Raw genomic sequence first — 57,671 nt, 5'->3', positions numbered from 1 at the left:
GGTATAGCGCGTGTCCTTGATGGCTTCGATGTAGCCGAGGACTTCGCTATTCAGAGTGGATTCGTTAAAGTCTTTCAGCTTCTTGACGATTTCTTCGAAAGCTCTCGATTCTGCCAAACGGCGTACGCCGGCATCGCTGTCTTTTGTCGAAATATCCTGAAGTGTCTTAATAATTGCAAGTTTCTTAACTGCAGCCATTCGCACTTCGACATTATCATCAGAAAGGGCCACTCGTTCGACAATGTCTTGACTAGTGAGTTCATCCAAGTCGGCAATCGCTTCGATGCGCTTTGCTGGATTGGAATTTTGCCATTTCGGTTTAAATGCGTCAAAAAAGCTCATAATATCTCCAATAGGTAGGCGGCGCCTTTTCGGCTCCGTATAGCATAATCTAACTAAAAAAATATTAAGGTCAGGAAAATCTATACGAATTTATGCCCATTTAAGCTTGTAACAATACTATCTTTGCCGCGTGGCCAAAAGAATTCCCAAAACGTCTGCTCCGGAGATGGTTAAGGTACGCTGTAAATCAGCGCTTCTGTCGCGTTTTTGCGAGGTTTACATCCCATTGTCCCCGTCGGTATTTACTTACGGGGTGCCGGAAGGTGTAAATATCCAGCGGGGGAGTGTCGTCTGGGTGCAGCTTGCCCGCCGTAAGCCGACGCTTGCTTTGGTGAGTCGTGTCCATTGCGATAAACCGTCGTTCGATGTCCGGTATGCGTGTCCGCATGAGTCGGGCTATGTGTTTTCTGAACGTTATATGGAATCGCTAGAATGGGTGTCTAAGTATTATATAAGTTCGCCCATGCGCACGCTGAACGTGTTTTGGCCTGCTGATTTTGACAAGTTCCTCGATGCCTTGCTGGCTGAAAAATCTGAACCTCGGGGCGAGGCTCTATCAAATGGACCTGAAATGGAGGTCTGTTCGGACCTGCCCCCCTTGACAGGCGAACAAGAGACTGCGCTTGCCAGTCTTGTTGAAGATTTGGATAAGGACGGTTTTCGTGGAACGCTCCTGCATGGCGTGACCGGCAGTGGCAAGACGAGAGTTTATCAGGAATTGGTGCGCGAAGCACTTAAGCGAAAAAAGCGCGTGCTCATTCTTGTGCCAGAAATTGGGCTTACTCCGCAGACGGCGTCTCGTTTTGAAGATTATTTGAAAGTTCCTGTTGTGGTGTTGCATTCGGCGCTCTCGGCTCCGCAAAAGCGTGCGGGCTATTTGGCTGTGCTCGATGGTTCTGCGAAAGTGGTGCTCGGGACGCGCAGCGCCATTCTTTCGCCGTTTGATTTTGATGTTGTTATTTTGGACGAAGAGCATGATTCTTCGTTTAAACAACAGGATCCGGCTCCGCGTTACCATACGCGTGACTTGGCTTTCCACTTGGCACAGAAGTATGGAGCGCTTGTTGTGCTTGGTTCAGCAACGCCTTGTCTTGAAACGTTCCGCAATGCAAAGGCTGGGAACCTCAAGCTGTTGACTCTCAAGAATCGTGCGACTGCGGCGCCTCTCCCCGAAGTGAAAGTGATTGATATGGGCAAGGTGCGCCAGCAAAAAGGCGTGCTCATGTCTCCTGCATTGCGCGAAGCGCTTTCGGATTGCATTGCGGGTGGCGACCAGGCGATTATCCTCATGAATCGTCGCGGTTACTCTAAGATTAGAGTTTGTTCTGAATGTGGTGAAACGCTTTACTGCAAGCATTGTCATATTCCGCTAGTTTATCATAAACAGTACAATGCGCTGATGTGCCATTACTGCGCAGCACTTTATCCGGTGGATACGCCGTGCCCGACATGCGGTGCCGAAACGTATGAATTTGTCGGGGGCGCAATCGAAAAACTCGAAGAAGAAATCCATGAATGGGTGGCCGATGCGAAAGTGATTCGCATGGATCGCGATACGACGCAGAATGTGGGCGCTGTCGAAAAAATATTGACATCGTTCAGGAATCGTGAATACAACATTTTGCTTGGAACGCAGATGGTCGCGAAAGGTCACGACTTTCCGGGCGTAAAGCTTGTAGGAATTGTCGGTGCCGATTCGGGCCTTGGCATTCCCGATTTCCGCTCAACGGAACGCTTGTATCAACTGTTGAGTCAAACGGCGGGCCGTGCGGGGCGCGCAGGTGGCGGTGGCCGCGTGTTTATACAGACGCTCAATCCGACAGAACCGGTGATGCAGTATGCCATTCGCCATGATTTTGAAGGCTTTGCCGACTTAGAATCTTCGAACCGCCAGATGGCGTTTTATCCGCCGTTCTGCAAACTTGTCGAAATTAGTTGCGGTTCGCGTGATGAAAACTTGCTTCGCGATACGGTGAACCGCCTCGAAAGCATTTTGCGCAAAGAGTCTACGATGACGGTCCTTGGACCTGTTGATGCGTTTGTACCGAAAGTGCAAAATGTGTTTTGGGTAAAACTTTATATTAAAACGCAAAACCTTGCGGTCGTACGTAAAGTCCTTGCTCCGATTCTGAATGCGCCCAAGGTATGGGTGCCTGGCGTAGAAATTAAAGTAGAATTAGAATAAGTGTATTGTTATTTTGATAACAGTTTTGTACATAAATGTTGACTGTGTAGAATAAAATTTCTAAAATTGCGGCTGAATAAAAAAAGGAGCTAGAATGATAAAGAAATTTTTGATTGCCACAATTATGTTTGCAAGTGTCGTCTTTGCAAATAATCCGTATGGTTACACTTCTTCAGAAGAGACGTCCGCCGCTGCTGGAGTCTTGAGTAAAACTCAAGAAACTCAGACTTCTGCTCCGAAAGAAACTCAATATGATGATTTTAAGATGGCGTTGGCGCTTCATCCGGTATCGCTCATTGTTGATGGCGTTCAAGGTCTTATCTATTTTTATGTTACCTTTGAATTGGGTTTTGGTAATCGCTTTTCCCTTATAACGCGTCCTGGAATTTTGAGCGGTGATTATGATGGTACGACCAACTCCGGTTTTAGTATTAACGAGGGATTCCGTTTTTACCTAAGCGGTAGAGGACATCGCGGATGGTATCTTGAACCTCAGTTTATGTATCTTTCCAATGACGTGAGTAATGGTCGCCATAGCGGTTCTATTTCTATGGTGGGTATTGAATTGCTTTTGGGCCGTAAAGTTATGAATGGTCATTTTGTCTTTGGTTATGATCTTGGTCTTCGTTTTACATCGACAAACAAAATAGCGGATGCCGGTGTTGACTTTGAAGTCATTGGAGATGGTCTTGGTATAGATCTTAACTTGTATTTAGGTTTCGCTTTCTAATAAAGGGAGGTTTAAAATGCGTTTATTTGTTTCTACTATTCTTGTTACGCTGTTTTTTGCCTGTGCGTCGTTTGCACAGTCTTGGGATAGTTACTCATCCAATGGGGCTGCTGTAAATAGCGAATCACCTGCGGCATCACGGACGTCGGATGGAAAAATTGCTGTTGTTGAAAAAAAATGGTATGTAGGCGGAAATCCCGCAACTTATGAAACTGTAGAAACCTTGTTGAAAACAAATCCTGAGGCTGCAAGCGAACTTAGCACGTCTAAAATCTTTTATTACCCTGGATTAGTCTTTGCCGCTATCGGTGGTGGGGCTGTTGGCTATGGCGTTGTCGCTTGGCTTACAGGCGATAGCGATATCGGCATGCCGCTTACGCTTGGCGGTGTCGGCGTTTGTGGTATCGCATTTTTGCTTGGTTATGTAGCTGGCAATTATGTGGATTCCGCTGTGGAAATTTATAACAAGAGCTTAGATTCTCAGTGGAGCCTCCAGGTAAAAATGGGTGTGACTCCACAGGGTGGAATTGGTCTTGCTTTTGCGTTCTAGCTCTTATTTGTCTTTGAGCAACCCGAAGATTTGACCTTTCACAAGCCAGCTCACACCAAAGAACGTGAGTGCAATTGCTTCGACGATGAAAATCTTTGCAGGAAACTCAATAGGCAAAACAAGCAGGAACAAAGTGCAGAACATACCGATGCCTCAGACCCTGTAAATGATGTTACGAATCCTTTTTTGCTTGGTGTCACTTTCGCCAAGCGTGAAAAGGAATAGGCTGTTGATGGCCAAAAGTATAAAGAATATAACGGCCGATGTTAAGTGGATGATGTTAGAAACGGCTATGGGCAGTTGGAAAAAGCCAACAATCTTGCTATCTGCAGCGGAGCAACCGCAAGGGAATATGACAATCATTAAACCGAAAATTCCGGAAATGGTTGTGACAAGTTCATCGCGCCAGTCATAGCCCTTGTAGCACATTAGGACGACTGCGGCTGTTGTAAGGATGCCTGCAAGTGCAGGGGTCAAGTAATATGTGGCCGAAATGGAGAGCGTGGCCCAAAAATCATCGGGGATTTTGGCGGGCTGAGCATGTGCGACGAAAGCCGCGCCGACGAGAGCTATCCACGGGAGAATCATTCCCAAGAAACCTGCAAAATTTCGGATTCGTTTCATCCAGGATTCTGCGCACCTCTTTGTGATTGCTTTTACGTCTTCAGAATTGCAACTGGGAGTAATTTTTTCCTCGCTCATAAAGTACCTGCTCTTTTAAGTTGTCTACAGATTGTAATATAACAAACTCTTGAAAATGTTTAGTCTATAATTCTACGATAAATCGATAAAAACAAAGCGCAGAAACGCCGAGGATAAAGGTGAGCACGATTACGAATTGCACAGGATGCTCGTGAAAATCGTAATCGGCTTGACCGTACGTGAACTTACCGCGGACAATCGCGCTTATGAAAAGTGCTAAGAAAAGAATGCCTAAAAGAAGTGTCATGGGGAATAAAATAGAAATATTATTTCCTAAAAATCGCTAAAAAACTACATAATGATTTTTACAATAATTGCAACTAAGTAATTGCAAAATAGCAAATAAGGCCAATTTTTGTCACTTGTAAATTTAAAGGCGTTTGTATGCCAGCAAATAAGCCAAATACTAGATAGTATGATAAGCCCGAAACCATATACTACTGCAGAACTTCCATAAAAGTTAAAAAATATCCCAGAAACATTTTTATAAGAAGCTGTTTTAACTCCACTATAAATCAATAACAATATTGAAAAAACTGTTGCTAATTTATGGATCATTTTACTTTACCTTAGCTCCATTCACTTTGCTGATTTCTCCGTCGAAATAGACGAAGTCTCTGTCTTTATTTTTCCATACTGCGCGGAAAACGGTAGGGCGTTTGATGCCGTCGGAGTAGGTTTTGTAGTTTTCGCATTGTGCTTCCCACGGGGTGTATTCAATGCTTCCGTCGGGGGCAATCTGCCCGCGGTCATTTGTTGTAAACGAGGTCATTTCGTAAGCGTTGTTGAAATGGAAAATTCCGGTTGCGGTTACGCCTTTGTTTGTAATTGTAGCTTCGACGGTGTGGTCATCAATTTGCTTGAATGTGATGAAATCTTTTAGGAGTGCTTCTGGCAAAAAGAATGCTTCGGCGAGATAGGTGATGAGACTTGCCTTGTCCATTGTTTGGCCGGTCTGGTCGAATAGCGTGATGAGTTTCGCGAGGACACCCTTCATGCCGCCTTTGCCGTTCATGTAATAATCGTAGCCTTGGAACGGGATGCCGAACATTTTGCTGTCGATGAACGCGAGCCTGTCGGGCGAATCGGCAATGTCCACATGCGTGTAATCGATTTTGATTCGCGGCTTATTCACGCCCATGCCAAAATCGACATCTTTGTATTCCATGGTTAAGTGCGTGCGTCTTTCGCTGCCGATGTAACCGCTTGTTTCGAGATATTTTTGAATGAGGGGAGGGAGGCTTGCGATACTCGCGGAATCTAGTGTTCCGGTGAGTGCTGTGACGCTTTGCAACCTTGCTTCAACATCGTTCTGAAACTGCGTCTTGACGGGCGAATAGGGAATGTTGAACCAAAGCGCCAATAGCAAAATGATGGCGCCGATGATAATCAAGATGGTCATGAAAGTTTTCTTCATTTTTTTTGATGTTTGAAATTAATTGGAACAACCTTTTGTCGGGTTGATTTTTGAATCGTTTACAAGACTCGCGGTTTTTTTTGCTAAACGCTGGGCGTTGGGATGATATTCATCAATGTCTGGAAGTTTCAATATTATCGTTGTTGCGTTTTTATTATTGGCAAGTTCAACAAATGCGAATGGATGGAAACATAGGTCTCCTACCCAGGTGTATTCAATTTCCGGTTGATAATAGGTGATTTCTTCAATAATGTCTTGAACTAAGTCACGCGGCAAGTCGTTGCGATAACAAGAATCTTTTTGCAATTTTTCGCTGCTTATAATTTCACTGCTTATATAACGGAGTTCTGTTGCTTTTAGAGTTATAGAATCTTTATATACGGATATATTCGCTGTGAACTCATCTTCTCCGTTTTGTATAGATGCGAATATATTGATGTCGCTATTTTTATCGGCTTCAGGATGGTTCGAGTAAAAATCGTTTATGGATAGTTCAAACCGTTCCGTTTGAAAAACGTATCCAAACGCTCGATTGTATAGAAATTCAGATCCTGACAGAATTAGGAAAAACGTAATAAATGAAATGGTGAGATAACAGGTCTTTTGCTTTTTTGTTTTTTGGCTTGTGGTGAGGTCAAATGTTGATAAAGGAAAAATAGCTATGAGTAGCCAGCAAATACACCATGCAAAAATATAGGGTCGCTGTGTAGAATCCTGCTCGTTGATTGCGTATATTACGGATATCGAAAGTGAGATGACAGTGATAATTGTGAGTAGAATTGATACGGTTTTCCCTGCAATGGACATTGCCCTGGGATGCTTGGTCGAAATGTTGGCGAAAATGCCTAATAGTAAAGGAATTATTGCAAAAATGATAAAAAGTACAATATTTACAATTATCATGAATAATGCGTCTGTCGGTTCCATAAATTCATTCCATTAGTTGTCTGTTTAAAACAAATCCAACGTGCTGTCCAAGTAAATTTCTTCGCGGACTTTGAGTTGGTGTTCGGGCTTTGTCATGTAGTAAAGCAAAAATTCCAAGATGAGGGCACTGCCGAGGCTACGGCCTTCGATTTTAAAGTGTCGGAATCCTGCGGGTGCGTAGATGTTTTGAATGTCCTCGATTCCGATGAAGCCTGGATTCTTCATGGCATCGGAAAAGCGGTAGCCCCTCTGGGCTGTGGGCGAGACGCATTCGTGGTCTTCGCAGTTTTCGCCGAGGCTTTTCTGGCTCACATTTTCGTAGCATTTTTTGCGGTCGGGGCATCCGAACCAGCAGCATTCATTGCACAAAAATTCGACCTTTTGCTTTTGCGCATCTGTGAGAGCTTTCAATTTGTCGAATTGCTTGTTCAGGCGGAAGTCCGGCACCACATAGCGGAATTCTTCGCGGTTCAGCTCTGCTTTGAATTGCTCAAAATCGGTGATTACTTTTGTTGTTGAGGAGACAAAGTAATAATTGGGGTACTTGGTTTTGATGTAATTCAGCAACAGGTCGGAATGGATGATGATGCCGTTTTGAAACGCACCGCTTTCAAACATTTTGCACAACTTGTTGCATCGGGCATCGGCGAGGTGTTCTTCTCGAATCAATGAATTGCTGAAAGTGAGCCTCGCTGAAATTCCGTATTCCTGCATGAGTTTTGCAACTTTCCGTGGCTCTGCATCTCCGAAACCGACGCGTCCGCCTCCCCAGATGCAGTCGCTCGGCGCCCCGTAAATAGAACCGATTTCGCACCAGTCGTAAAAATATTCCCGGTGCTCGCGAAATAGCGGCATAAACGCCTTGTACAAGTCGTAAAATTCAAAAAGTCCGGGGAGGTGGTAGAAAATGTTCATGTCAATATCAGTCGTACTGCATTAGGGATTGTTTGGCAAGTGGTCAAAATCAATACGCCAGCTTGAGCCTGTGCCTAAGTTATATTTTTTGTTATCATCCAAAGTGGTCATTTCTAGATAGACTTTGTCGAAGATTATTCCTCTGTCGGTTCGTTCTTGTAATTGAATTTTTTTAACGGTTTTACCATCAACAAGCCATTCGATAATGCAAGGCTCATAAGAATATGAACAGGATGTTCTACATTGCAAAAAGCGCATGGAGCCTCAAAAATGCAGCCAGTAAGTACCAATAGCGAAAAAAATAGTATGACAATCATGGCTTAAATATACCTTAAATTTAGTTGTTTCTAGAACATGTTTTTGCTGAAAAAAAAATAATTGAATTAGAAAATTTTTTTAGAAATATCAAAATGTCATAATATGACATTCTTTAAACGTATATTTGTCATGTAACCCTCAGAAAGGAGGCCTGCAATGGCAAATGGAATGTTTTATGTCAAGATTGAATCGCCCAAAAATGCGACTGTTTACGCATTTTCGCGTAGTGTAACGGGGATTCTCGATTACGTCGGGAAAACAACGCCTACAGGTGATGAACTTTCGCAAATGCAGTGCGTTGACGGGAGTGCTTATTTCACGCCTTCGTGGTACACCTATTTGCCTAGTGAGTTGCGGGCGACAGTTTGTGTTTATATGCCTAGCAATGTCGAGAATCTGGATGCTTCCCAGTATTCGTTCTTGCTGCATGTGGGGGCGTTGTTGCTTGCCGTTGATGAACGCGATGGTCTGCTTGTCGCGGAACTTTTGCGCCGTCGTGCTGCGGTGTTTGCAAACTTCTTGCCGCTTGTGCTTCACCTCATAAAGCCTGTAGCGGTGGAAGCGCTTTTTGCGTATGTCTATGGCGGTTTCCGTGGCGACAGCGGATTTGAGCAAGTTTACAAGGCGAATGCTCCGATTGCGACTGGTGAAACGGATGTTGCTGCAATTCTCTTTGCGGCTGCTCGCGATATGCTTAAGCCGAATCCCGAAAAGGAATCGCCGGAAGAAATGTTTATCCGCTATTTCCGCGAAGCAGATTCTTTTGATTTTACAATCGGACTTGTGGGTGCGACGAATCACCCGTGGGTAGCGGGCATTGAAACGTTCGAATCTGCGGCAAAGGCGGCTGCAGCATTCCATTTCTTCGACGATTCGACTAAAGTTGCAGTTAAAAGTCTGGCGATTTACGATTCGCTTTCGACCAAAGTGCAAGCAGAACCGTACAACCCGCACGATCACAATGCGATTAGCGTAAGCATTGACGATTTGGGCGCCAAACTCAAGGGTATGCAATCCAAGAGCAAAGCGGGGTATCTGCGTGCAACGGGGGCTGCGATTTTACGCAAGGCGCGTCCGAACTTGTTTGCCTATGGCTCTAAGTTGTGGCGCTTGGGGGCCGATCCGAGTTTCTTTGAAAATTCCATTGTCTTAAGAATTCACACATAACACCTCACACAAAAATACCCGCCTCTCGGTGAACGATGGGGCGGGAATTTTATCAAATGCGAATTCGATGTAGGATTAAGGCCAATGACCAGCAAGCAATTTACTTCTGGCTCAAAATAGCGCGGAGTTCATCGGCGGCTTTCTGCAAGTCGTCGTTCACGATGGTGTATTCGTACTTGCCCTTGGTCTTTGCAAATTCGATTTCCTTCTTTGCATTTGCAAGGCGGAGCTGGATGACGTCTTCACTGTCAGTGCCGCGGCCACGGAGGCGGCGTTCGAGTTCTTCGTCGCTTGGCGGCAAAATGAAGATGCCCGTGGCGTCCGGGTAGACCTTGTCGAAGTTCACCTTGCCGAAAACGTCGAGGTCAAACAACACTCGGTTTCCTTCGGCGAGAGTCTTCTCGACAAAACTCTTGGGCGTTCCGTAGTAGTTTCCGTGAACCAGGTTGTATTCGACCAGGGCATCGTCCTTGATCATCTGCTCGAATTCTTCCTTGGTCTTGAAGAAGTAGTGGACTCCGTCAATTTCGCCTTCGCGCGGCTTGCGCGTCGTAGCGGAGATGGAATACTTGATGTCCGGGAAATCCTTAATGACAAGATCCTTGAGGGTAGTCTTGCCCGCGCCACTGGCGGCACTCATAACGAAAAGCTTGTTTTTCATTTTTTAGTCAATGGTCAATAGTTGTTAGTCAATAGCCATTAGCTTTAACTAGGCTCTATATGCGCCAAATATAACTAATAACCAATGACTAACAACTCGCTCGTCTATTTCTTGTCTTCGATGTACAGCGGGCGCTGCTTGACTTCGTCGTAGATTCGGCCGATGTATTCGCCGAGAATGCCGATGGTCAAAAGCTGTACGCCAGCGAAGAACACGATGGCGGTCATGAGCGAAGCCCAGCCCGGAACTGTTGTCGCAGGGGAGAGGAACTTTTCGAGAATCGACCAGACGAGGAGAACAAAGCCGACGATTGTAGCAATGAAGCCCATGTAGAAGCTGATCTTGAGCGGAGCCGAGCTAAAGCCCGTGATTCCGTCGAATGCGAGGCGCAACATTTTCTTGAGCGGATACTTCGAGGTGCCTGCGGTGCGTTCGGCGCGGTCATATTTGACGCCAATCTTCTTGAAGCCGACCCAGCACACAAGCCCGCGCAAGAAGCGGCTGCGTTCCGGAAGGTTCTTGAGCTGGTCCACCACGCAACGGTCCATGAGTCTGAAGTCGCCGGTGTCAGGCGGAATGTCGATGCTCGTGAGCTTGCCGATGATGCGGTAGAAGCAGAAAGCCGTAAAGCGCTTGAAGAGCGTTTCGCCTTTGCGCTTGTTGCGCTGTGCGTAAACGACCTGGTAGCCTTCGCGCCACTTTTCGAGCATCTCGTGGATAAGGCTCGGCGGGTCCTGCAAGTCACCGTCGATGATGACGACTGCATCGCCTTTGCAATGGTCGAGGCCAGCACTAAATGCAGCCTGGTGACCGAAGTTGCGGCTAAAGTTGATGATTTTATTATTCGGGTTCCCGGGGAGGAGGCCTTCCACGATTTCGCGGGTGCGGTCCTTGGAACCGTCGTTTACAAAAATGAGTTCGTGTTCGATATCCTTGAGCTCTTCCTCCAAGACGCGGTAGGTTTCGGCAACGATCTCTTCTTCGTTAAAAACAGGTATAATTACGGATAAAAGCATAGTGCAATTATAGCAATTAAAAAAATAGTTACTAGTTAATAGTTATTAGTTACTAGGGAATTTTTGTATAAATTACTTCTAGTAAGTTGGTCATTAGTCATTAGCTAAACAATCGCGGCTTTGCCGCCATACAAAAAAACTAATGGCTTGTGACTATTGACTGTTGACTATGGTATAAATACCGGGTTGATGATGTCTACGTGGCTACAGTTGATGCCTTCTTTGGGGAATGTCTTGATAGTAAGCTTTTGGACACCAGCGATGTTTGCCTCGACTTTGAGCAATTCGCTGTTCTTAAAGAACGGCGTCTTTGCAAGCGACTTGCCATCACCGATAACTTCTACTGCAACGCCATCGCTGCAAAGCGATTCATCGTCAAGCCCAACGGAAAACCTAACCGTGGTAAACTTTTGTCCGATGTCGAATAACGTTGTAGAAGATGCGTGCGTGCCAATGCCGTTTATAAATTTTTGACCATTAACGCTGAGCTTGTTTCCTTCAATGCTTTCGTTCTTGTGCATTTTACCCCATTCTTGCTTGTGGCTTTCAATGGGGTAGTCCGTGAGGGCTATGGCGCCGTTTCCCTTTTCGAAGTAGAACTTGGAAACATCGGCGAGCTTGCTTTTGGTCGCTAGATCTTGCACCAGGAATCTCACCTGGTTGAAGCCGGCCTGTAAACTGGCGAGGTCCACTTCCTGGTCGTAAGATCCGAATTTGTAGTCGCCTTGTTCAATTATTTTGTCGTTGATAAGGAATGCAAATTTCCATTTGGTGGCGGCTTGTCCTTGTTCCTTGAGCTCGTAATGAACTTTGAGCATAGCGGGCTTTGCTGCTGCGGAGTCGGCGGGAACAAATTCCGGTTTGTTCACCTTGATAATTTTCTCTGGATTGTAGTTCTTGCGGCCGTTGAACTTCGCTATCTGGACCCAGTAGTTGTTCGTAATCAAAATGTTCTTGACGCCTGTCAAATCCATTTCGCGTTCAAAAACATCGCAGGTCGTGGCGATACGGTGTTCCACGGCTTTCTTGTGGTACGTGTGGCTATCCCAGCAGTCCAGTCCGCGGATGTAATAGACTTCGCCTTTGTACTTTTCAATCAACTCCTTCATTTCGCTGTTCGACATTCTGCGGGCGTTGTCGTAATGAATGGACGATATGCCGTAGCCCACAAAGTGCCAGGGACGACCGTAAATAAAGAAACGGTCCGCTTGTGGCAGTTCCTTGAGCCATCCGAGAATTTCATATTCTTCGATGGTCAGGTGATTGCGGTTGTACATGATATTGTCATTGAAATTCTTCTTGTAGTGGAATGTCCATCCGGTAAAGGCTAGAGCCACAATCAATATGCCAAGAATTGCGCCCATGCCGTTCTGTTTTTTACTGCTGGTCGGAGTGGTAAAGTACTGGACCATGTGCGTAATTGGGAGGGCTGCCACAAATGCCATGGATGGCAACATCACGAGGCTATAGCGCTGGTTGATTTCGATACTGAAATCGCCGGAGACATTTTCGAGAATCACATACGTTTGAACATGGTACAGGAGTAAAAATCCGAGAATCTTGAGATATGTGAAATCGCTTTTTCTGGCATCGTTGATGGCACGGAAAATGAGGTAAATGCCACCGATGGCGAACAAGTAGTTAAAGTAGCTGAGGAACGGATTTGTGAGATTGCCATTCTTGTCGAGCTTTGCAGTCATCACATCCCAGTTCTTGGCGAGGTCTTCGAAGAAGTGACCGTGGGCTTCAAATTCGCCACCCTGGAAACCGAATCCCTGGAAGTAGCTGATTGTGAGGAGCACGGGTATAGAGAAGAGAGAAAGCGTCACGAAGAAAACAGGGGCTTTCTCGTCTTTTTTGTCAAGGAGTCTTGGGAGAGCAAAGATGACGAACGCAAAGACGCAGAAGATTGTTTCTTGGCGGGTCTGGGCGAAGAATGCTAGGATGAGGGCGAGGAGCATCCAGTGCATGACCGTGTTCCTATCGTAAGCCCACTTAAACACGAACAGAGCTAAAGCCGAGAGGAATATATAGAGCGGTTCAACGGACATGGCGCGGAACTGGAAAAGTACCGTCGGTTGGAGTGCCATGAGTAGCGAGGCGAGGAAGGCAAGGAGGGGTTGTCTGGTCCAGGCGACAATTGCAAGGAACATGAGTAGGAATGAAAGCGGGAGCATCACGAATTCGGCCGTGAAAATCCAGCGGAGATCGCTGCCGAACAATGGCATGCCGAGGTAGTAAAGGAAGGATAACCCCTTGGTCTTGAAACTATTTGACGTGGCCTTGCATTTGAGGGTGCCTTTGTCGAATTCGCCCTGGTTGCAGGTGCCGGATTCGTGGTTGTAGTACATGTTTTGGGCGACGGACATAAAGACGCTTTCGTCACTTTGGACGCGGTGGCGGGCCTCGATTTGCGTGAAGGCGAAAATCGAAACGGCGACGGTGAACACGAGCGTCATGATGCTTACGGACTTTGTGGGGAGAATGCCCTTGATCCATTCCCTAAAATCCTTGCTCAAAAAACAGAAGAGGATGATCCCGAGAATGAACTGGATCCCAAAAAGCGGGAGTGGCCAGCTCAAATCCATCTGCCGGATGGTTTCCCTGTGTTTGATGTTCGGGGCGAGGTAAATAAGGAAGGGGATGGCTATGGCAACGATGGTGCCTAAAATGCCTGCGGGGTGAGCTAAGTTCTTGAATAATCTCAAGATAGCGTCTTTAATATTCATTGGGTTCCTTCTCGATAACACGTAAAAGCGCTCCAGGAATTGCTTCTTTTGGGACGTTTTTGGATTTTTTTAGGTTGTTGCGAAAATATAACTTTTTATTGCTTTGGGCTTTTCATTTGACAATATACCTTGAGAGTTTCGCAAGAAAAAACTAAATTTGCCGCGTAAAAACAAAACTCTAAAGGGGTTAGACCGTGCAAGATTCATTAGTTACAAAAGCAGCTGACAACGTCCGTATCCTTTCTGCCGCGATGGTGCAGAAGGCCAAGTCCGGACATCCGGGTGGAGCCATGGGCGCCGCAGACGCCATTACGCTTTTGTTTGCTGAATTCTTGCGTTACGATCCGGACGATGCCAACTGGATGGCTCGCGACCGCTTCTTCATGGACCCGGGCCACATGAGCCCGCTCCTCTACTCCGAACTCGTGCTCACGAACCGCCTCACGCTCGAAGACGTGAAAAACTTCCGCCAGCTTGGCAGCCGCACTCCGGGCCATCCGGAAGTTGATGTTGCCCTCGGTATTGAAAACTCCTCAGGCCCGCTTGGTATCGGTCACGGCATGGCTCTCGGTGGCGCTATCGCCGAACGCTTCATGGTCGAACGTTTTGGCTCTATCCTCGAACACAAGACCGTCTGCCTCGTTTCTGATGGCGGTCTCGAAGAAGAAATCGCATACGGCGTGGGCCGCATTGCAGGTCACCTCAAGCTTTCGAACCTCATTTTCTTCTACGACGCTAACCAGGTCCAGCTCAGCTGCAAGACTGAAGACGTGATGGACCACGACTTCGTTGGTCAGTACGAATCCTGGGGCTTCCGCGTCATCGAATGTGACGGTTCCAACATTGCAGAACTCCGCAAGGCATTCAAGGCCGCTTGGGCTGAAACCGAAAAGCCGGTGCTTGTCTATGGCCACACCACGATGGCCAAGGGCGCTATCGCCGAAGACGGCAAGAGCTACGAAGGCGCTGTCTCTACGCACGGTCAGCCGCTCAATGCCGCAGGTGCTTCTACTTCTGCTACGGTCAAGAATCTCGGTGGCAATCCGGACGATCCGTTCCAGGTCTTTGACGACGTGAAGGCCGGCTTTGAAGCCCGCGCTAACGAACTTCGCAAGCAGGTCGCCGAATGGAAGAAGGCTAAGGCCGCTTGGGACAAGGCTAACGCCGAAAAGTCCGCAACCCTCAACGAATGGCTCTCGGGCAAGGGTCTCAAGATTGACCTCTCTAAACTCAACATCAAGGAAGGTGTTGCAACTCGCGTCACTAGCGGTACGGTTCTTGGCTACCTCGCCGAAAATTATCACAACATCATCTGCAGCTCTGCAGACCTTTCGAACTCCGACAACACGCAGGCATTCCTCGATAAGACGGGCATCTTCCGCGCTAACGACTTCAAGGGTGCTTTTGTCCAGGTTGGCGTTGCAGAACTCACGATGGGCGCTATTGCAAATGGTATCGCTCTCCACGGCGGTCTCTATCCGATTTGCGCTACGTTCTTTGTCTTCAGTGACTTCATGAAGCCGGCTATTCGTATGGCCGCTCTCATGGGCCTCCCGGTCAAGTACGTGTTTACGCACGATAGCTTCCGCGTTGGCGAAGACGGCCCGACGCACCAGCCGATTGAGCACGAAACGCAGATTCGTTTGCTCGAAAGCCTCACGAAGGCTAGCGGCAAGGCCGAAATGCTCGTGCTCCGCCCGGCAGACGCCTACGAAACGCTCGCTGCATGGGAAATGGCTTTTGAAAACAACGACAGCCCGACAGCTCTCATCCTCACTCGCCAGGTCGTGAATACGCTCCCGGGTGAAAATCGCTACGAAGCTGCCAAGGCTTGCCGCAAGGGTGCTTACATTGTTAGCGACAACACCGCCGCTGGCAAGAAGCCGGATCTTACTTTGGTTGCAAACGGCAGTGACGTTCTCCTCGAACACCAGGCTGCTGAACTCCTCCGCGACGAAGGCAAGTCTGTGCGCGTGGTTTCCATGATTAGCCCGGCTCTCTTCCTCAAGCAGCCGAAATCCTACCGCGATAGCATCATCGTTCCGTGGACTCCGGTGTTTGCAAAGTCCAGCGGTCTTCCGCTCTTGTTCGCCCAGGTCGTGGGTGGCTTCGGTAAGGTCTCCGGTCTCGAACGCTTCGGTGCATCTGCTCCTGCTGGCGTCCTCGAAAAGGAATTCGGTTACGTTCCGGAAGCTGTTGCCGCAGCCGCTAAGGAATACCTCGCTGAATTCGCTAAGAACGTCGAAGACTTCAAGAAAGCAAACGCTTAATTAGCTAACGCAATCGAAACATTTAAAAAACGGTGCCGATGACGGTGCCGTTTTTTTTGCACTACTTCTAACTGCCTACTGTCTACTTCCTACTAAAACAATGTAATTTTATAGTGATTTTGCGCACTTTCCCCTTAAAAAGTGCTATATTCAAAACATGATTTGCCCTTTTTGCAAGAATGATAACGATAAGGTTGTCGATAGCCGCGTGAGTGGCTCGTCGATTCGTCGTCGTCGTGAATGTTGTGCTTGTGGCCGTCGCTTTACGACCCGAGAATATATCGAAGTTCAGCCGTTGACCGTTATCAAGCGCAGTGGCGAACGCGAACCTTTCCAGCGTGAAAAATTGCAACGAGGCATTATGAACTCCTGCAAAAAGCGCCCGGTGTCCATGGACGATATCGAACAGCTTGTGACGCGCGTGGAAAATTCGTTGCAGATGTCGGAAGGCTTTGAAGTAAGCTACGATCAGATAGGGAACCTCGTAATGCAGGAACTCAAAAAGCTTGACGCTGTGGCGTATGTGCGTTTCGCCTCCATCTACCGTGAATTTAAGGAAGTGGGCGAGTTTGTCGACCAAATCAAAACTCTTGATAAATAGACGAAAGAACGGGCCTTTGGTGGCCCTATAGACGACAAATGCGTACGGCGAATGAAGCAGGATTGCTTGCAAGCCTATTTCTGAGCCGAGCATTTGGCACTTGTGCAGAGACGAAAGAGTTGTCATCCTGGAGGGCGTGAAACGACCGACGGGATCCAGTGAATTTTCTATTTTTTCTGTGTCATCCTGAGCCCTTCGACAAGCTCAGGACAGGCTCCGCAACGAAGTTGCGAAGTCGAAGGATCTAGGATTCATTTTCTCAAATGGCTTTTGATTTAAAAAACAAGTTATCGATTGCGCTCGAAAAGCGCGCTCCGTTATTTGATGTAACGGATGCATTCCGTGTTGTGAATGGCGCTGCTGACGGTTTCCCGGGACTTACGATAGACAAGTTTGGCGACCGTTACCAGATGCAGTTTTTTGGACCGGAGCTTTTGACGAGCAAAACTGAAATTGTCGAGGCTTTGGCCGCTCTTTTCAATCCTATTTGCGTTGTCTCAAAGGAACGCCTTTCGAGTTCTGGACGTTCGCTCGAGAATGCTCCGATGGATGTCGTGATTGGCTCGCGTGAAGATGCCGTGGGAACCGTCCGTGAAGGTAATGCCAATTTTCATGTGGATTTGCTTGATACGATTAATCCGGGACTTTTTCTTGACATGCGCCATGTGCGCCTTGAAGTCGAAGAACGCTTCCGCGCCATGTCCGGCGCATCTCCGTCGCATCTCGCTGACTCGGCGAATCTTGAAAACGTCGTGCGTTCTGGGCTCCGCTTCCTCAATCTTTTCAGCTATACGTGCAGTTTTTCCGTACATGCCCGTCTAGGCGGTGCCGCGGTCGCTACAAACGCTGATATCAGCGGCAAGATTCTTGACAAGGGCCGTGAAAATTACGCCTTAAACGGCCTTGATTTGCGTTTTGGAGAGTTCTTCCGTGGTAATGCCATCGAATATGTGCATTGGGCTCAAAAGAAAGGGCATCGTTTTGACGGTATCGTGCTAGACCCGCCGAGCTTTGCGCGTTTCAAGGGCTTTAACTTTAACGTGCGCGAACACTTGATGCCGCTCGTTGCTGACTGTGCAACGCTTTTAAATCCCGGCGGATTCTTCATGGTGAGTTCCAACTACAGTGAATTCAACTTGAATGCTTTTGCCCGCGATGTGCTCGTTGCCGTTTCTTCCGTGCATCCGAATGCAAAAACGTCTTGGAAAAAATCCCAAGACGTAGACTTTGTCGGTAGCGGTTCTACAAAAGATTCTTGCTTAGTCGCTACTCTTGTAGAGGTGTGAACTTAGAACCTAGAACTTAGAACTTAGAACTTAGAACTTAGAACTTAGAACTTAGAACTTAGAACAATCTCTTGTCTAAGAGCGTAGCGGTCTAAGTTCTGCCAACTGCGGCGCAGCCGCTCACTCCTCACCACCGTCCATTTCGATTTTGAGCTCTTTGAGCTTGCGCCAAAGTGTGGCACGGCTAATGCCGAGCTTTTTGCAGACTTCAGTCTTGTTGCCTTTGCAAATGCTTAGGGCATGCAAGATGTGTCTGCGTTCCATCTCGTCGAGCGAAAGAATTTCTTCTTCTTCGGGCGCAGGATTATGCGTGATGAACTTCGTCGGGTTGTGCGTCAAAAGCCCTGCTCTATCCGTCTTGCCTGAAATCGGTTCAAAATGAATCGGCTTTCCGAGCGGATTTTCGGCAGACTTTTCATTCTCTTCCGCATCTTCGGCGTTGTCAAAAACAGGCTCGCTAGCGCTTTCTTTAAGACTAGCTGCGTCCTTGATATGCGGAATCGCAACCGTCTTTTCGCGTGCTTCCACTTGCACGTATTCGGGCAAGTCTTCGAGCTTGATGACTCCGCCTTCCGAAAGCACAATCGCATGCTCCATGATATTTTCGAGCTCGCGAATGTTGCCAGGGTAGGGGTACTTTGTCAAAGCGTAAAGAGCCGCGGGTTCAATGTCGTTGATTTCTTTGCCCTGCGATTCCTTGTTCTTTAAGATAAAGTAACGAATTAAGTTCGGGATGACGGGCTTCCTGTCGCGGAGCGGTGGAAGCTGCAAGTGGAACGTGTTTAAACGGTAATAAAGGTCTTCACGGAATCGTCCTTCATGCATTGCTTGTTGCAAATTGCGGTTGGTCGCTGCAATAATGCGGATGTCGAGATAACGGGCGTCCGTTTCACCCACGCGCCTGATTTCGTGACTTTGCAGAAAACGTAAAAGCTTGACTTGTGTTGCAAGCGATAGTTCACCGACTTCGTCCAGAAAAAGCGTACCGCCATTGGCGGATTCGAACAAGCCCTTCTTGTCGGAGGTAGAACCAGTGTACGATCCCTTCTTGCTACCGAAGAGTTCGCTTTCTACAAGGTTTTCTGGAATGGCGCCACAGTTGACCGGCACAAACGGTTCGTTCGCGCGCTTGCTGTAGCGGTGGACGACGTTTGCCAAAAATTCCTTGCCTGAACCAGACTCGCCGGTTATAAGCAAGGTGCTGTTGGTCGGTGCGACCTTATAAACTGTTTTAAGAATTTTGCGCATCTCGGGCGTGTCGCCGAGGAGGCTGTCCAACACCTGAGATTCCATAAGTTGCGTGTTGGACTTGTTTTGTTGCTGCGCCTGGATTTTACTTGCCGTGCTCTCCAAGAGTGAAAGCGTGACCGGCTTTTTCAAGAAACTGCTTGCGCCACGGGTAATAGCGCTAGCGGCTCCCTGCCAGTTGCGGTCGTCGCACAACACGAAGATTTCAATGCCAGGCTGGCGTTCCTTCAAATAGCTGATCAAATCCATGTTGTCGAGCATCAAAAAAGGAACCTCGATAAACGCAAGGTCTATCGACGTCTTTTTTATTAGCGGCATCAGAGTCTTATCGTCGGAGCAGACCAGGAGGTTCGTTCCGGCAACAGACCAGTTCCGCTGTAGCTCCTCGACAAATTTCCGATCAAAATCAGCGATCAGGATATTCATCATTTACGCTATTACGAATGTGCTTTGATGATCTCGTCAACCTTGTTGCGGAGCAACTGGAGGTCCAGCGGCTTGCTGAAAATTGCGGCTACATCGAAATGCTGTGCCGTAGCAAGGTAGTCTTCGGCAGATGTACGGCCACCACCGCTAATCGCGATTGTGCGGTCGCTCATGCCCATACGGCGGAGGTCAAGGACAACTTCAAATCCATCGCCTTCCGGCATGATGATATCGGTGATAATCACATCGTACGTATTTTTCTGGTAAAGCGACTTAGCCTTCTTACCGTTGCATGCAGTATCGACAGTGTAACCTTTCAATTCCAGTGCTGACTTCAACATGAGGTTGAGTTGAGCGTCATCGTCAATGATGAGTATTGTAGACATTAAGCCTCCATTTTCTCGTTTCTTATAGGCCAATATAGATAAAAAATAGTTCCTTCGCCCAAGGTTGTTTGTACAGTATAGCCCGCATTGCCTTCTTTTAGCAGTCTTAATGCCGAAGACAAGCCCAAACCGAGGCCTTCACCTGGCGCCTTGGTCGTAAAGAATGGTGAAAAGATGCGTTCAAGGGTCGCCGTATCCATGCCTGTGCCTGTATCCTCGACTGTAATTTTGGCGTATGTGCCTGCGTCAATCTGTGGGGCGTAAGGCGTGATTAGCGGTTCCGTAAGCACTTCGCGATTGAGTGCAATCGTAAGCGTGCCGCCATTTTCCTTCATGGCAAAAATAGCGTTGTTCGCAAGGTTACTGATAATGCGGTCGAGTGCAGAGACGTTTCCGACGATGCGGATGTTCTTGTCGAGGTTGTCGGCCTTGACCTTCACGTTTGGCGGGAGCGTAATCCAAAGCTTTTTCACCACGTCGTCGATGATCATGTACGGCGCAAATTCGGTAAGAGTGTTCTTTTCCTCGGTCTTTCCTCGGATGGTATTTAAAAGTTCCTGTAGAGAATCCTTACCGCGTGTGGCTGCCTTACGCGCTTCCTGGATGAACATATATGCTTGGTTTTCCTTGTCAAGAACTTCAAGGGCTAGGTCGCAGAAGCCGATTTGTGAACCGAGAATGTTGTTGTAGTCATGTGCAAAGCCTCCGCAAATGGTGCCCAGTTCTTCGAGCCTTGAGTGGATGTGCTTTTGCTCTTGCAACATGTCGCGCTCTTTTTCGAGGCGCATCTCATTAGTAATGTCAATCTTGATACCGATAATTTTATACGGCTTGCGCGGCGCCATAATTGGGATGAACATGTTGTTGAAAATCATGATATCCTTTGCGACGCCCTTGCGGACAGCTTTGTTGTAATCGTCTTGCGTTAAAATTTCAATGTCTTCTTCTTCGTTGTTTTCGTTAAACGATTTTTTTATTCGTTCATAAGAGATGAAACTTTGTGGTTCACCTTCGTTACGGGCCAAGAGTTCCTGCGGCAAAATCTTGTTGTCCGGTTCGGATGTCTGTAGCAGGTTTCCGCGATTCTTGATGTCGTTTTGGTTCTGCGTCATGAACACGCCCTGCTCGTTCTTGGACCAAAAGCGGAATGGGAGCGTGCTGATAAGCGTATCCAAGAAGTACTTGCTTTCATCGACCTTCTTTTTCCAGATGTTCAAGCGTTCTTGATAACGGATTTGGTCAAGCTGGTATTCCTTGAACTGCTCGTCACGTGTTTTAATAATTTGTTGATAATGCAGAGTGTTGGATACATCGCTAAAGAAGGCTACATTGTAATTTGTTGTTAATGATTGGCGAATCTGGAAAATTGAAACATTGAAAATATGGTCTTCGTTGTCAATTTTGATCCTTATTTTATTGTAAGTTGCTTCGCGTGTGGGGTCTTGAATCTGCGGAAAAATGGATGAAATTTTTTTATTGTGGATAGTCTCTTGCGTTGTGTGCAAAATGCTGAGGGCGGCCTGATTTGCAAGCTGGATTTCGCCTTTGTAGTTATAATAGATAAGGCCATCCATCATTTTGTCTTTTAGCTTGTCTAAAAACCAGGAAGCACTTTTGTTCTTGAATGAAACCGATGTAAAGTATTGCCCGGAAAGAATTGCAAGGAACACAGAAATGAACTGGGTCCATTTTAGAAACTGGTCAAACTTGTTGAATTTCGTTGAAATAGGGAGGACAAAGTCAAAAAGGGCGGCCAGTGTCACAAAAAACATAAAGGAAGTTAGCATGTAAATGCTGACTTGCTGGGGGAGCGTTGTTTCGCTAGACTGTACGATGTTGCGGAGCATGATGTAGGCCGTCACGATCAGGTTTGGGACTACGAATACGCCAAACAGCAACGAATAGAAACTGAAGTAAGGTCTTTCAGCAAACGGGTGGTAACTAAAAAAGTTGAAGTTTGCAATAGAAGAAGGGTCCTTGATGAACAGATAGGACGAAAGGACAACGGCTAGAGCCCCGAAAATGTTCATGAGCTTCCAGCCGTTCTTTCGCTTTATCTTGAGGCTTATTTCTGCTGTATGCTGTATGGCATTTCCAAGCTGTATCCATCCTAGAGCGGCGGCAGCAAAGATGATATGCCTTGCTGTATATGCTTTGGTGCCTGCAATAAAGTTGTCTCCGCTAAAGAATATGTCGCCAATCAAGTTGCTCGCTTGCCAGAAAATGCTGATAATCACTAGCTGGTGGATTGAATTTGGAAGCTGCTTGACTGACGTCTTTTGCCCAAGCATTATGGGAAAATAGCATACGATGATTAACGCCACTACAGATAGCGCAATAACGTAAGGTGAGCTTGTAAACAGACTCTCTTGCATATTTTCCCAAATCCTTTGTTACTTTGTTCTCTTGATGCCGAATGTCTTTGTCTGTTCGAAGGAATTCTTCGTCGAGAAGTTCTGGATGATTTTTGGATCACCCTTGACTTCGGGATTGTTCATGTTGGGCGAGAACGTTGCGTCGATTGTTGCCTTGTAGATGAATGCGCCCGTGCCAACCGCTCTGTCTTCCTTGGTGCGGATGCCTGCGACACCCTTGTTCGCCCATTCGATGGCGAATTGCACCAGGTTGTTGCTGGAGAGGTACTGCTTGGGTTCTACATTGAAGGTGCGGTTAAAGCGATTGACAAAACTGCCCAAGTTCGAATATATCGGAATATTGAACTTGACAGCGAGCTTTTCCCATGCGCACTCGTCACCGAGCGATGCCCCTCGAGGAACCGTGAGCGTTACATCAAAGATTGCACCTCCAATATCTGCGGAGTCGATTCCCGCGAGCGTGACCTTGTCGCCCTGGATAAGGTCGAACTTGCCCGTTGTCACATTCTTGATGTAGAGACGCATAGTCTCGTCCACATTCACCTTTGTACTCTTGCTTGAACTTGCATCGGTAACGGTTTCGCGGAGCTTGACATCGAACTTGACTCTCGGTGCGCCATTGCCGTTGACAAGAATCCACGGAACTTCAAATTCTGGATAGTTGCCGTTAGCATCCTTGAACGAACTTGTCATTCCAGAACCCATTCTCACAAAGTCACCTTCCATGATGGTACCGGAACGTTCCGCGGCATAGAGGAGTGTAATTCCTGCGTTGCTATGCGTGAAGCTCCAGCTGGTGAACGAACCGTTCTTTGCCGATGAGTAGGTCTCACCTCGCTTGTGTCTAAAGTAATCCTGTGCGGAATCGGCGACGACGAGCGGCTCGCTAGCCATGATGTTCACGATGTCATTTGTACCGGCTTGGTTTATTTTAGCTGAAACGTAGACCGGACCGACCTTGTCTTCGGCAAGGACGGAGTTTGTTTCGGTTGCTGCACCGGTTCCAAGGTACTGCGTGACTAGGCCTGCGTTGACAAGCATTTTGCCACCAGGGGTTGTTCCTTCGTAGTTGCCGGCAGTGTTGCCGAACTGGAAGGGCTTCTCAAGGTCAATGGAGAGGTTTTCTCCGTTGAAAGCGTACTTGCTCTTCTCGACGGTGAGTGTTTCGGGATTTGCCATACCGAAGATGATTTCCAGTTTTTCTGGCGTGTGTTTTTCGTCAAGTGGCTTCTGGAATGTCACATCGACATGGCTTGCGTAACCGTTTTGGAACTTGTCTGTTATGACGGCGTATGTCATCGGGATTGGCAAAATCTTCAGGAGAATTTCGACTTTTTCAGGCGTGCAGATTCCTGCGACTCCGTTGCCATTCAAGTCGGTAATCGTTCCTGCCGGATTGAGCTGTCCCCACATGCCTGCGGTAACTAGCGAGACGTTGCCTGCTCCAAACGGAATTTCAAAGTCCCAGATGTTTTTTGCTTCGTTATAAATCTTTGCGGATAGGACCGTTGGTGCCGTGGCTGGGGTTACTCCGTCTGCTCCATAGAGAATTAGCGGGAAGTTTGTGCCCGGTGCAGAAATTGGCTCGCTGAATTGCAAGTAGAGATGGTCTGTCGTAGAAGTATCCTGGCGTTCGAGAACCGTTGCCGAAAGGAGTGCCGGCGGCATTCCGTCAGAATAGGAGTCATCGACTGTTTTGACTTGTCCCTGAATGTTGCTGGTGAGCGAAATCTTTCCGGTTGCATTCGTTACAATTTCTTTCGGCGCGTTGATATCGACGATGAGTGACTTGCCGTTCTGAGATTTCACTTTATCAGAGGTAATCGTTTGATTACCGTAAGAGAATGAGATCGCGGTAAAGCTCTGGTTTGCCTGGTATTCTGACGAGAGTGTGATATCCATGGCATCAGGAATGTGGTCGCAGTTCAGGTCCACAAGCTTTGCAACATCGATAATCGGCCAAGGCGGCAGTTCTTCAATGTTGAGTTCTGCTGTTGCAGGCGTGTAGGCGTAATCTTTTGTATTCGGGTGTGTTGCCGAAATGATTGTTTTTACGGCAACCTTAGAGCTTACGTAAATTGTTGCAACTCCGTTGTAAAGAGTAATTGTCGTTACAGGAATCGTCGCAGCCGGGTCTGTAAAGAACTGTATGTTCGGGTCTTCACTGATCAAATCTACGTTCAAGTTCTTTTCGTCTTTGAGAAGTTCAAGGGTGCTGTCGAGGAGCGAAATCTGCACTTCAATGAACTTATCCTTATAGCCGACGATGTTGCTCTTGTCGAATATGAGGTAACGTTTTTCGAGAGGCTTTGTAATACTGTCGATTTCGACATTGGTGCGGACAACGGCGCAGGCGCAGTCATACTTATTTTCGGCCTTCTGGTTGGCATTTCTGTTGTGCCAGCTGACCCATTCCATATAGTTGTTGCCGTAGGCGAGTGTCGTGTCTCCGCCGAAGGTGATGGCGTCTGTGCGATTTGATTGGGTGTAAATGAATGGGTACGGATTGCCGTTCATTTCAACTGCATCAAGCATGCCGTTCGGCGAAACCTTGCTTGTCGCGAGGTAAGTCGTCTGCGGATTTTCTTTTTCGATTGAGTGAATGGGGCTTACGAACGGGCTTTCAAAAGCGATGTCAATGGTACGTTTGACTTGCGGTCCTTTCTCTGGTGTGTAGTCTGGAGCGTAACCATAAACATATTTGCCGTGGTAGTAGGCGGTTACATAATATGTTCTGGTGAACGCCTTTTCTGTTTTTCCGTTGACGGTTTCGACATACATGTTGGAATTGGACTCTTCCTTGTAAAGAGGTCCGCGGGTTAAATCGATGCCTTTGAAATAGGCTGGATCATCGTCGCTTGTGTGCGGTCTCAATGACCAGCTATTATCGAGTTCCCCGTATGTTGGGTTTACGATAAATTCAAAGAAGTAGCTTCCGGATACAGCGAGTTTACCCTCAATATGGACTTGCGTGTAGTAGCCATTTTCTACAGATCCATTCATTGATGTCACATTATATGGGACCGGTTCTTCGAAAACGATGGTGGGCCAGCCAACTGCTTGACCTGTACCGTCCCAAATGGACTTGTTGTTGCTGGCTCCTCTGACTGGGACGGGGAAATAGAATCTCATATCGAGATCTTCATAATCGACCGTATCCTTGTTTGTAATGAAGACGAGGAATGTATTGCATTTTTTCCAGTCCGAGGTGTTGGCACAGCCGTCTTTTTTGAGCGGCTTAATGTAAATTTCCATTTCGACTGTCGTTGCGTACTGCTCTGTCGTGAATGAGTATTCCTCAGAGGTTGTCTTACCCGAGGATACGGTGAAATAGTAAGTTGTACCTGGTTCAAGCCCTGTAAGGATTGCTTCGTGGAATAAGGCTGAACCGCCATTGGCGATATTATGTTCTGTGTAGGTGCCTTTTGTTTTTCCGTAATGAATCGTTCCATCGAGGCGGTCGGAACTCCACCAGTAAATCTTTGCACTGCGGTTATCGACCTGGCAAATGGTGACTCCACTGATTGTGGTGGCGGTCGAGGTCATGGTAAACTTGTACCAATATCCATGGTTGTCGTCAGTAGAGATATTGCCTTTCTGGTCAACACCTTCGAGGAAGAAGTAGTAGGTCTGGCCAGGAACAAGTCCTGTTAGCGTTACGGAGCCTTCTATGACGGCTTCTGTCATTTGAATGGTCTTTGCCGTAGTAGAGTTTGGTGTTGCGTCATAGGTAACGGTCACTAGGGCGAGTTCATCGGTCTTCCAACTGATAATTGCCGTAGAGTCTGAAGTCGGGATGCCGACAACGTCACTGAAAAGAGGTCCGTCGTTGTCGGGAGGAAGCTGTTCGGCGAGGCTTTGTGCCGGGAAAAGGAACTGTGCCGAGAAGTCGATACATGTTTCGGTCGATGTGTATTTGCTCCAGTCTTCGATCAAAGGCAAATTGGGCGCGCGGCCACCCATCAGAGCGCCAATGGGGCACTTGTATTCATAGGGCATACCGCCTGCGTTGTATCCGTCCGGATTTGCGGAACGGTTATGCGGGTGCTGTGGGTTCTTGTCGCCTGCGCCAAGCAGCAAGGAAATATCCCAGGGGTTTGCGCCCAAAACGTAATACATGTTGTCAAGAGCCACTTTTAAGTAGCGTTCATCCTTCGTGAGTTCGTACAAAAGGAAAACGGCCACTGCAGAACCCATGTTGTATCGCATCACGCCCCAGTCAAAGGATGTCCACACCAGGTTGTAGGGCGGTTCTACATGGAGCGAAGAACTGCCTTCGCGGGGTTCTTCATTGCCAGATCCCGGGTAAAAGACTGCGACGGAATCACCGTTGGAGTTCGTTTCGACCTGCTTGCGGAATGCCGCCATGACGCGCTTGGAAAGAGCATCTCTTTCCGTTTCGTTAATATTGAATTTTGCTTCGTATTCTGGGTCGTTCAAGATGAGCTTTTGCATGGCGAAAAGCACGTATGCAAAAAGGTTCTGGTAGTCTGTTGCCCAGGAGTTGTTGAAGCCTGGACCCGTGCCGAGATAGCCTGCTGGGAAAAACGCCAAGTCGTACTGTGCTGTGGAATTGATCATTCCATTTTCGTTCATGTCCGTATTCTTGTACAGGTCGTAGGGGTAAATCGTGTCGCCGGTAGCGTACCAAAGCGAAACTGCTGCTGCCGCTGCGTCGTCTTCGCAGAGGCCCATGCCGCTATAGTAGCCCTTTCCGTTGAAGTATGGGGTCTGGTTTTCGTATGTTGTTGCCTTGCCGCGTCTTGCGCACTTGTCGTTGGCTTCGTACTGTTCCGTGTACGTGATGAATGTTGGCCTTACTATTTTGTCATAGATTGTCTTAGCGGCGTCAAGCAATTCCTTGGAGTAACCCGGATTGATAAACCTGAAGCCTACTGCGACGTTTGCGAGTGTTGCTGCATAAATGCCTGCGACGTTTGTGCCGATGCCCTTCAATACGAGGCGGTCTGGGCCGCCTTTTTCTTGTATTTGCATGTCCTGTTTCTCAGGCACATCCCAGTATCTGTGGTCCCAGTCGCTCATGCCGACGGTGTGGTACATGTCGCCTTTTTCGATCAAGCCGTCTGCGACGGAGGCGTTATAGAGCTTCAGAATGTAGTCGGCACCGACCTTTGCTTCGTAGAGAATGTCCGGAATGCCGTCCTTGATTGTGTCGCCATAGGAATTGCCGAATCGGTCTTCAGCCTTGTCCTGGTAAGTGAGGTAAACCATGGAAAGTACGTATGCGGCATAGCCGACCGTTTCTGCGACTTTAAAATGGTCCCCGCAATCGTGCCAGCCACCGGTCAAATCGTGACCTACAGCCGAACCGTCTTTCAGGTGGCATGCTCCATGGAAATGCGACTTGGTATCGCCGCAACGCTGGATGCCAAAGAACATCAACGACTTTTCGAGAATGGAATTATAGATATAAGGGCTGATGTGGAATGTCGCTGAAGTATCTTTCCCGACAACGATGAAGTATTCACCTACTGTAGATAAGGAGGTGAAATCTGCTCGGTAGAGTGTTTCCTTAGCATCGGTTGTATCTCCAAGGAATCCCATGTCCTGAATGGAGTTGAAGGCTTGCCTCACCATGATGCCCGGCTTTGTGACCGTGCCGATTAAGGAAAGGTTTCCGCCACCGGGGACTTCCTTGCCGCTATTGGCGTCAATGACCTTGAACGTCATCTCCTTCGGGTCTGCAACGTAGGCGTATTTGTAATGCTCCGGCTTGAATCCGCTTTGGTTCAGGCGGATGGGGCGCCTGTTGAAGACGTTTACCGTATCGTTGTACTCGCGGGAGCAGGTTTTACATGTCCTGTCAAGGTTGGGGAGGGTATGAATTTGAGCTGCCGCTGCAAATTCAAAACCGAACAGGGCAAATAAGAATATGATGCTAATGAGTTTTTTCATACTGCTTCTTTTTTTATTCAAAAAATAAAGAGCCGCCAGGACTACAAGTCCTGGTGGCTAATTGCGTAAATTACTTTCTTCTCTTGAATCCGAAAGTCTTCGTCTTGCTGTCGGAAGCCTTCTCTGCCCTAGCACCGACTTCAGAGCACTTCGCCTTGTAGTCGTTGCTGGATTCGTCGAATGTCGCTGCGCAGAAGGATTCTGCCGTGAAGTCAAACTTCGCGATGTAGGCGCCGGTACCGATCTTGTTGCCCTTCTTGGCGACCGGCGCTTCGTTGTCCTTGGCGGCCCATTCCAGGTTCAGCCTGAGGGAACCGTTGTCGACCAGCGGTCTTACTGCTGCAAACTTTTCCTTCGGGATTTCGAACTTGTACGTGTTGATGTACTGGCCGAGGTTGTCGTAGAGGTCTGCGACTATCTTCAGGTGCATGTCGTACAGCGGCTTGCCATCGCGGGTCGTGAAGCTTGCGGAAGGCATCATGACCTCGATTTCGAAGTTCGGACCGGAACCGTGGTATGCTGCGGTGTCGACCTGTCCGAGGACCGTTCCATCGCCGTTCACGAAACTGTACTTGTCGCCGGAGACTGCCGTCAGCACGAAGGCGTCATTTGCAGTCGCTTCAGGACGGCCGGCATAGGCGTAAAGCTTAGGCGTCGTGACAGGTTCCGTGAGGTTCACTGCGAAGCGGATGTTATCGTCGCCGGTGATGCGCACGTAGGGGTTTGCAATCGTCGGGGCTATGTTTACCTTGTCGACGTAGGCGGAGCCGAGAATCTGCGGGACGAGGCGTACGCGGTCGCCAGCATGGAACACGTTGTCCTTCTCGTTGTAGATGAACAGCTGGGCCTTGCCTGCGCCGTTCGGTCTCACGGCCGGGATGTACTCGTCGCGTTCACGTTGGATGTACTTGCCCGTCTCGAGTATAGTGAGCGGTTCGGACATGTTGACGGTGAGTGTCCCGTTCTTGATCAGGCGTGCCGATGATATGACAGGGGCGCACTTGTCGTACAGGGTGTAGCTCGTTTCAAAGAAGCCGTTTGCAGCGCCCTTGAGCGGAGAAACCGTTCCATTGCCATCTTTATCGCCGCTTGTAGAACCATACGGGTAGGCGAGATTTGTCGGAATGGTGATTTCGATGATGCTGTAGGTGTTGACGGAATCCTTTGTAGTAACCGAGTCAATCTGAATTGTGAACGGAGCCGAAGCTGTATCGCGGATGGTCCAGTAGCTTTCCTTCGGCACGATGACGCCGCCGGTCGTATCTGCAGTCGTAATGAAGCTGCGTGTGATGCCCGGGTCGCCCCAGACGGTCACGATACTATCAAAGACATCCTTAGGCTTGAGCTTTCTTTCGAACATGATGTAGACCTTGTCCGGAATGCCATCGCCTTCGATATCGATCATTTCCGCATGGTAGACCGGGACCGGGCGAGAAATGAGCGTTACAGGAACACTCGGTTTGCAGCCGACCGGGTTAATCTGGTTGAGATTCTGGTCGGTAATCATAAACCCGCCTGTGGTTTTGGCGCTAGCCAAAGCTCCAATCGGCACAAGCGTATTGTTGACGTTACCGCTGATAACCAACTGCCATGTCTTGCCGTTGTTCGTTGTCGTCGGGGCTGCAGCAAGAGTCGGTGCACTTGTTGTACCTGCAATCACGAGCGGCCATTCGTTCAAGGTCGAGAAAATGACCGGTTCCGAGAAGGCTATCATGACTGTATCGAGACCGCTATTGTCGTTGTCCGATTTTTCAAGGATGGACACGCTCACGAGAGTGGGGAGGATGCCGTCGGCAATCTTCGCGTTTTCGGCATTTGCAATACCGCGGTCAGCAACGTAGGTCGTAATCTTACCAGATGGATTAGCGTTAGTCGGAATAAGGCTTGTGTCAAGGGCAATGAGAATTTCGTTCTTGTCCATATAGCTTGCGGGTACGAGCGGAACGCTAACCGTATCGCTCATGCCTTCGATAAAGTACCTGATGCTATCCAGCGGATAATCAATGCTGAGCTTGTTCGTGAAAATGATTCTAAGCTGGTCGGCCTTGTTGTCGCAGTTGCTGTCTTCGGCGAGAACTGTCTGCGGAGACGGAACCTTGGATTCGGCGTAGAATGTCTGTTTGGAGATGTCTTCTTCGTCATCCGGGTCGGTGTAGACAACCTGGATCGTATCGCCTGCGAAGAACGAAATTTCGGAAGTCTGGTTCCTCGTTTCCTTGGAATGGTTGACGGCGGTAATCGGACCTCCGATAAAGTGGCCCGGATTGGCGGCGTCTGCCGTCAAGGTGACCTTGAGGACATCGTTCTTCTTGTTGTTGAGAACCTGGACTTCGAGCGTCTGCACGTTGCCCTTAATCTTATCCTTGTCCATCAAGTCGATAAAGAATACTGTGCCTTCGGTATTTGCAGGGCTTGTAATCGGATTGCCTGCAGCATCCTTGATGACAAGTGTCGAGGCTGTAGCATCGCCCTTCGAGAAGTTGATGTAGTAGGTTCTGTTTTCAAATGCGCAACCGCCATTTTCGGCACATGTTTCGCATGTGGGGTTTGCACCTGCAAAGATGGTGATGTCCACCTTCTTGGAGCCAATGCCCATCTTGACAGGAATGTCGAGATCCCACATGTCCGTTGCCACATCGTACTTGGCGATAATGTCGGTACCGGCTTCGTTGAGCAACCACTTGTCGAGGCTGACGCCGTCGTTGAACGCCATGCCGCTGACCTTAACACCATTTGCCCAAATCTTGGTAATGTAGCCGCCTTCGGTCACGTGGGCCTTGCCTGTGACATGGACAATGCTGCTTGCCTGGTCGATATCAATATGGGAACCGTTAGAGACGTTGAATGGAGGATCAAGTACGATATCCATTCTGTAGTTGGCTCTCTTGTTTTCCATTTCCTTCTTGGACGGGCTATAGCCCCAGATGAACTCGTCCTTGCGGTAGACGGATACGTATGGGTTTTCTGCAGCGACGGTAAAGTCTATGTCACTTGCATCTTTTTCCTCACAGGACATGCCCGGATAATCCTTTTCTTCGTAATTTTCACGGGAGTGCGGCATCCAGCTCCAATCGCCCGGATTTTCATCAAGAGCTTCTTGGCTGGTAAGGTCTGTGACCCAGTGCCACTTGTTGTCGATATCGGAATGGCAGTAGAACTTTTTGTTCTGTGGTGGAATATCGAGCGGATCGTCTTGGCCCACAGCTCGGATACGAGCGACAAAGAGCACGTCTACGCGGAATCGGCTAGAAGACTTGATTACCGTTGGTCCTAGCGGGATGGGGAAGTACCATTGCCAGGTCTTGGTCTTATCGTCATAAGTATCTTCTATTTTGACCGGACGAACATGGCGGAAGCCTTCGTTTAATTGAGCTAAAGTTTCCTCATCGCATGGCCCATTGAAACCTCCTTCATCGTAGGCTTGGCAAATATCAGTACGGATGGCAACGTCGTCATAGAGATCGTCGTCGCCGCGCATGTACATGCGGATGGTCAAACTGTCGAACGCTCTGGCTTCGTTGTTTATGATGTTCATGTTGATTGCTGGCTTGCCTGCCCATTCATACTGGTATGTTCTCACGCTGAAGTCGTACCATGTGACTGGTGTTGTAAACTTGAGCAGGTTGCCGTCGTCATCGACGGTAGACTGAGCTCCGTTACTTTCGACCATGAAGTAGTAAGTCGTCTTTTCCTTGAGGCCGCCAATCTTTACGTAGTGGAACTGCGTCGGGATGCCAGACACGTCTGCGTTACCAACGCCCGAATTGTAGGCGAATTCGTTGGCGCTTGAGTGGGGCTTTGTATCCCAGTAAATCTTGGATTCGTATTCGCCGTTCGGGGTGTACCACATGATTTCGGCACTGTCGCCGCTAATGTTACAGACGGTCACGTTTTGAATGTTGGCGTTTTCAACCGTGCTGAGCGTTGTGAATGTGAACGGCGTCTGAGTGCTGTCGACAAGGAATTTGGTCTTTGTGTTTTCTGGCTTGTAGGCATTTGCACCAGTGACATAGAAGTAATAGGCAGTTCCTGGTTTCAAGTCGCGGAGGATGATATCGTGCTGGACACCAGCGCCTTCGCTTGTTGCGTTCAAACTGTACTGGCCTTCCTGTGTGCCGTAAGAGATTGTTGCTGTGCCGCGCTGGGTAAGCTTGACGGTCACGAGTGCGGAGTCCATGCTCACGTGGCGGATTTCTACGCTGATATCTGGAGCGGCTGTCTTATCCACATCCTGTGCGACTAACATTGTGCTTCCGACAAGTGCGGCGGCTGCGTCGATACATACTTCTGATATTTGATAACCTTCCCAACTTGTGCCACTAGTACCGCCTCTTCCCAGAGGATCCCATGCAACACCTGCTTGAACACCACCCAATAAGGCTCCAACAGGGACCTTGTACGGGTAACCTGCACCAGGCATGTTTTTGCCTTCGGGGTTTGCTGCACGATGGTGTGGGTGGGCGTCGTTCTTGTCGCCAATACCATAAATAAAGGATATATCCCACGGGTTCATGCCTAACATGTAGTTCAGCTGGTTGATGCCCAACTGGAACATTTCTGTCGATTTCCAGTTCTGAGCTCCGTTCTGCGGAAGTTTTACACCTTCCAAATCCTTTGTTACATCAGCGTAGGTCAAGACGTCAATGGTATTTCCCAACTGGTATCGGTTGTAAATCCAAGGCTGTTGTGTCTTCATGGTGTACCACAAAGGTTCATACTTGACGGTTCCGTCAGAAGTCCATCCACCGCCTTTAGGCAATACGATTGATTCTGATGCTCCATCTGTGTATGAAACTGCAGAAACGTTAGTGCTCATTGTGTAAGCAATGTCTTCTGCATATTCTAGGCGCCTGTTGTTGTCGATGCCGTAAGAGGCTGCTGTTGCTTCATCTTTAAGAATCAATTTGTAGAAAGCATAGAGAGCATAGGTAAAGGTGCTTGCCCAGTCCGTGTTTGCTCCGTCCTTAAAGAAACCGGCTTGCTTGAAGGTGAACCAACCACCGCGGAAGAATCCTTGAGGGTTGCTATACGCAAAGTCTAACTTGCTTTGACCACCTCTCAAAGCGGGATTTTCAGCGATATCGTAAAGGTAGGTTGTGTCATGTGTGGCGTAGAGGAGAGCCACAGCTGCCAAAGCCATATCGTCATGGTAAACGGTAGAACCGCTATATGCGGGTGTGTTTACTATTGGGTCTGTGTTATTCTTGAATTTTTTGCCTGTCGCTAAATCCTTACTGAAGTCGTACATCTTTATAGCGACTTCCAAACAGCTATCTGCGAAGGCTTTATATTCCGGATATTCGGAGAACATCTTACCTACGATAGCCATGCTGGCTGCAGTTTCACCACCGACACTAGAACCAATTTCTCCAAGACGAACAGCTCTTGCTGCTGGACCGCCTCTATCGGTTGCGGATGCAGAACCATCAACAGGCAACAAATCCTGATTTTCAGGTTGGCCCCACCAACCATGGTCGGGACCGAAGCTGCCCACAGAAAGTGCCATGTCGTCAATCACGCCCTTGGCTCGAGCGTAAGCTTTCAAAACGAAGTCAGCACCGTGTTTTGCTTCGCGGAGCATGTCGGGAATACCGTCCGTATTGACGGTTTCGCCCTGGTTATAGGCATAGACGTCCATGTCTGCATTGGGGTTTGTTGCCGCCATCACAGCGGCAACAGCCGTGGCATACATTTGGGTTTGGGATTCCTTCAAATGGTCACCGCAGTCGTAATAACCACCAGCAAGCGTTCCTGCAAATTCTGGGTGGTATTCGCCTCTGGCTTCGTCTTTACCAACAACAACACCGCCTGCACCGTCCTTGGTATGGGAGGGTTTTCCTTTGCGGAACCAGGATTCTGCGTACCCACTACGGTTGATGCCGTAGAACTTGAGGGCCGCATTGCGGACCATGGAGTAAACTTCATCGCTTACAATGAATGTACTTGAAATTTCGTTACCGACTTTAATGCGAAGTCGGGTTTTGGTAGGTACACCTGCTGGAATATTTCCGATTAGGATTGTCCCTGTCGGACCTTTAAAATTGATCTCGTAACGCAGCTTATCGTTGGTGGCTGCGTTGGTGCCTGCAACAATACGCCAACTCGATGAGGTTGTTTTTGTGCTAGGCTTGAAGGTTCCTTTGACAGCTGGAGACAGCGATTTGCCGTTGACATCGACAACTTCGAACGATTCAGCAGTACCTACGTAGAAGAACTGCTTTTCTGGATCTTTCTCGAGATATCCCGCCTGATTGACACGAATGGGGGATATGTGCATGTTCATGGCATCTAAGTATGCCTGATTCAGTGTGTCGGGAACAAATGCGTTGGGAGCGTACTGTGGTGGAGTAAGCTTCTTGGGCAGCATGTTCTTCTTTTTGGTGACCGATGTATCAAAGTTCTTAAAAACGGTCGAGTCCCAGGTCAATGGGAAAACAGGGCGAATCAAATCATACGGAGTGGGTTGTTCCTGCTGTGCACTTACCATGGATGCTGCGGCACACAACGCCAATAGATACTTCTTGATACTCACATCGTCTCCTTTACAAATGTAAAAAGCGGGCAAAACATGTCTTGCCCCCATTTATGGTCTCTCAATATCCTAAAATAGATTATTTATGTCAAAATGTTTTACGATGAAAGCTTTTTTGTTCTCAAAATGTACTCTGTTTAGGTGTTTTTTAGCTATTTGTTTTTTGTAAAAAAAATCAAATTGTATGAAGTATTTTTATAAGTTTTCAGCTTGTAAAACATGATAAAATACCCCTCCATGTTTGGGAAGGGTACTCTTTTCTAGGTAGAGATGTTTTACAAAAGGGGAAAAGTATGATTAATATGATGCGACATCGAATCCTAACACCATTTGTCCAACATTTTCAGAACGAGAGTCTTCACTAACAAGACGAATACGGAAGATTAAGTAATCGTCTGATGAATTAAATTCAATTACTCCATAATTTTCATTATCGCTTGTGGAGTTGGACGAATGCCATATCAGAGATGTTGACATGCTTAAATCTCCAGTATTATTTGCGGTTGCTTCCAACGCAAATGTTTGTGGTATTTTCCCAAAATTTGCGATATCATTACCGCTACTTAACCATGCTATAGCTGCAACAAAATGAGTTTTATTTGCTGGGCGTTTTACGCTGAATCTTATTTCTTTCTGAGATCCTGAGGTAGTCATAATTGAATTAATGTCACCAACCCAATATCGTGTTTCGTGACCACAAAAACTTGCGTTAGAGTAGTTTGAATTATATGAGCCACTTTGATTTAATGTAACTAAACATTTGTATGTTGGTATCTTGTATGACGGATTTGATGATATTCGACTTGATGTAATTAAGGCTGCTTTGACGGCTTCGGGATGCCAACGGTAGAACGGGTTCGTATTTAATAAATCTGAAACCATTCCTGCTGTGTATGCGGCAGATACTTCTGCACCATCAAAAAGTGGTTTATAAACAAGATTTGAACTAGAATTTTTTGTATATGTTCTTCGGGAACCTTTTAGATTTGTTCCATTTGAAAGGGCCGCATTTGGAATAAACATATGTGTAAAATTAAGGATTTCTGGCTTGGTAGGTCCCTGATTTGATCCTGAACCATTAGGGCAGTTTCCTATTCCGTTTGGGCAGTATCTCGGAATATATTTTGAAGAATAATTTGTCAAAGTTTTAGTTGAAGCATCGACTGCTCCCACTGTGATTGCATTTGCAGCTGCAGCCTCAGCTGCAAAATATCCAGTTCCGTTAGGATTATTTGCGTTTACTTTTGTCGAAAAATTACCGGCAGCTACAATTTCTGTTGTTCTATTTTCGTAAATGTAGTTGTCTAGTAATTTTGCTGTGTTCGAGTACATTAGCGAAGCTGAACTATTTCCATTTACTCCTTTCCGAGTGTGAAGTCCCATATAAATTTGAGGTGTTTCTTCGGATGGTGTTTCTGGGTAATTTGTTCCTACAAAAATAACAGAACTTTTTGATGAATTCTTTAAGATTTTGTAGGTTTTTGCCGCAATCATTTCGTGACCAGGCATTGTTTTAAAACTAGTTGTTGGAGAATATCTTACGTAATTTACTTGATCGTTTGGCTCTAGTTTGACTGGGCGAGCTTCTGATGCCATGTAAACACCAACATCGTTCCAATCGTTTGATGTAGCGTATGGTGGATAGCTATAAGGTGGATTTCCATAATACCAATTTATTATGTAGGATCTGTGAGAATGTGTTGAGTTATCTCGTACGTTTTCTAAGTTTAAATAGGTGATTTGTTTGTTGTATTCGTATGGGGATGCATCTTGCTCTGGATTCGAAAAAGAATAATTTTGTGTTGAAACGGAATAACCGCTTGAATTCGCGTAGGTTAGAGGGCTTTCTTCGTATTGCTTTACTCCAGCTATATATTTTGAACCATGCTCTTGGTATGTAGCAGCGTTAAAGTAGTTGTTTATCTCAATGGGAATAAAAGCTTCGTTGGCATTGTTTGCAATTCCATACCTTCCATAAAAACCCTGAGACGTTGCAATTTTAGGATTGGTGTTTTGATTTGTATATTTGATTTCTAAATGATAGTAATGATCTTGTGATAAGCCAACCATGTTACCTTGGTTGTTATAAATTCCTTTAATTGCGGCTACATTATTAGGTAAACCGATCTTTGCTAAATGTTGGCTTTTTAGAGATTGAGTAAATTGTTGTTTATCTTTTTTCGTTTTCGAATAGTCGATGTCTTTATAGACCATTGGGGAGTTCATTTTGCTCCCTTTACGACCTAAAAGGTCATAGTTTATAGAAGATGCGAAAATTTCTGCACAGCTTAGTGCTACAATTATAGCTATTTTTGAATTCATTTAAACACTCCTTTATTAGAACAAAGGAAATGTAATAAATGAAGTTAATCTTGGCAATGTTATATGGATATTATTTTGTTGTTTAAATTTAAGATAAAAACTTATAGAGCTGTAAATTGTTTGATTTACATGTTTTTTTTAGAATAGCAGGAATTTTGCTATTCTTTAAGGTCTTTTGAAAAAGCGTTGTTCCCCAAAATTATTGCTGATGGATTGAAAAAAGTTTTTTGATTTAATCCAATGTTTGGTTTCTTGTTTTTGCTGTATTTTGAAAAAAAAGTGAAATGTAACGTTTGAATCGAACTAGATGATAAATGTTGTGGGGATGTGGCTACGCATAAAAAAAAGACCGCCTCATGGACGGTCTCTAAAAATTCGCAATAAAGCTTTTTTTGAAAAAGACTGTTAGTCCCCAGTGAAGATAATCACGAGAACAGAAGCGATGAATGCTGCTGAAACGGCGATGAATTCCCACGGATTGTCCATGACGGCGGACTTAGCGGTGCCGCTGGTTTCCTGAGCAACTTTTTGTTCTTCTTCGGCTTTTGCCTGGGCTTCTGCTTCAGCAGCCTTCTTTTCTTCTTCGGCCTTGGCGAGAGCGGCGGAGTCTACCGGAGTTTCGGTCTTTGCTTCGAGAACTTCTGTAGCTTCTGCGGCCTGAGCTTTAGCTGTGTCGACAACGGCCTGTGCCTGAGCCTGGGCAGAGTCGGCGGTTACAGCTGCCTGAGCTGTTGCAGCCTGTGCTGCGTCAGCTGCCTGAGCCTGCGTTGCTGCAGCGGCTTCTGTAGCCTGTGCCTTTGCGGTGTCGGCAACTGCGGTTGCTTGAGCTTGTGCGGCTTCAGCCGTTGCTGTTGCCTGTGCCTGGGCGGCTGCGGCTGTATTTTCGGCAGCCTGAGTTGCGGTGGCGGCCTCTGCCTTTGCGGCATCGGCGGTTGCAGTTGCCTGAGTCTGAGCGGCGGCGGTCGCTTCAGCGGCCTTAGCTTCTACTGCAGCTGGTGCTTCGGCTGCTTTTTCAACCTTGGCGGCGACGGCTTTCTTTGCCGTTGTTACCTTACTAACCTTTTTTGCAGCCGGGGCTGCAAAAACCATGGCTGCCGAAATCATCGTGGCGAGCAGAATCTTTTTCATCGTTCAATCCTCTTGGAAAATGAATTTTTTTGTTTCGTTATCAAAAATAATACATCTTATGTGATTTTGGTCGTAAAAAAAGTAAAAAAGTTCAAAAAATATGTGAAAAGGGGGGATGAATAGTCAAATCTTGGGGATGAGTGGAACGAAATTGGGTGGCTTTTTCGATGGAAAGAATTATTTTTACAACCGAAAGTAACGAAATATGGTTTTTAGTAGTTGGTCATTGGTTATTAGATATAATTGCGCCTTTGGCGCCTAAATAAAACTAATGACTATTGACCAATGACTGTGGACCTGTCCTTTAACTATCAACTGCGCCTCTGGCGCCCAAACTACTATGGCATTCAAATACGAAGCTACTGTCCAGCACGGTGAAGATACTACCGAATACGTAAATCTCGGTAAAGATGGCGTTTCTGTCGCCGAATTCGAAGGTAAGAAGATTCTCAAGGTTTCCAAGGAAGCTTTGACCAAGATTGCCCAGGCCGCTTTCGAAGAAGTCGAATTCTGCCTGCGTCCGGCCCACACGGCCAAGGTCGCAAAGATTTTGCAGGACCCGGAAGCTTCGGACAACGACAAGTTTGTCGCGCTCACCATGCTCAAGAACGCCTGCGTTGCAGCAAAGGGGATCCTCCCGTTCTGCCAGGACACGGGTACGGCAATCTGCGTTGCCCACAAGGGCCAGCAGGTCTGGACTGGCATTGACGATGCCGAAGCGATTTCCGAAGGTATCTACAACGCCTACACCACCAAGAACCTGCGCTACAGCCAGATTGCACCCTTGACCATGTACGAAGAAAAGAACACCGGTTGCAACCTGCCTGCCCAGATCGACATCCACGCCGAAGAAGGCGCCGAGATGAAATTCCTCTTTGTGGCGAAGGGCGGTGGCTCTGCCAACAAGACTTACTACTGGCCCATGACCAAGGCGCTCCTCAACCCGAAGTCCTTGGAAAAGTTCCTCGCCGAAAAGGTGAAGACCTTGGGTACTGCGGCTTGCCCTCCGTACCACCTCGCGATCGTAATTGGCGGTACCTCTGCCGAAATGAACACGCACATGGTGAAGCTCGCTAGCTGCGGCTACCTCGACGATATTCCGACTTCCGGTTCTGAAGGCGGCCGTATTTTCCGCGACCTCGAAATGGAAGAAAAGGTTCTGCACATTTGCCAGAAGACGGGCATTGGCGCCCAGTTCGGCGGCAAGTACCTGGTGCACGACGTTCGCGTGATCCGCGCTCCGCGTCATGCTGCTAGCTGCCCGGTTTCTATCGGCGTGAGCTGCTCTGCTGACCGTAACATCAAGGCAAAGATTGACGAAAACGGCCTCTGGCTCGAAAAGATGGAACACCATCCGGAAAACTACATCCCGGCTGGCAACGCCGTGAACCTCGCTCCGGCTGTTGAAATCGATCTCGACCGCCCCATGAAGGAAGTGCTCGCCGACCTCACCAAGTATCCGGTGAAGACCCGCCTCAGCCTCAAGGGCACCATGATTGTGGCCCGCGACATGGCACACGCGAAGATTGCCGAAATCTTCGACAAGCAGGAACGCGGCGAAGAACTCACCGACGAAGAAAAGACCGTATTGAAGGTTGTGTCTGACCACCCGATTTACTACGCCGGCCCGGCTAAGACTCCGGCAGGCATGCCCACCGGTAGCTTCGGCCCGACAACGGCTAACCGCATGGACCCGTACGTGATGCGCTTCCAGAGCAAGGGCGCCTCGATGATCATGGTCGCGAAGGGCAACCGCAGCCAGGATGTGACCGACGCCTGCAAGAAGTACGGTGGATTCTTCCTCGGTTCTATCGGTGGTCCGGCAGCCATCCTCGCTGAACAGAACATCCTTTCGAACGACATCGTGGCCTTCCCGGAACTCGGCATGGAAGCCATCCGCAAGATCACCATCAAGGACTTCCCGGCATTCATCTTGGTCGATGACAAGGGAAATAATTTCTTTGAAGGCTTGATCTAAACCCGAATTGTCATCCTGAGCGGAGCCTGTCATTCTGGAGCGAAGCGATAGAATCCAGGCGAAGTCGAAGGATCTAAATAGAAACGCCCCGCAGGTTTGTGCTTGCGGGGTGCTTTTGTTTGGTTGTGAGGAGTGTGTTATTTCGTATTTGAAATTCGAATTGTTTTGCTATTGGTCTTGATGACGTAAATGCCACCTGGTAGATTTACACGAGCTTTATCCCAAATGTTTTGCATAGAGCTTTCGCTTGCTTGGAATGAGGTCACGCGGTTCCCAAGGACATCATAGACGGAGTAGGCTTGCGATGAATTTGTCCGAATGCTGAATTTAGGCAATGCCGTTTTTTCTTTGGCCGCAGCAATTTCAATCCAATCGAGATTAAAGTATGGCTTGTCGATTCTAATCTTGAGTACGTGTTCGCCCGCGGTAATTGCAGGTACGGTCGTTGTGACGGTTTCGAAGTTTTTCCAGTCACCGGTGTTGGGAACTGTGATTTTGGCGATATCTTTATCATCAACGAGAATGGAGAAGAATGTGCTATCGCTTGGCGACGAGACGCGTGCGGTAATGTCGAGCGAATCGTTCTTGGAAACTTTTACCGTATAACGCAACCAGTCGTTGGCGTAACCCCAACCGTAAATAATCGCATCGCCTGCACTGTCGAGACCTGCGTTGTCTTCGCGGTAGAGCGAGTTCTCGTTTTCAATGTCGCTGTCCAGGAATCCGCGACCGTTTCCGCCTTTATCGTAGTTCTCGGCTTCGATTTTCCCGGGAATCGTAAGCGTGTCCTTGAACGGTTCAATTTCGACTTTTTTAGAAATGTCTATTTTGCTTCCGTAACCGGCGGCGACAATGTTTGCTTGTACCAAATCATCCACAGAATCGGGCGGGTTTCCGATGGTCATTACGCCTTCGAAGAACGTTCCTGCACCACCGTCACTGCCGTCACCGCCGTTGCCGAGTACGATGGCGCCTTGCAGCTTGCGCGGGCTGTAGCCTCTTTTGCGCGGGCCGTCCCACATGGTGTTGAGATTTCCTTTTTGTGCACTGCCGCCTTTGAGCTTGAATGTTCCGTCGTTCGGGCCTTTGAGCATGGCGGTTACATAGTCTGCTTCAATAGAAAGTGCGTCTGGCCACGGTGTCGTATGGGTCTTGCCCCATTGCCAGCCAGCATCGTTTCCCTTGAATACACCGTCTTCCAAGTCGGCGGCAACCCACGGACCGTTTCCTTGTCCTGGACCGCCCCAGTCCTTGTCGCTTCCGAAGTAGATGCATTCCATAGTTCCCGGGCCGTCATCGTTACCGGTCGTTTCTGCGTTTCCGTAGTTGAAACAGCAAAGGTCGTTATAGTGCTTGCCGTCAACCACCATGTACATGGATTCTTCTTCGTCGCCGGTGGCTACACCTTTGGTGTTGTTATTGCGGTAACCGGTAGCGGACCAGGCGTCGCGATAGAACCCGTAAGCCTTGCGCCCGCTGATGTAAATCGGGGCCCTGTTGGCGTCCGCTTCTTTGGCACCATCTTTAAGCCAATAGACTGGCGGCGATTTCTTCAAATCGTTCTTGTAGCTGCTCTGGTCGTAAATGATGGAAATGGTGCATTTGGAGCCTGCACAAAAATCGTCTTGCACGGAGGATTTGACAAAGCCTCCCGGCTCTTCGACAGGAATGTCCTTGGTTTGCCCATCGGCTCTGCGGATTTGATAGAGGTTCCCGCTGTAGCTGGAGTAGAGTGCACGTGTCAAGCTGTGAGCGGCGACGCATGGTGTTTTTGCTTTTGCGTAGATGTCGCATGGGCCTTCAGCGATTGCTTGAGAGATTGTTGTAGCCACAACAAAGGCTGCAACAGACATAAGAGTGTTGTTGTTCATCCAAATATCCCCGTTTGGTGATTACTATTAAGAAAATATCTCTTTGAAGGGGGATAAATATTGGCCTTTAGAAAACTTCCTTTGTCAATTTATCAAAGGCTATATGTCTAGTAATTTGACAATTAAATAACTTTGTCTGTAACTACGCGCCATTCGCCTGGCTTTAATTTGCCAAGCGGAATGTTTCCGATTTGCATGCGGACAAGGCGGAGTGTAGGGAAGCCGACGGCTGCGGTCATGTGGCGCACCTGACGGTTCTTGCCTTCGATGAGTGTAAGTTTTACCCAGCTTGTGGGAATGTTTGCGCGGAAACGTACGGGCGGAGTGCGGTCCCAAATCCAGTCCGGGGCCTCGACAATTTCTGCCTTACAGGGCTTGGTATGGTAGCCTTTGATGTCTACGCCTTTTGCGAGCTTGCGGACTGCGTCTTCGGTGATTTGACCGTCCACTTGAGCTAAGTATGTGCGTGGGTGCTCGTATTTCGGGTCCAGTAGCTTTTTGATGAGTTTGCCGTTATCGGTCAGGAGTAAAGCGCCTTCGCTATCGTGGTCGAGACGGCCTGCGGCGTACACTCCCGGCGGAAATCCAAAGCTGTCGAGGGCGGGGTGACCCGCTTCGGGGGTGAACTGGCTCAAAACACCAAAAGGCTTATTGAAAATAATAACGGTAGACATGCGCCCAAATGATAAAAAAAATTATATTAAAATCATGATTGATATTTATACTTTGGCGAAAAATCCGCTCGTGTTCCAAAAGCCGAGAACAATAACTTCGGCTTATATTGATGTTTCTGGAAAGATGGGCCTTGCACAGACTGCGCTCATGGTCCAGGACAATATTACAGAAAATTTTGGCGCCATGAAAATGGACAATTTCGTGGTAAAAGAAAAGGGCGGCTTTTGGGTCGTTTACAAGGCGAAGTTCAAGTTCCTCAAGCGTCCGTACTGGCGCGATAAGGTTGTGACGACATCCTTCCCGGCAGATAACCAGTTGATTCGTTTGAACGAAAATACGGCAATTACCACGGTGGAAGGCGAACCGATTATTTTCGCGAAACAGGAAATGTGCTGTCTCAGTCTTGATCGCCATCGTCCGATGCGCCTTTCAGATGTGGACTTCCCGTCTGAAGGATTCCCGGAAGCGTTCATGACGGATGAATTCGACCGCTTTAATGTGAAGCCCGAAGAATACGAAGAAGTTTATCAGCAAAAGGTGTTGTCGCAGCATATCGACATGTCGCACCACATGAACAACATCGAGTACGTGAAACTTGCGTTGAACGTGTTTAACGCTTCGGATTTGGAGCTATGCATTCCGTCTGAACTTGAAGTCCATTACTTGGGCGAATCCGAAGAAGGGCAGACGATGAGAATCTTCCGTGCGGACCACAACGGGGCTACGTACATGCGAATCCTTGATGAAAATGATCGCGCCGTCTTCGAGATGAAACTCCGTATGATGTAATGGCGCCTGTCATGCCCGCCGGAGCCTGTGCTGAGCGCAGTCGAAGTAAGCGGGCATCTCCATTTATCCTAAAATATCAAAGAATTCCGGGCGGTGAAAGTCCGGTTTTTCTGTTTCTATGCGGAACGCGCTCAGGTAATGGGGCGTGTTTGCTTTATCGGCGCACTTGTAGAGGTTTCCGCGGAGTGGCGCTTCGAATGCTTTAATTCCAAAAATCTCGGCAGGGATTTCGACCGTCATTGTCCAGTAGACGGAATCGTCCTGGATGCTTGGCGCTGTTCCCGAACGCTTGATTTTTGCAATTGCTTCAAGCGGAAGCGTTTGTCTGTTATTGCGATCGGTGCCGCGGGCTGCAAGTACAAATCCTCGGCTTGTCGTTTCGAAGTTGAAATATTCGGCTGGGTTTGCTGGGTTCTGCAAAAAGATTTCCACGCAGGAATCTTCCCAGCTGCGTCCGTTGTCTTCCTGAACGGCGGCGCGGTAGCAGTCTACAGGTTCTTCAATGGTAAACTTGACGACGATGCAATTTGTCGTTTGCGAAAACTCGGCAGTGACCATCGGGTGGATGATACCCTGATTTGCCGTCCATTTCATATTCGGTTTTAATAGCATGGGTAGAAATTAGAAAAAGTTATTGGTAGTTAGTTATTGGTTATTAGTCAATAGTTGATTATTGAAACTAAAGATTTTCTAATGACCATTGACTAATGACTATTGACCTTATTTTATAGCTTTAATTTAATGTGGATAAAGTATTAAATTGATTAACTTATATGAATTAAAAAGACTGATTAATCAGTGATTAAATCGATTAATCACTTTTTTATTTGAATGAAAATGCCGAAATTTGCTTAAAAACGCCAATTCTGGCTTTGGCACGTCTTTTGCATAATGTGTTGCGTTCCGCAAGAATGCGAGTGCGTTCAATTGCGGTTTATCTTCAAAAAAATAGGAGGCCGATATGGCTGAAAAAACAGAAAAGAAAACTCCGGGTTTCCCTGCAATGTCCCCGGCATTTGATTGCCTTGCCGTGACGAATGTTCAAGTATTTCCGTTCAAGGAAGGTGCAAACCTTGGCCACATGAAGGGGCTTGCGACCATCGTGTTGAACGACCAAATCCAGATTCGCGGGCTCCGCGTGATGGATGGCGAAAATGGCATGTTTGTGGGCTACCCGATTGATACGTTCTACAAGGGCGAAGATTATCGTACTGTGTGTTTGCCGATTACGCGTCAGCTGCGTGAACACATTGAAAATTGCGTGCTTGAAAAGTATCAGGCTGCAGTAGCTTAAGGTAGGTGCAAGTTGTTTCGCAGAATCCGTTCTTATTGCTTGTTTGGAATAAAGGCTGTTCCTGTTAGTGTAGAAGTCGATGCCGCTCAAGGACTGCCTGGTTTTACTCTTGTTGGGCTTCCGGACAATGCGGTAAGGGAATCTCGAGAACGTGTTGTTTCGGCGATACGTTCCATCGGAAAAGTGGTGACCGGTTTTCGTACAACGGTAAACTTGTCACCTGCGGATCTGCGAAAGGAGGGGAGTGCGTTAGACCTTCCGCTGGCGATTGGCTTGCTTGTTTCAACGGGGGAGATTGAAGTCCCGCAGTTGGAACGTTATGTCTTTGTGGGCGAACTTTCATTGGATGGTTTGTTGAAGCCTGTCCGTGGTGTGTTATCCATTGCAATGAATTTGTCTACAGAACGTGGGTGTATTCTCGTTATTCCGCGCGGGAATGTGCAGGAGGCTTCGCTGGTGGAAGGTCTTCATTTTGTTTGTGCGGATTCGCTTGGGGAATGTGTTGAAATCTTGGCGCGCAATTCCAGTCAGAATGTGAAAATTGCAAAAGGGATTGCCTCGTACCGAGTAGATGTTGATGATAAAGTCCCTGATTTTAAGAATGTGGTGGGGATGGAAGGCGTAAAGCGTGCGCTTGAAATTGCCGCTGCTGGTGCGCATAACTTTTTACTTGTTGGGTCGCCTGGTGCGGGCAAGACGCTTTGTGCGAAATGCTTGCCGGGAATTTTGCCCGAGATGACTGAACAGGAAATCTTGGAGACAACGCGAATTCATTCGTGTGCTCGTAGTGCAGGTGATTCTGACGAATTTAAACCTGTGCTTGCTAGACCGTTCCGTTCACCGCATCACTCGGCGTCGATGGTTTCGCTTGTGGGCGGCGGCACTAGGCTTTTGCCGGGCGAGGCGAGCTTGGCGCATAATGGGGTACTGTTTCTGGATGAACTGCCTGAGTTCAACCGGAGTGTCTTGGAAGCGTTACGCGAACCGATGGAAGAAGGAGAAATATCGGTTAGCCGAGCAAGCGGTACTGTAGTGTGGCCTGCTCGATTTATGATGGGCGCTGCAATGAACCCGTGTCCGTGTGGCTATTCTATGGATCCGAAGCGTGAATGCACTTGCTTACCCGAGGCGCGTAAACGTTATCGCGAAAAAATTTCGGGTCCGCTATTGGACCGTATTGATATTCAAGTGAGCGTGCCGCCTGTAGATGCTGCGATGTTTGCGATAAAAGGGCGAGGGGAGTCTTCTGCTGATATTCGTAGGCGCGTATGTGCGGCACGTGCGATTCAGCGGGAACGCTTCCGTAATTTGACGTTTAAATCCAATGCCGAGATGTCATCGGAATACGCACGGAAATTTGCGGCGATGGCGCCTGTTGTAGAGCGCTTCGCCGTGAACGCAGCCTCTAAGATGGACTTGAGTGCTCGCGGGTACTTTAGGTTGTTGAAAGTTTCGCGGACGATTGCCGACTTGCGAGGCGCTTCGGCTGTAGACATTGTGGATCTCTCTGAAGCCCTGCGCTACCGCGCCTTTAGAGAATGATGGGCTGAAAAAGATTCCTTCCGACTTCCTGCCGTCTACTTCCTACTAATCTTAACGCTTGCTTCGGCCCCGAGGCATCCGGGAACCGCTTGTGGTTTAGCGACTGATACTTCAACCGCGGTTGCCTTGGAATAATGTTCCAGAACGTATTCTGCGGTTTTTACGACGAGAGTTTCGACTAGCTTAAAACAAGAAAGGCGGATGAACCCTTTGAGTTCTTCCGCCAACTTTGCATAGTCTATAGATTCGTTTAAATCTTCAGTCTCTGCTGCTTTGGCGAAGTCCAACCAAAGGGTTAGGTTCAAGATGATTGGTTGCTCGTTTTCGCGTTCGTAGGGGAGTATGCCCACGATGCAATCAAATTGAACGTCTTTGAGCCGGATTCGCCCTTGTTCCATTACCATGCGAACAATACGATAGCAGTGGTCAACGAAACGGCCGTCACGCCGAACCAGATGTTGCGACCCATGGCGTAAGATTCCTTGGTGTCCTTGTTGACCTTCATTCTTCTTTGGAGTTCTACATAAGACCAACCATTCTTAACCTGGAAAGCCTTGTCGTCGGCCTTGTTTCTGTAGAAGTCGAGGCACTTGCTTTGGTCACCCATGGAACTGCAGACAATCTTGATTTTTTCATCTACTGCGTTGGCAACGCCTTCAAGGTCCTTATAAGCCTTGTCAGCTTCGCTAGACTTCATCTGCTGGAGAACGCCGATAACAGCGCTACCTGCGGCAACAGCGGAAAGGGCAACGGCGCTCCAGAAGCGAACTTCGTCAGCAATACCGAAACGGTCTGTAACTTCTTGGGCGGCTGCAGATGCAGAATAGTCGCGGGAATCTGCATAGGAGTTTGTGCTGTTCAGGTCGCCAGAAACATCAACGTTTTTGGTATTCTTTGCTGCAATAATGTCCTCGTCGCAAGAAACGTCGAATTCGCCACATTCTTGTGCTGGGGCTGCGCTTGCAGCGGATGTCGGGGCTTCGCTTTTGAGTTCTGCGGCAACGCCGTTGACAAATGCGATAGCGGATGTTGCGCCTGGAATATAGACGAACTTGCCGTCAAAGTAGACCTTTTCGGCGTCGTCACCCGGCTTCATGCCGCGGCGGACGTACAGCTTGGATTTAATGACGTTCTTGTAGGATGCATTAGACGGAATGCTCAATGCTGTCATGGAAGAAAGATCACCTGCATCGCCAACATAGAGCTGGTAGGCGTTTAAGCCTGATTCTTGGGCGAACTTCTGGCGGAGAACTACTTTGCCAGAGGGGAGGGAGGCTGTTTCTTCAACGGATGCTGTGCTCAGTTCTTGACCGCCATTGGCGGCAAAAACCTGGTTGTCAGACATGACGGCGTCTTTAGCCGTGAAATCAGCAATATCATATACTCCTGCAAAAGCTGCAGCTGCGGAAAGGCATAAGGCCAATAAGAAAGAACGCTTCATCGTTTCTACTCCGAAATAATCCAATTTTTTTGGAAAATATATAAAAAAAACACCTATTGTGAATTATATAATTTTTTTTCGTGATGGGAATCGCGTTAGGTAACATAAATTATATGTGTGATAAAAATATCATGAATTTATCGGTTTGATAATTTGTACTGTAAATATCTAGTTACAAACGTAAACGTGATTTGTTAGGGGTCTGGATTTTATCGTCTTCTTTTAATGTCATTGTTACACTCCAAGAAGACTTTTCTAGCAATAAATGTCTAGTAACTAGTTGCGACTTTACTATATGGCGCTCCTTTGGAGCGCATCTAGTACGGCTCGGCAATGTCAAAACAACAAGTTGTTTGACGCCTACAGCGTCCGTGGCTACGGCTCGGTAATAAATTCGTGCAAGCACGATTTTGCTACTCTCGCCTTGTACACTTTTGCCGCTGCTCTCGCTTTTGACGCTCTTTGAGCGTCTTTTGCTGGGCTCAAAAATGAATCTGCAAGCAGCTTCGCTTTGTTCGCCCTACGCAAAAGTTACTATATTTTCCCCCGTAAAATTTTAACCCTAAAAAAGAAGGTGCTATAATGGCAAAGCTTTCTATCGAAGATCTCGAACTCGCCGGCAAGCGCGTGTTCATCCGTGTTGACTTCAACGTTCCGCAGGACAAGGTGACTGGCGAAATCACCAACACCAAGCGTATCGAAGCCGCTCTCCCGACCATCCAGTACGCTCTCGATCACGGTGCAGCCGTCGTGCTCGCTTCCCACCTCGGCCGTCCGAATGGCGAAAGGAACATGAAATATACGCTCGCTCCGGTTGCAAAGAAGCTCGAAGAACTCATCAAGAAGCCTGTGAAGTTCCTCTCCGACTGCGTGGGTCCGGAAGTCGAAGCCGCCTGCGCCGCTATCAAGCCGGGTGAAATCATCCTCCTCGAAAACCTCCGCTTCCACATCGAAGAAGAAGGCAAGAGGAAGATCAAGAACGCCGATGGCACCGAAACTAAGGAAAAGGCCGACAAGGAAGCCGTGAAGGCATTCCGCGCAAGCCTCACAAAGCTCGCTGACGTTTATGTGAACGACGCATTCGGTACCGCTCACCGCGACCACTCTTCCATGACTGGTGTTGAACTTCCGCAGCGCGCTGCCGGTTTCCTCATGAACAAGGAACTCAAGGCATTCGACCAGGTGCTCAACAATCCTCCGCGTCCGTTCCTCGCTATCCTCGGCGGTGCCAAGGTCGCCGACAAGATCCAGCTCATCAACAACCTCCTCGACAAGGCCGACAAGATTATCATCGGCGGTGGCATGGCTTTCACCTTCAAGAAGGTTCTGAACAACATCGAAATCGGTTCGTCCCTGTTTGACGAAGAAGGCGCTAAGCTCGTTCCGGATCTGATGGCCAAGGCCAAGGCTGCCGGCAAGGAAATCATCCTCCCGGTTGACTACATCGCTGCTGACAAGTTCGCTGCCGATGCCGCTACGAAGGCTGTCTCTGACGCCGAAGGCATTCCGGCTGGCTGGATGGGCCTCGATGTGGGCGCCGAGTCCACCAAGCTCTTCGTGAACGCTATCAAGTCCGCCAAGACCATCGTCTGGAACGGTCCTGCAGGCGTGTTCGAATTCGAAGCCTTCGAAAAGGCTACCAAGGCTATGGCCGACGCTATCGTCGAAGCTACCGCTGCCGGCGCAATCACCGTGATCGGTGGTGGCGATACCGCTACGGCTGCCAAGAAGTACGGCGCCGACAAGAAGGTGACCCACACCTCTACGGGTGGTGGCGCTTCCCTCGAACTTCTGGAAGGCAAGGTTCTTCCGGGCGTCGCATTCCTCACGGATAAGTAATCACAGGAATGTCATCCTGGAGCCCTAAAAAGGGCGATAGGATCCATCACCTTTGAAAGACTCTGCAATTTTTGCAGGGTCTTTTTTGTGTTGTCATGCCGCACTAGATGCGGCATCTCCTTTCAAAACATTTGCGTTTGCGGGGGTTCTTTTTTTATATTATTTCGCATGAAAATTATTTTGTTGTGTATTGCGTTGTTGATGATGCCTTGCTTGGCGCAAGAACCTGCTGTGGACGCGTCAGCTAATTCTGCTGAGTATTATCAGAAAATGTACGAATACAACTTGGAAAAATATCGCTCTGATGATTTTATTTCCAATGTTATGCTTTGGACATTCTTTGGTGGAATGGGCGTAACTATGGGGGCTCTTATGGTAAAGATTTGTTCGGATCTTAATACTGAAGGAAGTGACGATTTGTCAACTCTAGAGGCTATTGGAATATTTACACCTTTTACCATTATGGTTGCAGCTGGAATTGGGTATATCGTCTTTGATATAGCCAAGAATAATCGACAACAAGACTACAATTATTATTATCAAAAATGGGAGGAATCCAAAAAAAAGAGCAAGTCCTTGCAGGTTGGAATCACTCCTCTGCTGAACCCACTGGATGGCCGCTACGGCGCCGTTTTGGCGTTTTCGTTTTAGCCTTGACCGCCTTGCTTTGGCTCAGCGGTTTCGTCGTGTTCTTCGATTTTTGAGACCTTGGTAAACCAGTAGTCTTCGCTGTTGATGGAGCTCATGTTGCCGATGAGGGCGTCTAAGTCGAGATTCTTGATGTCGTTGTTTTCGTTAGGCATAGCTAGAATATAAAAAACGCAGAAAGGGAGGTTCCCACCTAAAGGTGGCCATGCGCACTATGGAACAAAGTTCCAAGTGCTGTCCGCCCACTCGGGGGCGGGAATGACTTTAAAAATGGCGAAATTTACGTGAAAATTTTCAATTTTTGAGCTTTATTCACGTAAATTTTTAATGTTGTATGTAATAAAAGCTGGTGAACATGCCGCTTTTGTAAATTTTTTTGCTTTTTGGAAGTGATTTTTTCGCGAAAAAGGATCTTTAACCTGTGTTTTGTGCCGGTTTTGAGCGCGAAATCCCGAATTTTCGAAAATTTTGATTAATTTGTACTAGAATTTACGTGAAAATTTGTGAAAAACGCGCTTTTCTCACGTAAAAAATGATGAAAATGCGAAATTTAGTTTTTCAGCGCCTGTCACGAATGTAAATTTACATTGTCTTTTGTAAAAGGAGCTTTTATGTCGATTGCCGAATTTTCGAAGAAATTCCATGCGGATAAGCGCGGTAACTGCGCGATGTCGGTGGCTTACGGTTATGCCCGCGCTACGGGCAAATCCGAAGAAGAGGCAGTGAAGGTTGCCGAAATGTTCCGTGCTTTTGGTGGCGGAAAGGCTCCGGACGGCTTGTGCGGGGCGCTCTATGTGGCGAAGATGATGCAACCCGACCATGCCGAATCAATTGAAGATGTTTTTAAGCGCGGCGCTCAGGGCTGTACCAAGTGTCAGGAAATCCGCCCGAATAAGATTATCCCGTGCAACCGCTGTGTGGAACTGGCGGGCGAGGTGCTGGACTTTTTGGAGAAATAGAACTTAGAGTTTAGAACTTAGAACTTAGAACTTAGAACTTAGAACTTAGAACATTGCTCTTCTCTCTAAGCTCTGCCAACTAAGTTCTAAGAGCGGAGCGGGCTAGGTTCTGCCAACTTCCTACCGTCTACTGTCTACTTCCTACTAATCTTACGTTCAATAAGTCTTCTTCCCAAGCGTCTTTGAGCTTGCGGAGCTTTTCGAGGGACTTGTCGTCGGCGCCACTTTCGTCGCGAACTTGCATGAGTTGCTTGTAGCTTTCGGCAAGTTCTGTGGCGTGTGGGTAGTCCGGGGCAATCCCCTTGAGCGCCTCTAAAATAGCTTTGTCGGAGTACAGGCGGGCTATCCCTTCAAGCGAATGCTCGATGAACTTTTGCATATCGCCTTCTTGCTTGCTTGCGGCGGCTTCTTCAAATTCAAGCGGTGTAATCGCATCCATCCAGGCTGATTCTGCAATATAAAGCTCGTTATCCTCGGCGATAGCGTCTTTACGACCGAAAATCGCCAACTGCGACTTGAGGAACGGCCGATAGCTTTCGATGTCGATTTTTCGCGACGTACGTTCGGCAAAGTCTGCGAGATTTCGCATGTTTGCCTCCGAGGGGTTATTCAAAAGGCATTCCTTGAGTACAGCGAGCTGATCTTTGTGTGGAAGTCGCTTGAACGATTCCGAACGGGTTGTGTTGGCGCGGATCCTCAAACGCAAAATGCGCAGAAGCAGAAGCATCATGGCTATAAAAAAAACGATGGACCAATTCATGGGCGGAAAAAATAGTTAATCCCATAAAAAGAAGACTTGCAACCAAGGTTAATTTCGGATATAATACGGTAATTGCCTAAAAATCTCAATATTTTCTGTTTTTACATATATTTTGCATTATAATAGGACCTCTTTTCAATTTATTTGGTGTATATTTAGGTGGAATTGTTGTAACCTAATCTTAGGTGGAGATTGGAATTTATGAAATTATATAAATGGATTACCCTCGGTGCTCTGTTTGGTTGTTCCGCTGTTGGTTTTGCCCAGACCCAGGATGTCCGTACGTTGGATATTGTCATTCGAGATTTCCAGCCAAATCATCCGGACTTCGAAAATTTTTCCGAAGAATCCGTTGATCATATTGACGAAATCTATAATTACAGGTCTCCGTCTGGCACTTTAGTGAATACTTATGGCTACGATGTGACTTGGTATGGAGCCTCTAATTTTCACAATACTTGCGGTAACAAGAACTCGTTTACCAAGTATGGTGCTGGTGCTCAGATTGGTATCGATGGTCTTCCGATTCAGAGAAATCCATATCTTCCGCTATATTTGCAGGGAACCTCCGCAACTAATCAAGTGTTGCTGTATGGTGAATGTGCCCAGAAAACAAAGGACGCCTATCAGCGTGATGTTATTCTGCGTGGCTATGAAAATGCTTTGAATGACGTGAGCGGTTTCAAGTGCCCGAATGGCAAAACGAACTGGGCCAATGAAGTTATTTATACGCCTGGCATGGTGGCTCCATATTTGATGTTTACAAAAGTGGGCTCCGATGGCAAGTATGACATGTATGATGGCGTTGTCATCCAGAAGCTGAATCCCCTTTGCGATAACCAGTATTTCGAACAGTGGTATCTTGATGTTCCGGGTCAGAACAAGCGCATCAATACGACGATGGATATTCCGAAGGATCCGAATTCCAAGTACTACATCTACGACTATAATTACAATAACGGTGGTTATTCTCCTCTTGACAGTATCAACCCGATTACTCGTGAACGTGTTGGTGACAAGATTTGCAACCCATCAATCCAGCCGAATGGTGTTTGTGACCAGTTTGAGCCGCAGACGCTTTCCATTTTCTGCCCGCCATACAATTACCAGTATGCTAATTCCCAGGCTGACTATTTGGGACAGAATACATTTGAACTTTGCAAGGAATGGTTGAATCAGGGTGGTCCGCGTGCCGTCAATTCTAATGGTTCCGGACACAGTGCCGCATGGCAGGCTGCTGTTGCTTATGATCTCAAGACTAACGGCAATTTAGGTAAGCAGCACCTCCGTAACTATGCGTTTACCATGATGGGTTATGCAAGCTTCAAGTACAAGCAGTCGAACCAGGTCCCGCTGCACGAAGTTTTCGAATTCGCCGGTGACGATGACATGTGGATTTTTGTGGATGGCGTTCTTGTTGTGGACTTGGGCGGTACGCACTTGTCCGCTCCGGGCAAGGTGGATATTGAAGTTCTCGCAAGAAACAACCATGGTTGTAATGTTCTTCCGGATGGCACTCCGGAGCCTCTTGCCGGTTATTCGAACTGCGCTGGTTCGTCTCCTTTGACGGGTTGGGCTGATGATACGTGGCATCATTTGCATTTCTTCTATGCCGACCGTCAATCTGATGGTTCTAACATTTACATCCGTACATCCCTTGCAGAACTTGCTCCGTCCCGTTATGGTCAGCCGACTGTTAGCGACGTTGTCGTGAAGGTTGACGAAAATGGTAAGGCGAACAACAGCATGTACATGAACGTACCTCTCGCGGATTCGAGCCTTGTTGCTATCCAGAATTCAGCTCAATTGGGCGTCCCTGCAATGCTGGTCTTGCGTGAAGAGACTGATGCTAACGGCCTCAAGCATACTGTTGTCTACGGCTTTTACACAACATCGATGATTGGTCCTATTGACAAGGGGGCCGATGGTCAGATGTACCAGTTTGAAGGTGTTGTCATGGATACGTCCGGTAAGGTTATCGATGGTGGCCTTTTGGGCGATGACCGACTTGCTTTCAACGTTCCGTATAGCAAGGGTCTTGATGACGATGGCAACGGCGGTAACTACACGGTTCAGGAATGGACTCAGTTGATGGCATGGTCTAAGAAGATGATTATGCCTGGGACCATGCAGCCGATTTATATTGCATCTGCTTCTGGCAAGCATGTTGAAGGCTTTGATGAACGTGAAAAGTGGGGTAAGATTTCTTACACTGCTGTGGCTACGACTCCTGTGGTCCCGGATGATCCGGCTTATGACCGTCCGGACTTTACCAATGAATCTGAAGTACTTACGAACCTTGCTGAAAGCAACGATGGTACGATTCCGACCGATATGACGGCAGACCTCGTGTTGACCCCAATTCCGGCTGTGAGCAATCAGGACCCGCTCAAGTGGGCTAAGGATAGCGCTAAGGTGCTGATGTCCTCTGGTCCGCAAGGCGCTACCAATATTCCGGCTGGAGCAGGCGTTGTTTATGGTGCGGGTCAAAATGAAAACAAGACCCTTTGCTATAACGACCTTTCTACCAATATTCCTGGCAAGAAGAGCAACGAGTCTTGCACGAGCTGGTCTTTCCCGACGACTCAGCCGTTCCACGTGAACATCCGCGTGTTTGACCACCTGGGGCATTTCGTGAACCAGTATAGCAAGCGCGTGACTAAGGAAGAATTCGAAAACGCCTTGAACGGTTTGCGTTCTTCAACGCAGTCTGCAGGTGTAAAGGTTCCTGGCTGTGGCGAAACGCCGATGTATGGTTCTACAGGTGCAATGCTTGCTACAATCAAGATGTATCCGGTTACAGATAAGGGTCGCCTGCTTGCTACGGGACCGTACATCTACCAGATGACGGTTGTGAAGGAAGCTTATTCTTACTGCTACGCAAGTAACGGTAACAATCCGACTACTATGACGATGCCGTTCCAGCGTACAACTGAAACGATTCGTCGCGGTTATCGCAGAACTCAGAAAAAATAAGGCTTAGTTCTATAGATTTTTGAACACCCTGTGGCTCTACGCTGCGGGGTGTTTATCTATTGATGGGTGGATGTTTCGCAAATATTCCGCGCTTTAATCCCCTTTTTACTAAATTATCGTTATGCTTTATCGTAAGTTTATTTCGCGCTTGTTTGTTGCCTTGATGCTTGCTTTGCTGGCTTGCGTTTTTTCTGGCTGCTATAGCTTTACGGCAAGTACACTCCCGAGCCATATCAAGACGGTCAACATCCATGAAGTTGATGACAAAACCTTAGACCCGGTGCTTGCCAATAATATTCACACCGCTGTTGTCGATATGTTTAAGCGCAATGCGGGCGGTGTGCGTTTGGTGAATGGCGATGCCAATGCCGATTTTGAGATTACTTTGTTAAGCTATTCCAACAAGCCTGAAAATTACAATAGCAATAGCGATGTCGAAACCTACCGCGTGACAATCCGTGTTGAAGTCAGATTTTATGATAACGTAAAAGAAAGAATCATCTACGAGAGCAAGTCGCTTTCGGCGGATGGTGTTTATGACGTTCAGGCGAATGAGACCGAAGACCGCCATGGTCAGACGCGAGCCGTTGAAAAGCTTCAGGATTTGATAGTCTCGAACGCCCTTGCGAAGTGGTAATTTTTGGTTAAACTAGAGAACACCTGCATGGCGGGCGGTGTGCACTTGGCCAAGGACTATTGACCACTTATATAAAAAGCGACTCGGCAATATCGTAGAAAACGCATCTTGCCGAGTCTGGGGTTGGTTTGGAGTACTACAAATATGCTTAATTTAAAGCGTTTTGTTAAGTCATAGCGGCAATTTTTCCTAAAAAATGTTGCGGATGTCACATTGCTACAAAAAATCCTGGAGCGTAACAGGCTTTTCGTTGAGCAATGCTTCTGTGAGTGTGCTGCCTTTGTAGGTGAGCTTGAGTGAAAAGAATGGCTCGCCGCGTTCAAGAAGCGCAAGGAAAATCAAGTCGCCGTCCCAGTGGGGGAGTTCCTTCACTTTCTGCTTATCCACCCATTCTAGTACGCCCTCGTCGCAATCCTTGAGTGTGCCCGTAAATTCGGTCGCTGTAAAGAGGTGCATAAATTCGGTCTGGTCCATGCCGTCGCTGATGAACGTGACGATGCCGCGGTATTTGGGGCGGATGAGCGTGAGGCCCGTCTCTTCGAGCGCTTCGCGGTGGATGCAGTCTTCGGGTGATTCCCATTCTTCGAACTTGCCACCAATACCTATCCACTTGTCCTTGTTGATGTCGTTTTTCTTTTTGATGCGGTGGAGCAACAGGTACTTGCCGTCTTGTTCGATGTAGCAAAGAGTTGTGTTAATCATGTGCGGAAATATAGAATTGTTTGTTTTTAAGCACATTTTTTGAGGCTTTTTGCAGAAATATTGACAATTTTCGCGAGATAAATGTATAATTATTGTATGATTTACGAAACTTTTGGCTGGTAATATGCAGAATTGGGTTAAAGAAATCGTCGTAGATTCAAAATTTGAAAATGTTAGGACGTTAACGGAGTTTGTCGAAAGCTCCCTTGAACCGTTGAATCCGTCGCCTAAGGCTATTATGCAGATTGGCATTGCCATTGACGAACTGTTCAGTAATGTTGTTCGTTATTCGGGGTCGTCGAACATGAAGTTGATTTTGAACGTCAATGAAGACGTGCTGACGGCAAAGCTCACTTTTATCGACGAGGGGGTGGAATACGATCCGCTGAAGAAGACTGATCCGGATGTTTCGCTTTCTGCCGAGGATCGTGAGATTGGCGGGCTCGGAATATTCCTCGTGAAAAAGATTATGGATGGCGTTGAATACAAACGCGATGGCCAGAAGAATGTTTTAACGGTTGTTAAAAAACTTGGTTAATTTATTGTAGATTTAAAAATACAAAGAGAGGCTGATAATGAAAATCGAAAAAAATGTGGATGGTTCCAATACCTCTTTCGCTTTGGAAGGGCGCTTGGACACGATGACGGCGCCTTTGCTCGAATCTGAAATTCAGGGCAAGTTGGATGGTGTCTCGGACTTGGAATTTGACTTTGCCAAGCTGACGTATATTTCTTCGGCGGGATTGCGCGTGTTGCTTTCTGCCCAGAAGATTATGAACAAGCAAGGCAAGATGATCATCAAGAATGTCTGCGATGAAATCAAGGAAATTTTTGAGGTGACGGGATTCTCGGACATTCTGACTGTCGTGTAGTTTGGTTTAGAAAATTTGTATGGATGAAAAAACGGCACCTGCGCGGTGCCGTTTTTTGTATAAAAAGGAGATGCCCTTATTTAATTCCAATCAGAGACAAGTCTCTGACTGCACCATGTGACGACCGGCGGCTCGATTGCAATTTACACTGCGATACCTCGCCGCCTCTCGCCTCCATCGCCGATTAATATCGGCGACTCCAGCTCACTGAAAGAACATTAACGCATGGCTTACTTAATGCCAATCAGAGACAGGTCTCTGACAGCACCTTTATCAGCACTTGATGCCATGGCTGCGTATGCCTGCAATGCCTTGGACACGACGCGGTCGCGGTTTTCCGGCTTCCATGCCTTGGCGCCACGGGATTCCATTTCCTGACGGCGGGCGGCAAGTTCTTCGTCGGTGAGTTCCACGTTGATGGTGCGGTTCGGGATGTCAATTTCGATGACGTCGCCCGTGTGCACGAGGCCGATGTTACCCTTGTTGGCGGCTTCCGGAGAAGCGTGGCCGATGGAGAGACCGCTCGTACCGCCGGAGAA

At 47.7% G+C, this 57,671-nt stretch carries 45 protein-coding genes (1 of these 45 running past the window's edge); 19 read left to right on the top strand and 26 right to left on the bottom strand.

All coding sequences use genetic code 11. The features are described from left to right. Window positions 1-342: the 5' end (the start) of a DUF349 domain-containing protein gene (locus tag B3A20_RS10985; RefSeq protein ID WP_290764697.1), read on the bottom strand. 2,571 nt of this gene lie to the left of the window's left edge; 342 of the gene's 2,913 nt are visible here — the first part of the coding sequence; the start codon lies at window positions 340-342; the stop codon falls past the left edge of the window. Window positions 343-568: 226 nt separating this feature from the next. Here B3A20_RS10985 and priA point away from each other — a divergent pair, with 226 nt between their 5' ends. From priA to B3A20_RS10970, 3 genes are all read left to right on the top strand, one after another. After that, a complete protein-coding gene (priA, locus tag B3A20_RS10980) occupies window positions 569-2,527 on the top strand; it encodes a replication restart helicase PriA (RefSeq protein WP_290764694.1) in 1,959 nt (652 codons plus the stop codon). A gap of 94 nt (window positions 2,528-2,621) precedes the next feature. Further along, window positions 2,622-3,257 (top strand): hypothetical protein, encoded by a 636-nt coding sequence (locus tag B3A20_RS10975; RefSeq protein WP_290764691.1) that lies wholly within the window; start codon window positions 2,622-2,624, stop codon window positions 3,255-3,257. A 16-nt stretch (window positions 3,258-3,273) separates the two neighbouring features. Further along, window positions 3,274-3,807 (top strand): hypothetical protein, encoded by a 534-nt coding sequence (locus tag B3A20_RS10970; protein WP_290764688.1) that lies wholly within the window; start codon window positions 3,274-3,276, stop codon window positions 3,805-3,807. A 3-nt stretch (window positions 3,808-3,810) separates the two neighbouring features. Here the strand turns inward: B3A20_RS10970 and B3A20_RS10965 are convergent, their stop codons facing one another. The 6 genes from B3A20_RS10965 to B3A20_RS10940 all read right to left on the bottom strand — a co-directional run bounded on the left by B3A20_RS10965 (window position 3,811) and on the right by B3A20_RS10940 (window position 8,026). After that, window positions 3,811-3,951 carry a hypothetical protein gene (locus B3A20_RS10965; protein WP_290764685.1) on the bottom strand — a complete coding sequence of 47 codons (141 nt, stop codon included), beginning with the start codon at window positions 3,949-3,951 and terminating at the stop codon, window positions 3,811-3,813. Window positions 3,952-3,960: 9 nt separating this feature from the next. Then, entirely contained in the window at window positions 3,961-4,509 is a 549-nt protein-coding gene (locus B3A20_RS10960; protein ID WP_290764682.1) for a hypothetical protein, read from the bottom strand. 559 nt (window positions 4,510-5,068) lie between these two features. Next, complete coding sequence (locus B3A20_RS10955; RefSeq protein ID WP_290764678.1) at window positions 5,069-5,926, bottom strand: DUF6544 family protein; 858 nt, start codon at window positions 5,924-5,926, stop codon at window positions 5,069-5,071. An 18-nt stretch (window positions 5,927-5,944) separates the two neighbouring features. Then, window positions 5,945-6,853, bottom strand: a complete 909-nt coding sequence (locus B3A20_RS10950; protein ID WP_290764676.1) for a hypothetical protein — start codon at window positions 6,851-6,853, stop codon at window positions 5,945-5,947. 24 nt (window positions 6,854-6,877) lie between these two features. Then, window positions 6,878-7,768, bottom strand: a complete 891-nt coding sequence (locus tag B3A20_RS10945; protein ID WP_290764673.1) for a hypothetical protein — start codon at window positions 7,766-7,768, stop codon at window positions 6,878-6,880. Between the two features lie 21 nt (window positions 7,769-7,789). Then, the gene (locus B3A20_RS10940; RefSeq protein ID WP_290764670.1) at window positions 7,790-8,026 is read right to left on the bottom strand and encodes a hypothetical protein; all 237 of its coding nucleotides are present in this window, start codon (window positions 8,024-8,026) and stop codon (window positions 7,790-7,792) included. Window positions 8,027-8,242: 216 nt separating this feature from the next. Here B3A20_RS10940 and B3A20_RS10935 point away from each other — a divergent pair, with 216 nt between their 5' ends. Next, entirely contained in the window at window positions 8,243-9,253 is a 1,011-nt protein-coding gene (locus B3A20_RS10935; protein WP_290764668.1) for a hypothetical protein, read from the top strand. Between the two features lie 100 nt (window positions 9,254-9,353). Here the strand turns inward: B3A20_RS10935 and gmk are convergent, their stop codons facing one another. The 3 genes from gmk to B3A20_RS10920 form a co-directional block, all read right to left on the bottom strand. Continuing rightward, window positions 9,354-9,914 carry a guanylate kinase gene (gene gmk, locus B3A20_RS10930; RefSeq protein ID WP_290764665.1) on the bottom strand — a complete coding sequence of 187 codons (561 nt, stop codon included), beginning with the start codon at window positions 9,912-9,914 and terminating at the stop codon, window positions 9,354-9,356. 104 nt (window positions 9,915-10,018) lie between these two features. Next, window positions 10,019-10,930 (bottom strand): glycosyltransferase family 2 protein, encoded by a 912-nt coding sequence (locus tag B3A20_RS10925; RefSeq protein WP_290764663.1) that lies wholly within the window; start codon window positions 10,928-10,930, stop codon window positions 10,019-10,021. A gap of 167 nt (window positions 10,931-11,097) precedes the next feature. Further along, complete coding sequence (locus tag B3A20_RS10920; protein WP_290764661.1) at window positions 11,098-13,659, bottom strand: NPCBM/NEW2 domain-containing protein; 2,562 nt, start codon at window positions 13,657-13,659, stop codon at window positions 11,098-11,100. A gap of 194 nt (window positions 13,660-13,853) precedes the next feature. Between B3A20_RS10920 and B3A20_RS10915 the strand changes: the two genes are divergently transcribed. The 3 genes from B3A20_RS10915 (at window position 13,854) to B3A20_RS10905 (ending at window position 17,816) form a co-directional block, all read left to right on the top strand. After that, window positions 13,854-15,929, top strand: a complete 2,076-nt coding sequence (locus B3A20_RS10915) for a transketolase family protein (protein WP_173562255.1) — start codon at window positions 13,854-13,856, stop codon at window positions 15,927-15,929. 157 nt (window positions 15,930-16,086) lie between these two features. After that, entirely contained in the window at window positions 16,087-16,530 is a 444-nt protein-coding gene (gene nrdR, locus B3A20_RS10910; protein WP_012820241.1) for a transcriptional regulator NrdR, read from the top strand. Window positions 16,531-16,793: 263 nt separating this feature from the next. Then, window positions 16,794-17,816: a class I SAM-dependent rRNA methyltransferase gene (locus tag B3A20_RS10905; protein WP_290764655.1), complete on the top strand. Its 1,023-nt coding sequence runs from the start codon at window positions 16,794-16,796 to the stop codon at window positions 17,814-17,816. A gap of 120 nt (window positions 17,817-17,936) precedes the next feature. On the opposite strand, the gene B3A20_RS10900 is transcribed toward B3A20_RS10905, so the two are convergent. From B3A20_RS10900 to B3A20_RS10870, 7 genes are all read right to left on the bottom strand, one after another. Then, window positions 17,937-19,493, bottom strand: a complete 1,557-nt coding sequence (locus tag B3A20_RS10900; RefSeq protein WP_290764653.1) for a sigma-54 dependent transcriptional regulator — start codon at window positions 19,491-19,493, stop codon at window positions 17,937-17,939. A gap of 8 nt (window positions 19,494-19,501) precedes the next feature. Then, window positions 19,502-19,876: a response regulator gene (locus B3A20_RS10895; protein ID WP_072826897.1), complete on the bottom strand. Its 375-nt coding sequence runs from the start codon at window positions 19,874-19,876 to the stop codon at window positions 19,502-19,504. Beyond that, on the bottom strand, window positions 19,876-22,167 hold the full coding sequence (locus B3A20_RS10890) for an ATP-binding protein (protein ID WP_290764650.1): 2,292 nt from the start codon (window positions 22,165-22,167) through the stop codon (window positions 19,876-19,878). Before B3A20_RS10890 ends, B3A20_RS10895 begins: the two co-directional genes overlap by 1 nt. 102 nt (window positions 22,168-22,269) lie before the next feature. Beyond that, window positions 22,270-28,167 (bottom strand): glycoside hydrolase family 9 protein, encoded by a 5,898-nt coding sequence (locus B3A20_RS10885; RefSeq protein ID WP_290764648.1) that lies wholly within the window; start codon window positions 28,165-28,167, stop codon window positions 22,270-22,272. Window positions 28,168-28,237: 70 nt separating this feature from the next. Beyond that, the gene (locus tag B3A20_RS10880; RefSeq protein ID WP_290764646.1) at window positions 28,238-34,699 is read right to left on the bottom strand and encodes a glycoside hydrolase family 9 protein; all 6,462 of its coding nucleotides are present in this window, start codon (window positions 34,697-34,699) and stop codon (window positions 28,238-28,240) included. 297 nt (window positions 34,700-34,996) lie between these two features. Next, entirely contained in the window at window positions 34,997-37,021 is a 2,025-nt protein-coding gene (locus B3A20_RS10875; RefSeq protein WP_290764644.1) for a hypothetical protein, read from the bottom strand. A gap of 405 nt (window positions 37,022-37,426) precedes the next feature. After that, window positions 37,427-38,149 carry a hypothetical protein gene (locus B3A20_RS10870; protein ID WP_290764642.1) on the bottom strand — a complete coding sequence of 241 codons (723 nt, stop codon included), beginning with the start codon at window positions 38,147-38,149 and terminating at the stop codon, window positions 37,427-37,429. Between the two features lie 340 nt (window positions 38,150-38,489). Here B3A20_RS10870 and B3A20_RS10865 point away from each other — a divergent pair, with 340 nt between their 5' ends. Next, window positions 38,490-40,127, top strand: a complete 1,638-nt coding sequence (locus tag B3A20_RS10865) for a fumarate hydratase (RefSeq protein WP_290764639.1) — start codon at window positions 38,490-38,492, stop codon at window positions 40,125-40,127. A 137-nt stretch (window positions 40,128-40,264) separates the two neighbouring features. Here the strand turns inward: B3A20_RS10865 and B3A20_RS10860 are convergent, their stop codons facing one another. After that, entirely contained in the window at window positions 40,265-41,998 is a 1,734-nt protein-coding gene (locus B3A20_RS10860; protein ID WP_290764636.1) for an arabinofuranosidase catalytic domain-containing protein, read from the bottom strand. Window positions 41,999-42,120: 122 nt separating this feature from the next. Beyond that, window positions 42,121-42,672: a pseudouridine synthase gene (locus B3A20_RS10855; RefSeq protein ID WP_290764633.1), complete on the bottom strand. Its 552-nt coding sequence runs from the start codon at window positions 42,670-42,672 to the stop codon at window positions 42,121-42,123. 34 nt (window positions 42,673-42,706) lie between these two features. Here B3A20_RS10855 and B3A20_RS10850 point away from each other — a divergent pair, with 34 nt between their 5' ends. Further along, window positions 42,707-43,462 carry an acyl-[acyl-carrier-protein] thioesterase gene (locus tag B3A20_RS10850; RefSeq protein ID WP_290764631.1) on the top strand — a complete coding sequence of 252 codons (756 nt, stop codon included), beginning with the start codon at window positions 42,707-42,709 and terminating at the stop codon, window positions 43,460-43,462. A 63-nt stretch (window positions 43,463-43,525) separates the two neighbouring features. Here B3A20_RS10850 and B3A20_RS10845 read toward each other — a convergent pair whose 3' ends face one another. Then, window positions 43,526-44,056: a carbohydrate-binding family 9-like protein gene (locus B3A20_RS10845; RefSeq protein WP_290764629.1), complete on the bottom strand. Its 531-nt coding sequence runs from the start codon at window positions 44,054-44,056 to the stop codon at window positions 43,526-43,528. Between the two features lie 367 nt (window positions 44,057-44,423). Between B3A20_RS10845 and B3A20_RS10840 the strand changes: the two genes are divergently transcribed. Further along, complete coding sequence (locus B3A20_RS10840; RefSeq protein ID WP_139260822.1) at window positions 44,424-44,756, top strand: SpoVG family protein; 333 nt, start codon at window positions 44,424-44,426, stop codon at window positions 44,754-44,756. 12 nt (window positions 44,757-44,768) lie between these two features. Then, window positions 44,769-46,298, top strand: coding sequence for a YifB family Mg chelatase-like AAA ATPase (locus B3A20_RS10835; protein WP_290764623.1), 1,530 nt, complete (start codon window positions 44,769-44,771; stop codon window positions 46,296-46,298). Between the two features lie 35 nt (window positions 46,299-46,333). Here the strand turns inward: B3A20_RS10835 and folB are convergent, their stop codons facing one another. Together folB and B3A20_RS10825 are read right to left on the bottom strand one after the other, a co-directional pair. Next, window positions 46,334-46,696 carry a dihydroneopterin aldolase gene (gene folB, locus B3A20_RS10830; RefSeq protein ID WP_290764620.1) on the bottom strand — a complete coding sequence of 121 codons (363 nt, stop codon included), beginning with the start codon at window positions 46,694-46,696 and terminating at the stop codon, window positions 46,334-46,336. Further along, the gene (locus B3A20_RS10825; protein WP_290764617.1) at window positions 46,696-47,739 is read right to left on the bottom strand and encodes a hypothetical protein; all 1,044 of its coding nucleotides are present in this window, start codon (window positions 47,737-47,739) and stop codon (window positions 46,696-46,698) included. The genes folB and B3A20_RS10825 overlap by 1 nt, the downstream gene beginning before the upstream one ends. A 295-nt stretch (window positions 47,740-48,034) precedes the next feature. Here B3A20_RS10825 and B3A20_RS10820 point away from each other — a divergent pair, with 295 nt between their 5' ends. From B3A20_RS10820 to B3A20_RS10810, 3 genes are all read left to right on the top strand, one after another. Continuing rightward, window positions 48,035-48,205, top strand: a complete 171-nt coding sequence (locus B3A20_RS10820; protein ID WP_290764614.1) for a hypothetical protein — start codon at window positions 48,035-48,037, stop codon at window positions 48,203-48,205. Between the two features lie 116 nt (window positions 48,206-48,321). After that, window positions 48,322-49,578, top strand: coding sequence for a phosphoglycerate kinase (pgk, locus tag B3A20_RS10815; protein ID WP_290764611.1), 1,257 nt, complete (start codon window positions 48,322-48,324; stop codon window positions 49,576-49,578). Between the two features lie 168 nt (window positions 49,579-49,746). Beyond that, window positions 49,747-50,229 carry a hypothetical protein gene (locus B3A20_RS10810; protein ID WP_290764609.1) on the top strand — a complete coding sequence of 161 codons (483 nt, stop codon included), beginning with the start codon at window positions 49,747-49,749 and terminating at the stop codon, window positions 50,227-50,229. Here B3A20_RS10810 and B3A20_RS10805 read toward each other — a convergent pair. Further along, the gene (locus B3A20_RS10805; protein ID WP_290764607.1) at window positions 50,226-50,381 is read right to left on the bottom strand and encodes a hypothetical protein; all 156 of its coding nucleotides are present in this window, start codon (window positions 50,379-50,381) and stop codon (window positions 50,226-50,228) included. The two genes, B3A20_RS10810 and B3A20_RS10805, sit on opposite strands and share 4 nt — an antisense overlap. A 456-nt stretch (window positions 50,382-50,837) precedes the next feature. On the opposite strand from B3A20_RS10805, the gene B3A20_RS10800 reads away from it, so the two are divergent. Further along, the gene (locus B3A20_RS10800; protein ID WP_290764605.1) at window positions 50,838-51,185 is read left to right on the top strand and encodes a hypothetical protein; all 348 of its coding nucleotides are present in this window, start codon (window positions 50,838-50,840) and stop codon (window positions 51,183-51,185) included. A 127-nt stretch (window positions 51,186-51,312) separates the two neighbouring features. On the opposite strand, the gene B3A20_RS10795 is transcribed toward B3A20_RS10800, so the two are convergent. Continuing rightward, window positions 51,313-51,915 (bottom strand): hypothetical protein, encoded by a 603-nt coding sequence (locus B3A20_RS10795; RefSeq protein ID WP_290764603.1) that lies wholly within the window; start codon window positions 51,913-51,915, stop codon window positions 51,313-51,315. A gap of 231 nt (window positions 51,916-52,146) precedes the next feature. Here B3A20_RS10795 and B3A20_RS10790 point away from each other — a divergent pair, with 231 nt between their 5' ends. Both B3A20_RS10790 and B3A20_RS10785 read left to right on the top strand, forming a co-directional pair. After that, complete coding sequence (locus tag B3A20_RS10790; protein WP_290764601.1) at window positions 52,147-54,921, top strand: fibro-slime domain-containing protein; 2,775 nt, start codon at window positions 52,147-52,149, stop codon at window positions 54,919-54,921. A gap of 121 nt (window positions 54,922-55,042) precedes the next feature. Beyond that, a complete protein-coding gene (locus B3A20_RS10785) occupies window positions 55,043-55,558 on the top strand; it encodes an LptE family protein (RefSeq protein ID WP_290764599.1) in 516 nt (171 codons plus the stop codon). A 216-nt stretch (window positions 55,559-55,774) separates the two neighbouring features. Here the strand turns inward: B3A20_RS10785 and B3A20_RS10780 are convergent, their stop codons facing one another. Next, a complete protein-coding gene (locus tag B3A20_RS10780; protein ID WP_290764598.1) occupies window positions 55,775-56,260 on the bottom strand; it encodes an NUDIX hydrolase in 486 nt (161 codons plus the stop codon). Between the two features lie 124 nt (window positions 56,261-56,384). Between B3A20_RS10780 and B3A20_RS10775 the strand changes: the two genes are divergently transcribed. Continuing rightward, on the top strand, window positions 56,385-56,798 hold the full coding sequence (locus B3A20_RS10775) for an ATP-binding protein (protein ID WP_290764597.1): 414 nt from the start codon (window positions 56,385-56,387) through the stop codon (window positions 56,796-56,798). Window positions 56,799-56,835: 37 nt separating this feature from the next. Further along, window positions 56,836-57,132 (top strand): STAS domain-containing protein, encoded by a 297-nt coding sequence (locus B3A20_RS10770; RefSeq protein WP_290764595.1) that lies wholly within the window; start codon window positions 56,836-56,838, stop codon window positions 57,130-57,132. Between the two features lie 230 nt (window positions 57,133-57,362). Here the strand turns inward: B3A20_RS10770 and B3A20_RS10765 are convergent. After that, the coding region (locus B3A20_RS10765) for a dihydroxy-acid dehydratase (protein WP_290764594.1) at window positions 57,363-57,671 on the bottom strand (309 nt) is incomplete at its 5' end.

The sequence above is a fragment of the Fibrobacter sp. UBA4297 genome, from assembly GCF_002394865.1.
Classification (GTDB): Bacteria; Fibrobacterota; Fibrobacteria; order Fibrobacterales; family Fibrobacteraceae; genus Fibrobacter.
Note: the sequence above shows the minus strand (reverse complement) of the source record. Positions and strands in the feature narration are given on the sequence as shown.

What these genes read in the sequence shown, in the direction of transcription:
- B3A20_RS10885 (WP_290764648.1), bottom strand. Translation starts at nt 28,167, where the DNA reads ATGAAAAAACTCATTAGCATCATATTCTTATTTGCCCTGTTCGGTTTT.
- B3A20_RS10955 (WP_290764678.1), bottom strand. Translation starts at nt 5,926, where the DNA reads ATGAAGAAAACTTTCATGACCATCTTGATTATCATCGGCGCCATCATT.
- B3A20_RS10825 (WP_290764617.1), bottom strand. Translation starts at nt 47,739, where the DNA reads ATGAAGCGTTCTTTCTTATTGGCCTTATGCCTTTCCGCAGCTGCAGCT.
- B3A20_RS10975 (WP_290764691.1), top strand. Translation starts at nt 2,622, where the DNA reads ATGATAAAGAAATTTTTGATTGCCACAATTATGTTTGCAAGTGTCGTC.
- B3A20_RS10850 (WP_290764631.1), top strand. Translation starts at nt 42,707, where the DNA reads ATGATTGATATTTATACTTTGGCGAAAAATCCGCTCGTGTTCCAAAAG.
- B3A20_RS10940 (WP_290764670.1), bottom strand. Translation starts at nt 8,026, where the DNA reads ATGCGCTTTTTGCAATGTAGAACATCCTGTTCATATTCTTATGAGCCT.
- B3A20_RS10960 (WP_290764682.1), bottom strand. Translation starts at nt 4,509, where the DNA reads ATGAGCGAGGAAAAAATTACTCCCAGTTGCAATTCTGAAGACGTAAAA.
- B3A20_RS10920 (WP_290764661.1), bottom strand. Translation starts at nt 13,659, where the DNA reads ATGAATATTAAAGACGCTATCTTGAGATTATTCAAGAACTTAGCTCAC.
- B3A20_RS10970 (WP_290764688.1), top strand. Translation starts at nt 3,274, where the DNA reads ATGCGTTTATTTGTTTCTACTATTCTTGTTACGCTGTTTTTTGCCTGT.
- B3A20_RS10865 (WP_290764639.1), top strand. Translation starts at nt 38,490, where the DNA reads ATGGCATTCAAATACGAAGCTACTGTCCAGCACGGTGAAGATACTACC.
- B3A20_RS10840 (WP_139260822.1), top strand. Translation starts at nt 44,424, where the DNA reads ATGGCTGAAAAAACAGAAAAGAAAACTCCGGGTTTCCCTGCAATGTCC.
- gmk (WP_290764665.1), bottom strand. Translation starts at nt 9,914, where the DNA reads ATGAAAAACAAGCTTTTCGTTATGAGTGCCGCCAGTGGCGCGGGCAAG.
- B3A20_RS10785 (WP_290764599.1), top strand. Translation starts at nt 55,043, where the DNA reads ATGCTTTATCGTAAGTTTATTTCGCGCTTGTTTGTTGCCTTGATGCTT.
- B3A20_RS10780 (WP_290764598.1), bottom strand. Translation starts at nt 56,260, where the DNA reads ATGATTAACACAACTCTTTGCTACATCGAACAAGACGGCAAGTACCTG.
- B3A20_RS10965 (WP_290764685.1), bottom strand. Translation starts at nt 3,951, where the DNA reads ATGTTCTGCACTTTGTTCCTGCTTGTTTTGCCTATTGAGTTTCCTGCA.
- B3A20_RS10935 (WP_290764668.1), top strand. Translation starts at nt 8,243, where the DNA reads ATGGCAAATGGAATGTTTTATGTCAAGATTGAATCGCCCAAAAATGCG.
- B3A20_RS10795 (WP_290764603.1), bottom strand. Translation starts at nt 51,915, where the DNA reads ATGATGCTTCTGCTTCTGCGCATTTTGCGTTTGAGGATCCGCGCCAAC.
- B3A20_RS10775 (WP_290764597.1), top strand. Translation starts at nt 56,385, where the DNA reads ATGCAGAATTGGGTTAAAGAAATCGTCGTAGATTCAAAATTTGAAAAT.
- nrdR (WP_012820241.1), top strand. Translation starts at nt 16,087, where the DNA reads ATGATTTGCCCTTTTTGCAAGAATGATAACGATAAGGTTGTCGATAGC.
- B3A20_RS10870 (WP_290764642.1), bottom strand. Translation starts at nt 38,149, where the DNA reads ATGAAAAAGATTCTGCTCGCCACGATGATTTCGGCAGCCATGGTTTTT.
- B3A20_RS10820 (WP_290764614.1), top strand. Translation starts at nt 48,035, where the DNA reads ATGGCGCTCCTTTGGAGCGCATCTAGTACGGCTCGGCAATGTCAAAAC.
- B3A20_RS10800 (WP_290764605.1), top strand. Translation starts at nt 50,838, where the DNA reads ATGTCGATTGCCGAATTTTCGAAGAAATTCCATGCGGATAAGCGCGGT.
- B3A20_RS10895 (WP_072826897.1), bottom strand. Translation starts at nt 19,876, where the DNA reads ATGTCTACAATACTCATCATTGACGATGACGCTCAACTCAACCTCATG.
- B3A20_RS10855 (WP_290764633.1), bottom strand. Translation starts at nt 42,672, where the DNA reads ATGTCTACCGTTATTATTTTCAATAAGCCTTTTGGTGTTTTGAGCCAG.
- pgk (WP_290764611.1), top strand. Translation starts at nt 48,322, where the DNA reads ATGGCAAAGCTTTCTATCGAAGATCTCGAACTCGCCGGCAAGCGCGTG.
- B3A20_RS10890 (WP_290764650.1), bottom strand. Translation starts at nt 22,167, where the DNA reads ATGCTTGGGCAAAAGACGTCAGTCAAGCAGCTTCCAAATTCAATCCAC.
- B3A20_RS10790 (WP_290764601.1), top strand. Translation starts at nt 52,147, where the DNA reads ATGAAATTATATAAATGGATTACCCTCGGTGCTCTGTTTGGTTGTTCC.
- B3A20_RS10805 (WP_290764607.1), bottom strand. Translation starts at nt 50,381, where the DNA reads ATGCCTAACGAAAACAACGACATCAAGAATCTCGACTTAGACGCCCTC.
- B3A20_RS10810 (WP_290764609.1), top strand. Translation starts at nt 49,747, where the DNA reads ATGAAAATTATTTTGTTGTGTATTGCGTTGTTGATGATGCCTTGCTTG.
- B3A20_RS10950 (WP_290764676.1), bottom strand. Translation starts at nt 6,853, where the DNA reads ATGGAACCGACAGACGCATTATTCATGATAATTGTAAATATTGTACTT.
- B3A20_RS10945 (WP_290764673.1), bottom strand. Translation starts at nt 7,768, where the DNA reads ATGAACATTTTCTACCACCTCCCCGGACTTTTTGAATTTTACGACTTG.
- B3A20_RS10925 (WP_290764663.1), bottom strand. Translation starts at nt 10,930, where the DNA reads ATGCTTTTATCCGTAATTATACCTGTTTTTAACGAAGAAGAGATCGTT.
- B3A20_RS10875 (WP_290764644.1), bottom strand. Translation starts at nt 37,021, where the DNA reads ATGAATTCAAAAATAGCTATAATTGTAGCACTAAGCTGTGCAGAAATT.
- B3A20_RS10860 (WP_290764636.1), bottom strand. Translation starts at nt 41,998, where the DNA reads ATGAACAACAACACTCTTATGTCTGTTGCAGCCTTTGTTGTGGCTACA.
- B3A20_RS10905 (WP_290764655.1), top strand. Translation starts at nt 16,794, where the DNA reads ATGGCTTTTGATTTAAAAAACAAGTTATCGATTGCGCTCGAAAAGCGC.
- B3A20_RS10900 (WP_290764653.1), bottom strand. Translation starts at nt 19,493, where the DNA reads ATGATGAATATCCTGATCGCTGATTTTGATCGGAAATTTGTCGAGGAG.
- B3A20_RS10770 (WP_290764595.1), top strand. Translation starts at nt 56,836, where the DNA reads ATGAAAATCGAAAAAAATGTGGATGGTTCCAATACCTCTTTCGCTTTG.
- folB (WP_290764620.1), bottom strand. Translation starts at nt 46,696, where the DNA reads ATGGAACAAGGGCGAATCCGGCTCAAAGACGTTCAATTTGATTGCATC.
- B3A20_RS10845 (WP_290764629.1), bottom strand. Translation starts at nt 44,056, where the DNA reads ATGAAATGGACGGCAAATCAGGGTATCATCCACCCGATGGTCACTGCC.